The sequence below is a fragment of the Streptococcus sp. HMSC073D05 genome (assembly GCF_001812015.1).
GTDB classification, from domain to species: Bacteria; Bacillota; Bacilli; order Lactobacillales; family Streptococcaceae; genus Streptococcus; species Streptococcus parasanguinis_D.
This window is the reverse complement of sequence record NZ_KV807494.1, coordinates 21,860-63,820: the sequence shown is the minus strand read 5'-3', so window position 1 is coordinate 63,820 and position 41,961 is coordinate 21,860. Positions and strand designations below refer to the sequence as shown.

The window sequence follows — 41,961 nt, the reverse complement described above, 5'->3', positions numbered from 1 at the left end:
CTCGCGCGACAACTATATTAGTATATCATGACCTCTCCTTACTGTCAACACTTTTTTCCAAAATTTTTTATTTTTTTGAAAGTTTTTTTGAAAGAAACAAAGAAAAGCCTGTAATAAGGCTTTTCTATTAGTCTAGTTCTTTGGTAATGATAAGAAATTTTTCTTCCTTGTAGCCTCTTTTCATTAAACCTGCTTTAGCTATATCTAGAAGATCTTTTGAAAAGGATTGTATCGCTTCTTTTTCCTTTTTATTTAGAATTTTCTTTGAATATTTCTTTCTAAGTTTTCGATAGTCCTGTTCTTCATTTTTAAAGAATGAAGAATCCTCTAAATAGCTTTCTAGTTTTTCTAATTCTACAAATAAGCCCAACTCAAAGGCTATCGGGGCAAAGGTGGTTTCTAATGGTTGTGTACAAACACTTCTAAATTCCACAGTCCCACGAGCAGTTAGATCTTGAAATTGGTAACTTCGATGTTGTTTTAGATCTTCTTTTACAGGGTTAATGATTTTCTCATTTCCATCAGCCGTATAGGCTGTAATTTCTTTTTGATCTAGATAGTCCTCCACTCGAATTGGTTTAAAATAATATGATTTGCCCTCTCTAGTTGCCGTAAAAATAGCCGTTCTAGCGAGATTATTAAAAAACTCTTCTTCGCTTTGGTAGTCCTTAGGATAAATCCCTACATTTTCCTTATAATAACCATGTAAGGATTCTTCCCAGAAAATATCTCTAGCAATTTTTGTATCCCAAGCCTCTGCTGAAAATTCTGAGTTAGAAAACAAATATGCTTTTGCTGCTTCAATTTTATTAAATGCATTAATGATGCGAATATAATTATCGCGCCTTACATCCAATTGAACCTGGTTTCCGCATATAAATGCTCCGTACGAAGGATAGGAGTGTGTCTTCATCCCTGTACCATTCATTGCAAGGAAAGCCATTAACATCTTGTATCGTTCGATTTTCACTGGGCTATTATCATTTTCTTTCCACAAAGGATGGATTCCGTGCCCTTGAATTTCGTGATTATTTTCTTGTAAAATCGGTTGAATGATCTTCAAATAAGCCTCAAAACGTTTGGCTACCTCATTTATAGAACGAGCTCTCTCAAATGCAAATTCAATTGTATTGTAACTCAACTCGAATAGAATGCGATCTTTAGAAGAACAGTGAATCAATTGAATGGGATTTTGATTGTCATCTATTTTTTCAACTTCAAAATCTGATAAGTTGGCTAAGGTTCGAAAAAGATTTTTCGTCACCTCTATATTTGTTTTGTTTCCATTTGTTTCTACAATCGGAAACTCTAATTCAACTCCGACAAAGAGTTCCGAATCCTCTTTCATATTACTAAGGTACTTCTCTTTTAGTAATTTAATTGCTTGTTGTTTTGTCATTGAATCCTTTTTCTTCTATTGGAGATATGGGTTCCATTATATCATTTTTTGCTATTCTCGACTACTCATGAAAAGCAAGACAAAACGCCTGCTTACGAAATTGTTTTAAATTAAAGCAATTTCGTAAACAAGCGTCTACCATTCATTCAATATGATGAGTGTTCCCGCTGGGGAAAATCCCCAGCGGTAGACCAGAGCTAGACTAAGAATAACAGTGTATTCCATCATCATAACACTCAACAAAATTGATGATATTATACCAATTCGATGATAGCCATTGGCGCAGCATCACCACGACGTGGTTCAGTTTTAAGGATACGAGTATATCCACCATTGCGCTCAGCATAACGAGGTGCTAATTCAGAGAACAATTTTTGAAGTGCAGTTGTTTCTGAGTATTTACCTGTTTCTTCATCAAAGTTTTGTGATGCAACTTCGTTACGTACGAATGCAGCAGCTTGACGACGTGCATGCAAATCACCACGTTTACCCAAAGTAATCATTTTTTCAACTGATTTACGGATTTCTTTCGCACGTGCTTCAGTTGTTACAATTGCTTCATTGATGATAAGATCTGTAGTCAAATCGCGAAGCATCGCTTTACGTTGTGAGCTAGTGCGTCCTAGTTTACGGTAAGCCATGTATTCCTCCTCTATTTATCGTTTTTTAACCCAAGGCCTAAGTCGGCAAGTTTGATTTTAACTTCTTCAAGACTCTTACGTCCCAAGTTACGAACTTTCATCATTTCTGCTTCTGATTTTTCAGTCAAATCGTAAACAGTATTAATGCCAGCACGTTTCAAACAGTTATATGAACGAACTGAAAGATCTAATTCTTCGATCGTACGTTCTAAAATGCGATCATCAGAAGTTGTATCTACTTCCTTCATAACATCTGTTGCAATAGCAATTTCAGTTAAGTTTGTGAATAGATTTAGGTGTTCTGTCAAAATACGAGCAGACAAACCTAAGGCATCTTCTGGAATGATTGTCCCATTTGTCAAAATTTCAAGGGTTAGCTTGTCAAAGCCATCGTTGCTACCAACGCGTGCTGGTTCAACTTGGTAATTGACTTTAGTCACTGGCGTATAGATTGAATCTACAGCAAGTGTTCCCACTGGTGCATCATCTTTTTTGTTTTGATCAGCTGGAACATAGCCACGTCCACTGTTTACAGTAAGCGTTGCTTTCAAAGATGCTCCTTCTCCGATTGTAAATAGATAATGATCAGGGTTTACAATTTCGATGTCACTATCAGTAAGAATATCTCCAGCAGTTACTTCTGCAGGTCCTTCTACATCAAGTTCAATAATCTTTTCGTCTTGGACGTAAGATTTAACGGCGATTCCTTTAACGTTAAGAATAATTTGCATAACGTCTTCACGGACTCCTGGAACGGTATCAAATTCGTGGAGTACACCTTCAATGTTGATTGAAGTGACAGCTGCACCTGGAAGTGAAGCCAGAAGTACACGACGAAGTGAGTTTCCAAGTGTTGTACCATAGCCACGTTCAAGTGGTTCTACGACAAACACGCCATAATCTTTGTTTTCATCAATTTTTGTTATATTTGGTTTTTCAAACTCAATCATTTGCTATACTCCCTCTTAAACGAAAAGCTGTGTAATTGTTGATGATTATACACGGCGACGTTTTGGAGGACGAGCACCATTGTGTGGTACAGGAGTTACATCGCGGATTGCAGTTACTTCAAGACCAGCAGCAGCAAGTGCACGAATAGCAGACTCACGACCTGAACCAGGACCTTTAACAGTTACTTCAACAGATTTAAGTCCGTGTTCTTGAGCAGCTTTTGCAGCAGCTTCTGATGCCATTTGAGCAGCAAATGGTGTAGATTTACGAGAACCTTTAAATCCAAGTGCACCTGCAGATGACCAAGCGATTGCGTTACCATGCACATCAGTAATCATAACAATTGTGTTGTTAAATGTAGCGTGAATATGAGCAATACCAGATTCGATATTCTTTTTCACACGACGTTTACGTGTTGGTTTAGCCAAGATTTTTACCTCCTTATTTTATTTTATTTTTTCTTACCTGCAATCGCAACAGCTTTACCTTTACGAGTGCGAGCATTGTTTTTAGTGTTTTGTCCACGAACTGGAAGTCCACGACGGTGACGGATACCACGGTATGAACCGATTTCCATCAAGCGTTTGATGTTCAAGTTTACTTCACGACGAAGGTCACCTTCAACTTTGATTGCGTCAACTTCACGACGGATAGCATCTTCTTGATCTGGTGTAAGATCGCGAACACGAATATCTTCAGAAACGCCTGCAGCAGCAAGGATTTTCTTAGATGTTGGAAGTCCGATACCGTACACATAAGTCAATGAAATTACTACACGTTTGTCATTTGGAATGTCAACTCCAGCAATACGAGCCATGTTTTCTCCTTTCTATCTTATCCTTGACGTTGTTTGTGTTTTGGATTTGCTGGGCAAATTACCATAACACGACCATTACGACGAATTACTTTACAGTATTCGCAAATTGGTTTGACCGATGGTCTTACTTTCATTTTTATCCCTCCAAGTTTTTCGATTATTTAAAGCGGTATGTGATACGTCCACGTGTCAAATCGTACGGACTCATCTCCACTGTAACACGATCTCCCGCTAAAATACGAATATAGTTTTTACGAATTTTACCAGAAACTGTTGCTAAAATCTGATGTCCATTTTCAAGTTCAACCGTAAACATAGCATTCGGCATTGTATCGACTACTTTGCCTTCTACTTCAATCACATCGTCTTTTGCCACGCAAAAGTACCTCCATAAATTTCGATTCATTCCTCTGAGCACAGAGGTAACAATTATAAGTCAGACTAACTAATTGTAACACTAGTTGTCCAATATTGCAAGCATGAAAAACGCTTTTATTTCAAATTTGACAAGACTTTTTCAATGTCTGAAAATACATCATTGATATCTTGGTTCCCTTGGATGTCATGTACGAGTCCTTTTGAACGATAAAATTCAATGATTGGTTCACCTTGGGCAATATTAACATCCAAACGACGTTTTACTGTCTCAGGTTTATCATCTTCACGTTGGTAGTAATCTTCCTCTTTGTAATCAACTGGTGGATTGAATACTTTATGGAAAGTTTCTCCAGTTTGACGATGAATGATACGTCCGCCCAAACGCTCTAAAAGACTGTCTGGATTTACTTCGATGTTGATAACACCTTCAAGCTCAATACCAAGTTCAGCCAATGTTTTATCTAAAGCATGAGCTTGCTCAATGGTACGTGGATATCCGTCTAACAAGAAACCTGTTTCTTTAATATCATCTTGAGCAAGGCGTTCTTTTACAATTCCATTGGTTACTTCATCTGGTACCAACTCACCTTTATCAATGTATGATTTTGCAAGCACACCCATTTCAGTTTGGTTAGCCATCGCTGCGCGGAACATATCTCCAGTGGAGATATGCGCTACGTGAAACTCTTCAACGATTTTAGCTGCTTGAGTTCCTTTACCTGCTCCAGGCAACCCCATAATTAAAAGATTCATGATGAATTCTCCTTATTTTGTTTTTAAATGGAAGCAGGAGCGAATTCCTATTTCCATTTAAAAACAAAATAGAAGGCTGACAAAGTCAACCTTATTCTATTCTGTTGTTGTGTCCATAAATCCGACATACTTACGTTTTAATAAGTAGCCTTCTAATTGTTTCATTCCCTCAATACCTGTTGAAATAATGATTAACAAACTAGTTCCTCCAAGAGCAACTGCATCTGTCAAACCAAATAAATCTCGAGCTAGGATTGGAATGATGGTAATAAAGCCAAGGAATACTGATCCGACACTTGCTAAACGACGTAGCAAACGAGACATAAACTCTTCTGTCCCTTTACCAGGGCGAACGCCTGGGATATAGGCACCACTCTTTTGAAGGTTTTCTGCCGTTTTTTCAGGATTGATCTGAACAAACGTGTAGAAGAAGGTGAAGAGAATGATCAATAAGGCATACATTGCCACACCAGTTGGTGTGTTTGTAGCCAACATGGCTTGAGCTGTTTTCACCCATCCTGCATTGTAACCCATAGCGCTAATCACTTGGAAAATTGCAGCAGGTGCTGCTGTAATCGAACTAGCGAAGATGACAGGAATAACTCCTGCTGGGTTTACTTTCAAAGGTAGGTAAGAACTTGATGGAGCTCCTTGTGCAATCTTTGTATATTGGATTGGAATCTTGTATTGTGCTTGCTCCACAAAGGTTGTAAAGTAAACAATAACCAAGACAGCAAGGATTAATACCCCAACAAAAATGAGGGAATTAGTCATTTGACCAGAACGTACGTTCACAAATGCATTTTCATAGATTTCTTTAATCATCTCAGGAATTGATGACACAATTCCCGCAAAGATAATCATTGAAACACCATTTCCGTATCCTTTATCTGTGATTTGTTCTCCAAGCCAAGTCACAATCATGGAACCGGTCGTCAGAATTGCACCGATTAACAAATAGGTCTTGGTATTAGGAGTTGCAACTAATTTTGCCTGAGACAAGGTGTGGAAGGTCGCTGTAATCCCAATGGATTGAACAAAAGCTAGAACCAAAGAAATATAGCGTGTTGCTTGGTTGAGCTTTCTTCGACCAACTTCTCCTTGTTTGCCCCATTCAACAAACTTAGGTAACAGATCCATTTGCAAAAGTTGCACGACGATCGAAGCTGTGATGTATGGGCTAACCCCTAATGCGAAAACTGAGAAGTTCCTCATAGCATTCCCAGATACTAAACTGAGCATGTTCAAGAAGGACACATCTTGAAGGTTGTTCAGAATTTTCGCATTTACACCAGGTACTGTAATCGTGGTTCCAATGCGGAAAACAAGAATGATGAAGATCGTAAACAAAATCTTCGACCGAACTTGTTTTACCTTAAATGCATCTTTTAATAATTTAAAAAACATAGGTCACCTCACTTAGATGACTTCAACTGAACCACCTTTAGCAGTGATAGCTTCTTCAGCTGATTTAGAGAATTTAGCTGCTTTAACAGTCAACTTCTTAGTCAATTCTCCGTTACCAAGAATTTTGATACCTGATTTTTCAGCTTTTACAATTCCTGATTCTACAAGTACTACTGGAGTTACTTCAGCACCATCTTCAAAGGCGTTCAATTGATCAAGGTTCACAATAGCATATTCTTTAGCGTTGATGTTTGTAAATCCACGTTTTGGAAGACGACGGAACAATGGAGTTTGTCCACCTTCAAAACCAAGACGTACACCGCCACCGCTACGAGCTTTTTGACCTTTTTGACCACGGCCAGAAGTTTTACCATTACCAGATGAAGTACCACGACCAACACGGTTGCGGACTTTACGTGAACCTGTAGCAGGTTGTAATTCATGAAGTTTCATTATTTATTTTCTCCTCTTTTGTAAATTGCTAACGCATGTAATCAGGAAAAGGTGTCCTAACTACAAACTCGCCTATACTTATATTTAGTTTTAGGGGATGAGAATCTCTCATACCCCTGAAAACTTTGTTTCTATTTTAAATAGATTATTTTACTTCTTCAACTGTTACCAAGTGAGATACAGCAGTGATCATACCACGTACTGCTGGGTTATCTTCTTTAATAACAGAGCTGTTCAATTTGCCAAGTCCAAGTGCTACAACAGTTTTACGTTGTGACGGGATGCGTCCGATTGGAGACTTAGTCAAAGTAATTTTAATTTGAGCCATTTGAATCTCCTTTCTTAAGCCAAGTCAGAAACTGAAATACCACGAAGGGCAGCAACTTCATCAGCGCGTTTCAATTGTGCCAAACCGTTAACAGTTGCACGAACGATGTTGATTGGAGTGTTTGATCCAAGTGATTTAGATGTAACATCTGCAATACCTGCCAATTCGACAACGGCACGAACTGCTCCACCTGCAGCAACCCCAGCCCCTTCGATAGCTGGTTTCAACAATACACGAGCTCCACCAAATACTGATGTTACTTCGTGTGGAATTGTTGTTCCAACCATAGGAACTTCGATCAAGTTTTTCTTAGCATCTTCAACAGCCTTACGGATTGCTTCTGGAACTTCTTGAGCTTTACCAGTACCAAATCCAACACGGCCATTACGGTCACCAACAACTACAAGAGCTGCAAAACGAAGACGACGTCCACCTTTAACAACTTTTGTTACACGGTTGATGGCAACTACGCGTTCTTCAAGTTCAACTGCATTATCTTTAAATGCCATTTTCTAGTGTCCTCCTATTAGAATTTCAATCCGTTTTCACGAGCTGCATCAGCCAAAGCTTTAACACGTCCGTGATATAGATATCCACCGCGGTCGAACACCACTTCAGAAATACCTTTAGCAACTGCACGTTCAGCAACAAGTTTGCCGACAACAACGGCTTGTTCAGTTTTAGTTCCTTTTGAAACTTCTTTGTCAAGAGTTGAAGCGCTTGCGAGCGTTACACCCGCTACGTCATCAATTACTTGAGCGTAGATGCCTGTATTAGAACGGAATACGTTCAAACGTGGGCGATCAGCAGTTCCAGAGAGTTTTCCGCGAACGCGACGGTGGCGTTTTTGACGGATTTTGTTTTTATCTGGTTTCGAAATCACAATTTTCACCTCTTAATTTTAAAATCATGTGCTAAGCACTGAGTTGGTAAGATGAAGTTTGGTTGAAAAACAACCAAACTACATTATTTACCTGTTTTACCTTCTTTGCGGCGAACGTATTCACCAACATAACGGATCCCTTTACCTTTGTATGGTTCAGGTGAACGAAGGCTACGTACATAAGCAGCTGTTTGACCAACTACTTCTTTTGAAATTCCGCTAACAACGATTGTTGTTGGGTTTGGAAGTTCAAAAGTAATTCCTTCTGGAGCTTCAACTTCGTCTGGGTGTGATTTACCAACAGCCAAAACAAGTTTTGATCCTTGAAGTTGTGCACGGTATCCAACCCCGCGCATTTCAAGTTCTTTCTTGAATCCTTCTGATACACCAGTAACCATGTTGTTCAAAAGGGCACGAGTTGTTCCGTGGATTGTTTTCATTTCTTTTGAATCGTTTGGACGGTGAAGTGTTACTTCAGTACCTTCCACACGGATTTCAATATCTTTTGAGAACGTACGAGTAAGTTCTCCTTTAGGTCCTTTTACAGTTACAACGTTGTCATTGTTAGTGAGTTCAACACCAGCAGGCAACACGATAACTTTATTACCAATACGTGACATGTTTTTTATTCTCCTGTTAAATTGTCAGGCCTTTACGGGCCAGTTTTCACGGGGTTTAAATCTTTTTGATTTAAAAGTTAATGTTTAGGTCTCAATTTCTAAGTGAATCGAGGCATTGTCTCGCAGACATAACTTTAGGTTAGGCAAGAGACAATAACGAAGAGTCACAACGAAATTGGGAGCTAAATATTACCAAACGTAAGCGATAACTTCTCCACCAACGTTCTTTTGGCGTGCTTCTTTATCAGTAAGCAAACCTTCAGAAGTTGAAAGGATAGCAATTCCAAGTCCGTTAAGAACTTTTGGAAGATCTTCACGTTTTTTGTAAACACGCAAACCTGGTTTAGATACACGTTTCAAGTTTGTGATAACTTTTTCACCGTTTTGTCCGTATTTCAAGAATACACGGATGATGCCTTGTTTGTCATCTTCGATGAATTCAACGTTTTTTACAAAACCTTCGCGTTTAAGGATTTCAGCAATCCCTTTTTTGATGTTTGATGCAGGTACTTCAAGTACTTCGTGTTTTGCTTGGTTAGCGTTACGAATACGTGTAAGGAAGTCTGCGATTGGGTCAGTCATAACCATTATAATTTCTCCTCTTACTAGTAGTTTGCAAGTTGCACTTGCTAGTTAATGATTGAGCTAGGCTCAGAAAGTTTTGATACATTCAAACAAGATAATCTCATTTGAACACGAGCTACAACCTGGGCAAAAAAGATAGATTTGTCTTGGAGCATCGCTCCTGCACCAAATCTCCTATTTTTGCTGGGGTTGTTACGCTCTTTGTATCATAGAATTACCAAGATGCTTTTGTGACACCTGGGATTTGACCTTTGTATGCCAATTCACGGAAGCAAACACGGCAAAGTTTAAACTTGCGGTAAACTGAGTGTGGACGTCCACAACGTTCACAGCGAGTGTATGCTTGAGTAGAGAACTTCGCTGGGCGTTTGTTCTTAGCAATCATAGATTTTTTAGCCATTAGTTTTACCTCCTATATTATTTTGCAAACGGCATTCCGAGGCCAGTAAGCAATGCACGTGATTCTTCGTCTGTGTTCGCTGTAGTTACGATTACGATATCCAAACCACGAGTTTTATCAACATCATCAAAGTTGATTTCTGGGAAGATCAATTGTTCTTTCACACCAAGTGTGTAGTTTCCGCGTCCATCAAATGATTTAGTTGGAACACCATGGAAGTCACGTACACGTGGAAGTGAAACTGTTACCAATTTATCCAAGAATTCGTACATACGTTCACCACGAAGGGTAACTTTTGCACCGATCGCAACACCTTCACGAAGACGGAAGCCGGCGATTGATTTTTTAGCCTTAGTGATCAATGGTTTTTGACCTGAGATCAAAGCAAGCTCTTCAGCAGCTTTTTCAAGGTTTTTAGCATTTGATACTGCATCACCAACACCCATGTTCAAAACGATTTTATCAACTTTTGGCACAGCCATAACTGATGAATAGTTGAACTGTTCAGTCAATGATGGTACTACTTCATTAAGGTATTTTTCTTTTAAACGATTAGCCATTATACTTCTCCTTTCCTTCGTGATTAGTCAAGCACTTCGCCTGATTTTTTGTTGTAGCGAACTTTTTTGCCGTCTACAAATTTGTAGCCAACACGTCCAGCAACACCGTTTTTGTCCAAAACTTGAACGTTAGAAGCATGGATTGGAGCTTCTTTTTCAACGATCGCACCTTGAGGGTTTTCGTTATTTGGACGTTGGTGTTTCTTGATGATGTTTACACCTTCTACAACAACTTTATTTACTTTTGGAAGAGCAGTAAGAACAACAGCTTCTACGCCTTTGTCTTTACCAGCGATAACGCGAACTTTGTCGCCTTTTTTTACAAACATTTTATTCTCCTTTTATTCTTACGCCCGATGGGCACCCTGGCTAAGCCAGGGGACTGTGTTTGTTTTTTTATTGATTAAAGTACTTCTGGAGCAAGTGACACGATCTTCATGAAACCACCGTCACGCAATTCACGTGCAACTGGGCCAAAGATACGAGTTCCGCGAGGAGTTTTGTCGTCACGGATGATTACTGCTGCATTTTCGTCGAATTTGATGTATGAACCATCTTTACGACGAGCACCTGATTTAGTACGAACGATAACAGCTTTTACAACGTCACCTTTCTTAACCGCACCACCAGGAGTAGCTTGTTTTACTGATGCAACGATTACATCACCGATGCTCGCGAATTTACGTTTTGAACCACCAAGAACTTTGATTGTCAAGATTTCGCGTGCGCCACTGTTATCAGCGACTTTCAAACGAGTTTCTGTTTGAATCATTTACGTTTTCTCCTTTCAGGTATGATTAGATGATGACCGCTTCTTCAACGACTTCTACAAGACGGAAGCGTTTTGTAGCTGAAAGCGGACGAGTTTCCATGATACGAACGATATCGCCTTCTTTAGCAACATTGTTTTCATCATGAGCTTTGTATTTTTTAGAATAGTTGATACGTTTACCATAGACTGGGTGGTTACGTTTAGTTTCAACTACAACTGTGATTGTTTTGTCCATTTTGTCAGACACAACGCGTCCAACAAGAACTTTACGATTATTGCGTTCCATTGAAATTCTCCTTCCCTAGTCTATTATTTAGCTTCTGATTGAACAGTTTTGATACGAGCGATTTGTTTTTTCACTTCTTTCAAACGTCCAGTTTGTTCCAATTGACCAGCAGCCGCTTGGAAACGAAGTTCAAACAATTCTTTCTTCAATTCATTTTCACGCTTCGCGAGTTCTTCTTGAGAAAGACCACGAAGTTCTTTAACAAATTCTTTTACTTCTGTAAGTTTCATGACCTCTCCTTATTCTGCTTCACGTTTCACAAATTTAGTTTTAACTGGCAATTTGTGGCTAGCAAGACGAAGCGCTTCGCGTGCGATCTCTTCAGATACACCAGCAATTTCGAACATCACTTTACCACGTTTAACTGGTGCTACCCAACCTTCAGGAGCCCCTTTACCAGATCCCATACGTACCCCGATAGCTTTAGCGGTGTATGATTTGTGTGGGAAAATCTTAATCCAAACTTTACCACCACGTTTCATGTAACGAGTCATGGCGATACGAGCAGCTTCGATTTGACGGTTTGTGATCCAGTGGCTAGTTGTAGCTTGAAGACCGTATTCACCGAATGCTACTTCTTTTCCACCTTTTGCTTCACCGCGCATTTTACCACGGAATTCGCGACGGTGTTTTACACGTTTAGGTACTAACATTGGTTATTTACCTCCTTTAGCGTCTTTACGAGCTGGAAGAACTTCACCACGGTAGATCCATACTTTAACACCAAGTTTACCGTAAGTAGTGTCTGCTTCTTCCCAAGCGTAATCGATATCAGCGCGAAGTGTGTGAAGTGGAACAGTTCCTTCAGAGTATCCTTCTGCACGGGCGATATCTGCACCGTTCAAACGACCTGATACTTGAGTTTTGATTCCTTTAGCTCCAGCACGCATAGCACGTTGGATCGCTTGTTTTTGTGCACGACGGAAAGCAACACGTTGTTCCAATTGACGAGCAATTCCTTCACCAACAAGGTGAGCATCCAAGTCAGGACGTTTGATCTCAATGATGTTGATGTGTACTTGTTTACCAGTCAATTTGTTAAGAGCTGCACGAAGTGCATCAACGTTTGCTCCACCTTTACCGATAACCATACCTGGTTTAGCAGTGTGAAGTGAAACGTTAACTTTGTTTACTGCGCGTTCGATTTCAATAGTTGAAACGGCTGCGTCAGCCAATTCTTTTTGAATGAATTTACGGATTGCAAGATCTTCATGAAGGTAATCCGCGTATTCTTTTTCAGCATACCATTTGGCATCCCAATCACGGATGATACCAACACGCATACCAATTGGATGTACTTTTTGACCCACGAGTTTACCTCCTTATTTTTCTGCAACAGCTACTGTGATGTGAGCTGTACGTTTGTTGATTGGTGAAGCTGAACCTTTCGCACGTGGACGGAAACGTTTCATAGTTGGTCCTTCGTTTGCGAATGCTTCAGATACTACCAAGTTAGCTTTTTCCAAACCAAAGTTGTTTTCAGCGTTTGCTACTGCTGAGTTCAACACTTTAAGGATGATCCCTGCAGCTTTGTTTGGTGTGAATGTCAAAATAGCGATGGCATCGGCTACGCTTTTACCACGGATGTTGTCAAGAACAAGACGTGATTTACGAGGTGAAACACGCACTGTACGAGCCATTGCTTTAGCTGAAGTAATTTCTGCCATTTATGTTCTCCTTATTTTCTACGTGTCTTCTTGTCGTCTGCCGCGTGACCTTTGTAAGTACGAGTTGGTGCAAATTCACCAAGCTTGTGACCTACCATGTCTTCTTGGATGTAGACAGGTACATGTTTACGTCCATCATAAACTGCGATAGTGTATCCGATGAAACTTGGGAAGATCGTTGAACGACGTGACCAAGTTTTAATTACTTTTTTCTTTTCGTCGTTTGCTTGAGCTTCAACTTTTTTCATCAAATGCTCATCGACGAAAGGTCCTTTTTTAAGACTACGTCCCATTTTGTAATTTTCTCCTTTAAAATTTAGTACCACAGCGGCTTGCGCTGCTAAGCAGCGCTACCGAGCTGGCGGAAAGTGTAAGCTAGTTGCTTATGATTATTTTTGGTTGCGACGACGAACGATAAGTTTGTCAGATTTCGCTTTCTTGTTACGAGTTTTAAGACCAAGTGCAGGTTTACCCCAAGGAGTAGATGGCGCTTTACGTCCAACTGGTGCTTTACCTTCACCACCACCGTGTGGGTGATCATTCGGGTTCATTACAGAACCACGAACTGTAGGGCGAACACCTTTCCAGCGGTTACGTCCCGCTTTACCAAGGTTAACAAGTCCATGTTGTTCGTTTCCGACAACACCAACTGTAGCACGGCAAGTTCCAAGAATCATACGAACTTCGCCTGATTGAAGACGAACAAGTACATATTTACCTTCAGAACCCAATACTTGAGCAGAAGCTCCAGCAGCACGTACCAATTCTCCACCTTTACCAGGTTTCAATTCGATGTTGTGGATCAAAGTACCAACTGGGATGTTAGCAAGTGGAAGAGCGTTTCCGACTTTGATATCCGCTTCTGGTCCTGATACGATGCGTTGACCTACTTCAAGACCTTTAGGGGCGATGATGTAAGCTTTCACACCGTCAGTGTAGTGTACAAGCGCGATGTTAGCTGAGCGGTTTGGATCGTATTCGATCGTTTTAACGACTGCTTCAACTCCATCTTTGTTACGTTTGAAATCGATCAAACGGTAATGACGTTTGTGTCCACCACCTTGGTGACGAACAGTAATACGACCGTTGTTGTTACGACCTGCTTTGTTTTTAAGAGAAACAAGCAAAGTTTTCTCAGGTGTGTTTGTTGTGATTTCAGCGAAATCCAAAGAAGTCATATTACGGCGACCGTTTGTTGTTGGTTTATAAACACGAATTCCCACGATATTTCCTCCTTAGATTATTCAGCTTCAGTAGCAAACAACTCGATTGCTTTAGAATCAGCTGCAAGCGTGATGATAGCTTTTTTAGTTTTTGAAGTAAAACCAGTGTAACGTCCAACGCGTTTTGCTTTAGGTTTTACGTTTACAGTGTTCACATTCGCAACTTTTACACCTTCAAACGCTGCTTCAACAGCTTGTTTGATCAAAAGTTTGTGAGCGCGAGTGTCAACTTCGAATACATATTTGCCTGCTTCAAGTTGAGCCATTGACTTTTCAGTGATAACAGGTTTTTTGATAACATCATACAAATTCATTATGCAAGAACCTCCTCGATTTTAGAGATAGCTGCTTGAGTAACAAGAAGTTTGTCACTATTTGCGATGTCAAGAACACTTGCAGTTGTAGCAGTCGCAACTTTCACGTTTGGAAGGTTACGAGCTGAAAGAGCTGCGAATTCATTTCCTTCTTCAAGAATAACAAGGACTTTAGAATCGATGCTCAAAGCTGCAAGAACTTTTGCAAATTCAGCAGTTTTTGGAGCTGTAAATTCAAGAGAATCAACGGCTACAAATTTGTTTTCAGCAACTTTTTCTGAGTAAACAGATTTAAGTGCAAGGCGACGAACTTTTTGAGGAAGTTTGTACGCATAGCTACGTGGAGTTGGTCCGAAGACAATTCCACCACCACGCCATTGTGGAGAGCGGATAGAACCTTGACGCGCACGTCCAGTTCCTTTTTGACGCCATGGTTTGCGTCCGCCACCTGAAACGGCTGAACGGTTTTTAACTGCGTGAGTTCCTTGACGAAGGCTAGCACGTTGGCTGATGATCACATCAAATACAACTGCTTGGTTTGGTTCGATACCAAAGATCGCATCGTTAAGAACAACTTCGCCCGCTTGTTTACCAGTTTGGTCGAATAATGTTACATTTGCCATTTTGACTGTATTCCCCTTTCCTTATTATTTACCAGCTTTAACTGCTGACTTGATAGTGATAAGAGATTTCTTAGCACCTGGTACGTTACCTTTGATAAGGATAACGTTCTTTTCTGGAACAACTTGTACAACTTCAAGGTTTTGAATCGTTACACGATCGCCACCCATGCGTCCTGCAAGGTTTTTACCTTTGAATACGCGGTTAGGTGCAACAGGTCCCATAGAACCTGGACGACGGTGGTAACGAGAACCGTGAGCCATAGGTCCACGTGATTGTCCGTGGCGTTTGATAACACCTTGGAAACCTTTACCTTTAGAAGTACCAGTTACATCAACAATGTCTCCAGCTTCGAAAGTGTCAACTGTGATTTCAGCACCAACTTCCAAGCCTTCAACGTTTTTGAATTCACGAATGAAGCGCTTAGGAGCCGTGTTAGCTTTTGCTACATGTCCTTTAGCAGGTTTGTTGCTCAATACTTCGCGTTTGTCATCGAAACCAACTTGGATAGCGTTGTAACCATCTGTTTCAACAGTTTTAACTTGAAGAACAACGTTTGGAGTTGCTTCGATAACTGTTACAGGGATCAATTCGCCAGCTTCAGTGAAGATTTGAGTCATTCCCACTTTTTTCCCTAAGATTCCTTTTGTCATGAGAAAATAGTTCCTTTTCTATAGTTTTTTATTCAAAAAGTTTTTAACGAGCGTTTTTTATGCTCTGGATCAAGCTTTAGATTAAAGTTTGATTTCTACGTTTACACCACTTGGAAGATCCAATTTCATCAAAGCGTCAACTGTTTTTTGAGTTGGGTTGATGATGTCGATCAAACGTTTGTGTGTACGCATTTCGAATTGTTCGCGAGAATCTTTGTATTTGTGAGTCGCACGAATGATTGTGTAGAGGCTACGCTCAGTTGGAAGTGGGATTGGACCCGCAACTTGTGCACCTGTACGAGTAGCTGATTCTACGATTTTTGCAGCCGCCGTGTCGAGTGTACGGTGTTCGTACGCTTTCAAACGGATGCGGATTTTTTTGTTTGCCATCTTTTTCTCCTTTTCGTCTATTTAAGATAATAGGCTAGCTCCACAAGAAAACCGACGCGCGTTGCGTGGCAATGCAACCGAGCGTGTCGCAACCTCTTGCATCAAAGCTAATAGCTGTTTTTCACAGCACCATAGTAGTTTAACACAAACAAAGGCCCAATGCAAGGGATTTGAGAAGATTTTTTCCGTTTTTTTAATGAAAGTGTTTTCGAAAGAAAAAGCGTGCTAAAAAAGTTGCTATTATATAGGAAAAAGGGAGCGAGACAGAACAAATTTATATCCAATTTGTTCGTCGTCTCGCCCCCGCACAGTTGATTAGGTTATCTTTGGAGCTTAACAAGCGAACAAAGATACCAATCAACCACTGCGTCTAGCAGTTATTCCTATTATTCTCAGAGGGCTGTAGTCTTTTTTCTTCCTATTTATCTATTTCTAGAAATTCCGTCCTGACTTGTTATAGCCATATTTTTCGACGAAATGCTCGCGGAATTCCAAGAGATTGTCATCCATGATGGCTTGACGAACCTGCTTCATAAGGTTGATCAAGAAATAGAGGTTATGGTAGCTGGTCAAGCGAATACCGAAGGTCTCATCTGCCTTGAGGAGGTGGCGAAGATAAGCTCGTGTGTAGTTCTTACAAGTGTAGCAATCACATTCAGGATCCAGCGGTGTAAAATCTTCTGCAAATTGCGCATTTTTCACCACCAGACGTCCTTGACTGGTCATGCAGGTACCGTTTCGAGCAATCCTCGTCGGCAAGACACAGTCAAACATATCCACTCCACGAATAACCCCATCGATCAGACTGTCTGGAGCTCCTACTCCCATAAGATAACGCGGCTTGTTCTCTGGTAAGAGCGGAGTTGTGAAATCAAGTACTGCATTCATCTCTTCATGGCTTTCCCCAACAGCTAAGCCACCGATAGAATAACCTGGAAAGTCCATGCCGACCAAATCTTGAGCAGACTGACGGCGTAAGTCTTCAAATCCAGCCCCTTGGACAATCCCGAAAAGACCTTGATCATGAGGGCGACGGTGAGCTTTTAGACCACGTTCTGCCCAACGACTGGTCCGTTCGATTGATTTTTTCACATAATCATAGGGCTGATAGAACTGAGGGCATTCATCAAAGGACATCATGATGTCGCTTCCTAGATTGTTTTGGATGGAGATGGCCTTTTCTGGAGAGAGGAACATCTTCGAGCCGTTGAGGTGATTTTTAAAAGTTACCCCTTCTTCGGTGATATTGCGGGTATCCGCTAGTGAATAGACCTGGAAGCCTCCACTATCTGTCAAAATTGGCTGGTCCCAGTTCATGAACTGGTGCAGTCCTCCTGCTTTTGCGACCAAGTCGTCCCCCGGACGAAGCCAGAGATGGTAGGTGTTGGCCAAAATAATTCCGGAGCCCATTTCCTTGAGTTCTTCTGGCGATTGGGTCTTAACGGTTGCCTGAGTCCCTACAGGCATAAACATTGGGGTTGGGAAGGTCCCGTGAGGGGTGATAATTTCTCCCAGACGAGCTCCTGTATGCTTTTCTTTTTTGATTAATCGATATTGAATCGGTGAATCTGTCATGGTTACCTCCGTACTGGGAAAAACAGTCCCAGCCTTCTTATTCCTGTCACAGTTTTCCTGTGAGCACCTGTACGATTGTACCAAATTTTACCAGCTCTGTCACGGACTTATGTTATAATAAAAAGTACTACTATGAAGAGAGTGTCATCTATGAACCTTAAACTGATTCGCCTCCGGGCACGCACCATGCAAGTCCAGCAACCGGGCTTAGCTATCCTTTTTGCTCTTCCGGTCCTGTTGACCATTCTTGCTAACTTTCTCTTAAGCGGGCAAGATCTGATCGATCTACTACCGGATATGACCTTGCAGCAAGCAAGTGTTTACATGATCCAGCGGCAGCTCTTTCCTTCTGTTGTCTCCTTTGTCATCTCCATTTTAGTGGTCGGTGCAACTTTTAGCTATTTAGATACGATCAATCCCAAAATCGAACACCGAACACGCGTTTTAGATATCTTTAAACAAGATCGCTTTACCTCTGTATTTGCCACCTTGATCTTAAAGCAAGCCCTTCTCTTTTTATGGGGACTCATCCTCTATGTAGGGAGCCTCATCAGCACCTACGCTAGCATTCGATTTTTGGCGATCTACGACAAGGTAAGCAACCCTAGTACTTTGAGTGCTTCCAGTCCTGAATTCCAATCTCTCATGCAACAAATGCCTCTGATGACGGCCGGTGTCGTACTGGGTCTACTCGGCCTCCTCTTTTACCTGCCGCAATACTACAGTCTCAGCTTGGTCGAATTGATCCTCTATGAGCAATTACGAGACGGCGACTACAAGGGAGCCTTTGGAGTGCTTCGCCAAAGTCGTGAAACCATGAAAGGATTCCGCAGCAATCGCTTGGTGCTCGATCTAACCTTGATTGGTTGGTACTTCTTGAATTACTTCACGCGCGATGTCATCGGCTTTTATACCATGCCATACTTTATCAACTGCCAAATTGCATTTTACGATCAAATCAAGCAGATTAAACAAGGGCCGCGCCATTTTGCAGGCCATCCAAGCCATGAAGCTAAATAAGAGTAAGAAGAAAACCCCAGTTTCCTGCTGGGGTTTTCTTCTATCGTTCTACTGTTAATTTTTTGTCCTTTATAAACCGTATAGGGAGTCCCCGAGGATCAGTCGGGTGTGTTCCCGTTTGATACAGCGGTTCATGACAATATCTTCTCGACCTGCTCCTCGAAGGATTTCTTCTGCTTCTTGATTTTCCAGCTCCAATTGTGCCCAGAAAATTTTCGCATCCGTCTCAATAAAATCACGTGCCACATCTGGTAAAAACTCACTGCGACGGTATACATCGACGATATCTACTGGGAAAGGAATCTCCTGCAAGCTAGCATACACCGTTTCTCCAAGGATTTGCCCTCCAGCTGCGCGGGGGTTGACAGGAATAATCCGATAGCCCCGCTCTTGCATCTCCTTGCTGACACGATGACTGGTTGTGTCTTCACGATCAGATAATCCAACTACAGCGATGATCTTGCTCGTTTCTAGGTAATGTTTGATAATGCCATCACTAGGATTGCGAAATGAATAAGCCATAAGAATCTCCTTTTGTATGCGTTTCCTTTCTTTAAATAGTATAACAATACGGAAGGCATTGCAAGTGTTTGTCATTAAAAGCGGTAGGAAACTGAAAAGTCTCCTACCGCTTTCTGTTTTGAACAAACTCAATTTTATTTGGCTTCATACCATGTCTTGCCTTCGTTTTCATCGGCTTCCAGTGGTACTGCAAGTTCGATAGCGGATTCCATGGTCTCTTTGACGAGTTCTTTGATCGCTGCCAGTTCATCACTTGGCACTTGCAGAACGATTTCATCGTGCACTTGAAGAAGCATCTTGGTCTTGTATGCTCCTCTTTCTAGCGCTTGGTCCAAGTGGATCATGGCAATTTTCAAGATGTCTGCTGCAGATCCTTGGATGGGTGAGTTGATAGCTGTCCGCTCCGCAAAGCCTCGAACATTGAAGTTGCGAGAATTGATATCTGGAATCTCCCGACGACGCTTGAAGAGAGTCTCCACATAGCCTTTATCACGCGCTTCCCGTACCACTCTCTCCATATAGTCCTTGATGCCAGGGTAGCGTTCGAAGTAGGTCTCAATATAAGCCTTGGCTTCTTTTCGACTGATCCCTAGGTTGTTAGACAGTCCAAAGTCGGAAATTCCATAAACCACACCGAAGTTTACTGCTTTTGCATTGCGACGGTCGTTCGGCGTCACATCTTCAGGTTTTGCAATATTGAAAACTCGCATAGCAGTCGATGTATGGATATCTGCCCCATGCTGAAAGGCGTCAATCAAATGCTCATCTCCCGAAATATGGGCCAAGACGCGCAGTTCGATTTGTGAATAGTCCGAACTCAACAAGACACTATTTTCCTCTTCTGGGACAAAGGCTTTACGAATAAGACGACCTTGCTCCAAACGGACAGGAATGTTTTGCAGGTTGGGATCCACGCTGGACAAGCGGCCTGTCTGCGTCAAATCCTGTACATAGCGGGTATGGATCTTCCCATCTTCCAAAATCCAGTCTTGAAGACCAATAACATAGGTCGACTGAATCTTGGCAATTTGGCGGTATTCAAGAATCTTAGACACAATCGGTGCAATTGGAGCCAGGCGTTCCAAGACATCAACGGCTGTTGAATAGCCGGTTTTGGTCTTCTTGGTATATTCAAGAGGGAGTTCCAATTTTTCAAAGAGGATGACCCCCAATTGTTTTGGAGAATTTATGTTAAATTCCTCTCCAGCAAGCTCGTAGATTTCTTGAGTCAAGCGCTCCAAGACCACTTCGTTTTCCACCTGCATATCTTCTAGGGTCTGGCGCTCTACCTTGATCCCCGCGATTTCCATCTTGGCCAAAACAGCTGCTAGTGGTTGCTCCATATCATAGAGCAAATCTAGTTGGTCATGGGCTTGCAACTGCTCCATCATGGGCTCTTCGGTATCCAGTAGAACAGCGACTTTCCGTGCCAAATGCTCTAATAGGACCGTCTTTTCTGGGATAGCTTTTTTGGCTCCCTTGCCATAAACGACTTCGTCCAGCGGCAGCGCAATCTGACTATAGAGACTCGCAATGGTTGAAATCTCATTGTCCTCTACGGTCGACAAGAGATACTTGGCCAATCGACTGTCAAACGCGGGATTTTGAAGGGTAATGCCCAAGTGGCTGAGCAAGACCTTGGCCCGTTTGAAGTCATAGATCTTGAGCGGCGTTTTTTCGAGAAATTCTTTGAAAATCGGTGTTTGTAAAAGATCAGTATCTGTACTCGCGTAGAGTTGACCTTTGGTCCCCCATGCGAAACCAATAATGGGTTCCGTATGGTAATTGTCCCCAAAAATCTCAAAATGGAAGAAACTATCTTCCGTGAGCATATCTGAAGTGACTTGCTCGACTTCTGTATAGTCAATGGCTACAGGAGCTGCTTCTTCTCCACTGAGATCCAAGGCCTGACGGAGTTGCTTGAAGCCCATCTCCTCATAAAACTTGGCTAGATTTTCTAGATGAGGGCCCGAATAAGTGATATCGTCCAGCCCAATTTCAATAGGCGCATTGGTATCGATGGTTGCGAGAGTCTTAGACAGATAGGCCTGCTCCTTGTCGTTGATGAGGTTTTCCTTCATCTTAGAAGCCTTCATCTCGTCGATATGCTTGTAAATACCATCGAGAGACCCGTATTCTAGGAGTAGTTTGATCCCGGTCTTTTCTCCGATCTTAGTCACACCTGGAATATTATCTGACTTATCTCCCATCAAGGCCTTGAGGTCGATAAATTGCTCGGGTGTCAGTCCCATTTTTTCTTTCAGATAGGCTGGAGTGAATTCTTCAAACTCCGCCACCCCTTTTTTGGAGATTTCAACCACCGTATTGTCATCCGTCAGCTGGATCAAATCCTTGTCCCCAGAGACAATGGTCACATCAAATGGCACCGAGCTAGTTTCTGCCATCTTATCTAGCGTTCCAATAATATCATCCGCTTCATACTGGGCCAGCTCATAATGGCGGATTCCCAAATGATCCAGTTGCTCACGAATGAAAGGAAACTGCTCGCGGAACTCATCTGGTGTTTTTGCACGGCCCCCTTTGTAGTCGGCATACATCTCCGTCCGAAAAGTCGTCTTTCCTGCATCAAAAGCAACGAGGACATGGGTTGGTTGGATTCGCTCCAATAGATGGCTCAACATGAGATTAAAGCCATAGACCGCATTGGTATGCAGACCATTGGCATTTTTGAAGCGATCAATTTGATTATAAAGTGCGAAAAAGGCACGAAAAGCGACGGAAGACCCGTCGATGAGTAACAATTTATTCTTTTTTTCCATAGGCCTATTATACCACGAATCACAAGGTCTCTGGTACATAAAAACTCTACCCTTTCGGGTAGAGCCTTCTTTAGAAGTTTTTTATGAAAAATGAAAAGAAGTGTTTATTCGCCGTAACAAGACCCTTGTTGTGGCAATTTCTTAAAGCATTTTGGATAATTGACTGAGATTTTCATTTTCTGTACCTCATTTCTTATTGGATGAGTACAGTATACAAGAGAAACCTAAACCATTCCTTATAGAAAGCTTCAAGAAAACTAAAAACGGAGACGCAAAACACGCGGTTGTTTTTGGCTACAAGCTGGTAATTGAAGGTGGAGCCCTTGGTCATCTTGACTCCAAGAAAGGAGCTGGCTTTCTCCAAGGAGCTCTACCTGCCGAATACGCGCATGAAGGATTCTCGGTTGCTTGAGATCATAGGCGAGAGACGGCAAGGTCAGCTCTTCTATCCGTCCACTTGGTTCCAGCTGGATAGCATAAAGCAGGCCTTCACGCGTAGTATAGCGGAAATCTTGGTTGGTATAGAGTGGCGCTTTCCCATCTGAGAAGGAACCTTCCTGGGCCTCGGTCGGTCCTTCCGATGACACCCGCCACGGCCGACTCTGATAAATGGCTTCTCCATTTACCGCCAGCCACTCCCCGATCTCTGTGAGGATGTCTTGGTCTTGCTCAGGGATCGTGCCATCTGCCTTGGGTCCAATATTGAGCAGAAGATTGCCATTTTTGGCCACAACATCAACTAAATTTTGTAGCAATTCTTTACTGGTCTTGTAGGCTAGATCCTGGGTATAACACCAAGAATTACGAGCGATCGCGGTATCCATTTGCCACGGAAAGGCTTGCGTCTCTCCGTACCCTCCCCGCTCCATCTCGACGATTCCTGAACCGAAAGGGAGGGCATCCTGTTTGTAACAAACAGCCACCGTTCGATCCTCTTGTGCTGCTAGATTGTAATAATAAGCCAAAAAGCGCATCAAGTAGGGACGGAAACTCTCATGCTGGATCCACCAGTCAAAATAAAGGAGCTCTGGCTGGTAGTCCCGCACCAGTTCACAGGTTCGCAACAGCCAATCTTCCAAGAATTCTTTACTTGGATAAGGCTTGGAAGTCAGATCAAAATGATCCTTGGGCTCTGGCTCGGCTGGCCAATAAAGGCTGTCTCTTGGGACTTCTTGCGGAATGTCACTAGTGAATTCCTTGCCATGTGAAAAGAAAAACTGGTGTTCTGCCCGGTGAGAGGACGTACAGAAGTGCAGGCCACGTTTTTCTGCTTCCTCCCTCAGCTCTCCTAAGACATCTCGTCTCGGCCCCATTTCTAAGCTATTATAAGGCGAGAGAGTAGAGGCATACATCTGAAAACCATCGTGGTGCTCCGCAACTGGAAAAAGATACTGGGCTCCCGCTTTTTGAAAGAGATCTAGCCAAGATGCCGGATCAAAGCGATCGGCTGTAAATAGAGGAATGAGATCCTTGTAGCCAAAGCTAGCCTGGTCTCCAAAATGCGCTCGATGATAGTCATAGCAAGGATTCCCTTGGATATACATATTTCGCGAATACCATTCCGAACCGAAAGCAGGTACACTATAGACGCCCCAGTGGATAAATATTCCAAATTTGGCATCCCAATACCAATCTGGACAGACTTGATGGCTAAGAGAGGCCCAGGTTGGTTCAAAAGGACCTAACTGGATGACTTGATCAATCTCTTCAAGGCTTATCATTCTCTTCTCCTCTTTTCTTGTTACTATCTCTATTGTAACGAGAAACCCTCGTTTGTAAAGACAAACGAGGGGAATGTTTAAAATAGTAGACAAAGAGCTTTATCTAGGAGAATCAAGCTGATGATGAATGGAATGAACCTTCTAGCCCTTCACTGCTTGAGAAATAAAACAAGCGATAGCGTCTGTCTCTCCTTGGTGGAGAGCCTTAACGATTTTGGACCCCACAATAACCCCATCTGAGACTTTGTTGAAACGGTGAACATCCTCCATGCTGGAAACTCCAAAACCTGTTAAAACAGGAATGGACGCTATTTCGTGTAATTGGGCCAAGTGGTGGTCCAAATCGTCTCGATAGCTACCAGCTTTCCCCGTCACCCCATTGACAGCAACGGCATAGATAAATCCTTCTGCATCTTGGATCAATTTCTTCTGGCGCTCGATTCCTGTGGTTAAGCTCACTAGCGGCACCAAAGCGATGTCTTTATCCACTAAGAGAGGCTCTACCAGATCCGCATGCTCATGAGGAAGATCCGGAATAATTACCCCCTTGACCGCTGTTCCTTCTACATCTCTAAAAAAGTTTTCGAGCCCATATTGGAACAAGGGATTGAAATAGGTCATGATGACCAAAGGAACACTTGTCTCTAAGTGCTGGATCGTTTGCACCAGACCCTCTGTCGTCGTCCCATGGGCTAAACTTCGTAGTCCCGCCTCTTCAATCACAGGACCATCTGCCACCGGATCCGAAAAAGGAATCCCAACCTCAATAGCTGAGACACCAAGCTCCTCCAAAAATTGGATGGTTTCCTGCAAACCTTCCAAGCCTTTTTCATGATTTCCTGCCATGATATAAGGAACAAAGATCCCTTGCTGCTGGTCTTTCAGCTTTTGTAAATGCTCTGTTAAGGTCTTTCCCATCTTACTCTCCTCTCTCTTGTTCTAGGCGGTCTTTGACTTGTACCACATCTTTGTCCCCACGTCCTGATAAGCAAACGATCATAGATTTTTCAGGCCCCATTTCCTTGGCCAACTTCACCGCATAGGCGATAGCATGGCTCGATTCCAGAGCTGGAATGATTCCTTCTACTTTCGAAAGCAATTGAAAGGCTTCTAGGGCTTCTTGGTCTGTCACAGGCACATAGGTTGCCCGCTTGATTTCATGGAAATAAGAATGCTCTGGCCCAATCCCAGGGTAATCGAGACCTGCCGAAATCGAGAAGGCTTCTAAAATCTGTCCATGGGCATCCTGTAACACATCCATCAATGCGCCGTGAAGGACTCCGGGACGCCCCTTGGTCAAGGTTGCTGCATGCTGGTCTGTATCTACCCCAAGGCCAGCAGCTTCCGCCCCATACATGGCAACAGATGTATCCTCAACAAAAGGATAAAAGAGCCCAATAGCGTTCGATCCGCCTCCTACACAGGCTAGGACGGCATCTGGCAACGCACCATCATTTTGCTCTGCAAATTGGCGTTTGGCTTCTCGGCCAATGACACTTTGAAAATCACGGACAATTTCTGGGAATGGGTGAGGTCCTAGAGCAGAACCCATGATATAGTGGGTATCCTCCACATTTGCTACCCAGGCTCTAAGGGCAGCATTGACCGCATCCTTGAGAACCCGTGACCCATCTGTTACTGATTGAACCTTGGCGCCCAACAACTCCATCCGAAAGACATTGAGGGCTTGGCGTTTGACATCTTCTTCCCCCATGTAGATGGTGCATTCCATACCAAATAAAGCAGCAGCCGTTGCCGTTGCAACACCGTGCTGACCAGCTCCTGTTTCTGCGATGATCTTCTTTTTGCCCATCCGGTGTGCCAATAAAACTTGTCCTAGGGCATTATTAATTTTATGAGCCCCTGTGTGGTTGAGGTCTTCTCTTTTAAGAAAAATCTTGGCTCCACCGACATACTTGGTAAGATTTTTAGCGTAATAGAGCGGTGTTTCCCGACCGACATATTGTTTCAGAAGCTGATCCAATTCTGCTTGAAAAGAAGGATCTGTTTGACTTTCTCTGTAGGCTTCTTCTAATTCTAAAACTGCTGTCATCAAGGTTTCAGGGACAAATCGTCCCCCGAACCGCCCGTAAAATCCGTTTTGATCTGGTTGTTTATATGCCATGCTTGACCCTTTCTATAAATCGTTTTATCTTTTCTTGATCTTTTATTCCATTTGTCTCGACCCCACTGGATACATCCACCGCATAAGGATGAAAGAAGCGAATGGCATCTGCTACATTGTCTTCCGTCAAGCCTCCTGCAATAAAGAAGGGCTTTGTAAAGTTTTGACTTTCGAGCTTTTGCCAGTTAAAAGTCTCTCCACTTCCTGCTACAGGAGCATCAAAGAGCAGATAATCGGCACTGGTCTCAGGAAGAGCTGCATCTTTTCCCACTTGAACAGCGCGAATCGTTTGTTGGGGAAGCTCTTGCAAGATATTATCATCTATCGGTCCATGCACTTGTATCAGGTCCAAGCCCACAACCTGGCAAGCTTGCTCCACTTCTTCTCTTTGTGGTGATACAAAAACACCGACTTTTTGAACCCCCTTTGGAATGCCTGTAGCCAACTGCCGGGCTTGCTCCAGCGTGACTTGCCGTTTGCTTGGTGCAAAAACAAAACCAATGTAGTCCGCACCGGCTTCAACAGCTGTCTGGACGGCTTCTGGATTGGACAATCCGCAAATTTTAACCTTTGTCAATCTGCAACTCCTTTACTTTTTCAGCCACATTGTCTGACTTCATGAGGGCTGTCCCAACGAGAATGCCATTAAAATAAGGAGCCAGCATGCGCGCGTCTGCTGCTGTGAAAATAGCAGACTCCGAGATGTAAACCGGTTCTTGTTCAAAGCTTGTCGCCAATTCAAGGCTAGTATGGAGGTCTGTCTCAAAGGTCACCAAGTTGCGATTATTGACCCCGATGATCTGAGCCCCAATCCGGTGAGCGACCTCTAGTTCTGTCAGATTATGGGTCTCCACCAAGATCTCCAGGCCAAGATGGGTCGCAAAATCGAAGAGTTCTTTCAGACGAGCCTCTGATAAGGCTGCAACTATCAACAAGATCACGGTCGCCCCTGCGTTTCGCGCCCGAATTATTTGCTTTTCATCCACAATGAAATCTTTGTTAAGGGTGGGGATACGCACCTGACTAGATATTTCCCGGAGATACTCGATACTGCCCTTGAAAAACACTTCATCGGTCAAGACAGAAATCATCACGGCCCCATTTTCTTCGTAAGTCTTAGCCTGCGCGACGATATCCACATCGACATGAATATCTCCCAGACTCGGGCTAGCCTTTTTCACTTCCGCAATGACCTGAAGCTTTTCTGGATGACTCTTTAGGTAATCATACAGGCGGTAGGTCTCGCGCAAAGGTTGGAGTTCCTCTTCTTTCATCGCAGCCACTTCACGCGCCTTTTCCTTTAGAATCTTTGGCAAGAATTCTTGACTCATTTTTGATACTCCTGTAATAATCTCAATTTCTCAAGGGCAGCCCCACTAGCAATCACTTCACGTGCCAAGGCAATCCCCTCCTTGATAGAATCTACCTTGCCGTTAGCATAAAAACCAAGGCCAGCATTCAAGACAGTCACCTCTAAGAAGGGACTCGCTTCATTCTTCAAGACACTGAGCAATATTTCCGCATTGCGTTTGGCGTCTCCACCTCGCACTTGATCAATTTCAATGCGCTCCATTCCTATATCTTCTGGTTGAAAACTGGATAAGGTAACCTGTCCATCTTCCAGAATAGCGAGCTGGGTTTCTCCATCAAGGCCTGCCTCGTCTAAACCTTGTGGACCACTCACCACCACTGCACGTTTCCGACCCAAATTCTTTAGAATCTCCGCCGTACTTTCCAGCATATCTGGACGACTGGTTCCCAATAGCTGGCTTTCTAGAGGAATCGGATTGATAAGAGGACCAGTTAAGTTCATCACTGTCGGCACTCCTAGTGCCAAGCGAGCGGGCATAATATAGCGCATGCCAGGATGCAGGTTTTTAGCAAATAGAAAGACAATTCCCGCCTTCTCAAACACTCGTCCCAAGTCTTCTGGACCCAAATCAAGGTTAATCCCTAGAGCTTCTAGCACATCCGCAGAACCGGATTTAGAAGAGATTGAACGATTTCCGTGTTTTGCCATCTTGATGCCACCACCAGCAAGGACGAAGGCAGCTGTTGTTGAAATATTGAAACTATACGAACGATCGCCCCCAGTTCCACAATTGTCCATTGCTCCTTGAACTTCTGTAGGAATAGCGACTGCATAGGCCTGCATCACTTTTGCAATAGCCGTCCGCTCTTCAACCGTTTCTCCCTTCATTTTGAGACCTAGAAGAAGGGCCGTCACCTGCGCTTCTGAAGCACGACCAGCAACGACTTCCTCCATGGCAGCTTCTAACTCTGCACTGGTTAGATCCATTCCTTCCGCTACTTTTGCAAGCACTTGTTTCATCTTCCGCTCCTTGACTAGTTTGACAAAATTTTCGATGGTCTTGAGCCCATCTGGCGTCCCGATACTTTCTGGATGGTATTGAAAACCATAAATTGGTAAGCTACGGTGTTGAATTCCCATAATCGCTTGATCATCCGTCGTCCGAGAGGTAATGACAAAATCCTCTGGCATGTCTTCAATCGTCAGCGAATGGTAGCGCATGACTGGAACTTCTTTTGCGACACCCGCGTATAGAGGAGAGGGAGCTTCTAGCTGGATCTGGCTTTGCTTGCCATGCATGACCTGTGGCGCCAATCCCAAGCGCCCTCCAAAAACTTCCGCAATCGCTTGATGCCCCAAGCAAATCCCCAAGATTGGTTTGACCCCTGCAAAATCTCGGATCATCTCCTCCATCTTGCCCGCATCCTTTGGCCAACCTGGACCTGGAGAAAAGACCAAGGCATCTGCTTCTTGGGCAACTTGGTACAAATCCGGATCATCATTTCGAAGCACCTGGACCTCATCAAATTTTCCGATATACTGTGCTAAATTGTAGGTAAATGAATCGTAATTATCGACTAATAAAATCATCCTTCTTCTCCAATCTTTGTCATTGATTTTGCCTTATTGACGGTTTCTTGGTATTCATTTTCAGCGATCGAATCATAAACGATTCCTGCTCCAGCCTGCACATAAGCCTTCTTATTTTTGAGGATCATGGTTCGAATCGCAATAGCAAAATCGAGATCCCCCGTCACAGAGAGATAGCCAATAGCCCCCGCATAGACGCCTCGTTTTTCTTTTTCTGCTTCATAGATTCGCTTCATGGCTCGAATCTTGGGAGCACCCGAAACGGTCCCAGCTGGAAGAGTCGCCTTCAGAGCCTCAATGGAGGCTAGTCCAGGAAGTAATTGCCCCTTGACCACACTCGTCAGGTGCATGACATAACGGAAAAATTCCACTTCCATATATTTGGTCACTTCAACCGACCCATTTTGAGCGATACGTCCAATATCGTTTCGCCCTAGATCCACCAACATCCGGTGTTCTGCGACTTCTTTTGGATCCCCTGCCAAATCAGCTGCCAATTGCCGATCAGACTCCTCATCGATCCCTCTTGGTCGCGTGCCAGCAATGGGATTGGTTGTCACCACTCGATCCTTGACCGACACCAGACTTTCTGGACTGGCCCCGATAATTTGATACTCCCCAAAATCATAAAAGTAGAGATAATTCGAAGGATTGGTCACGCGCAAATTGCGGTAATAATCTAGTGGTTTGCCTGAAAAATCAGCTGAAAAACGTTGACTGAGCACGCATTGGAACATATCTCCTTTTCGAATATAGTCCTGCGCTAGGGCCACCATTTCCTCAAACTCTTTTTGCTCCAAATGATTGTGGAAATGAAGCGCATGCAGGTCCTTGTCCTGAAACTCTTCTTTTGCAGGTCTTGCCAACTGTGCTAATACTTGCTCCAAGCTCGACGCTTGCTCTGCTTCACTCCGTCCACTATAGAGGTTCTCTTCCACCACATAGACCTTTTCCTTTTTGTGATCAAAAATCACATAGCTCTCATATAAGAAAAAGTGAAGATCTGGTGTGCCGATCGTATCTTCAGGAATGAAACCAATGTTCTCATAGAGGCCAATCAAGTCATAGCCGACAAATCCAATCGCACCACCGTTAAAGGGAAGCTCTTCAGAAGTTTTCGTTTTGACCGTGATGCGATTCAAAAAGTCCAAAGGATCCTCTTCGACAATCTGATCATTGTAATAGAGGATGCCATGTTCAAACTTGACTTCACTGACTGGCCGATAGGCTACAATTGAAAAACGCGCATTCTCTTTTTCGCGAGGGATCGACTCCAAGATCATTTTATGGGGCGCATCCAAACGCATATAAGCCAAAATTGGACTCAACACATCAGCAGATAAAACTTTTTTCATATCAGAAACCTCTCTTCTAGAACTCTTTTATTCTAAGGAATTCAGCCGCACCCTACTTCGCTTGCTAAGGCTATTAAGGTTATCCCATCGCTCTATTCTCGCTTTGGGATCAATGTGCCTAAGCTCGCTTCGCTTGCTAAGGCACATAGAAAAGCCCTCACACAAAAAATGTGTGAGGGCGTAGTGTCCGCGGTGCCACCTCTTTTATAGGGAAAAATAGCTGGTCTTTCCCTACATCTCTATCTCCTCTATCAAGGAGTTGCACGGTAAGGGGTGCCAACCGAATTCACATGGGTTAGAATTCATTAATCATAACAGTCCAATTTTCATCAGTCGCTATTGCTTGTTCACAATTCCCACAAGCTCCCTGGAAATAGCTGACTCATTACTTTTCTGTTGCTACCATTATAACCCTTTTTATTAGAAAGTCAATAAAATTTTTAGTCTTTTTTTATACTTTTTTCTACACTTATTTAATAAAATCAGCTCAAAGAGCCCTAGCGGCCCGTCCTTTTTATCCCAACAATAGGATACTCAATAAAGCTAAAATTGCAGGAGCACCTTGGGTCAAGATAATCTTTTTATTGGCTGTCATCGCACCGTAGGCCGCAGCTCCAATAATAAAAAGCACAAAAATCGTAACAACTTCACTATTTTTAGAGACAAACAATCCATACAAGAGGAACACACCAATCAAGGCATTGTATATCCCTTGATTCTTAAATAAAGAGGTCACAGATGGGCGAGCGAGTTCTTCTTTATCCATGTTGAAAACCCGACTTGTGGTATCAGATGTGGTTCTGATGCTCTCCAAATAAAAAATATATAAATGCTCCAGTGCAGCAAGACTTGCTAAAATAATCGTCAGTAATGACATCGTAGATTCTCCTTTTTATTCAACTGTTATTTGTTCAATGCCAGATACTAATTTGTCCAGCAGGTAAGAAAATTGCTCTTGTTCTTGAGCAGTTAAAATCCGACTCATCTGTTCTTTCACCGCCACATGATGGCGAGGGGGATGTTTGACCAAACGATTATAGGCCGTATCCGTCAAATGAATTAAGATTTCCCGCTGATTCTTTGGATTTCGACTCCGATGGACAAATCCTTCCTTTTCCAATATTTTGAAATGCCGGGTTAAAGCCGCTGGATCAATCTGCAAGCGCTCCTGAACCGCGATCTGATTGCAAGGTGCTTGTTCTAATAAATCCTGCAAAATTTGATAACGTGTTAAGCTAATCCCTAGGCGCTTTTCAAAGAGTTGCGTAGTTGTTTGATCTGCCAAGCGTAGTTGGTAGAGCAAATCATTTATTTCTGCCATATTCCTTCTCCAATTTCTTTTTGATAAATCAATAATTGACTTGTCAATTATAAACCATTTCTCATCTCCTGGCAAGAAAAAGAGCTTACACTATTCTTGCGCACAAAAAAAGCCGCCTGATTGGGCGACTCTTAGGGAGATTATTATGAAAAAGAAAAGTTTTAGGATTTTTCTAAACAAAGTTAGGAGGTCTTTGTTTATGCTTCTATTATAGCGGACATTTCTTAAAGAAAGCTTACGACTTTATTTCAAAATGAAAACAAATTCTTTACAGATTCTTTTCAGCGTTTAAAATAGCTGGAATATCTAATAAACTTTCCATCTGATGATTGCCTTGATAGTCAGACGTCAAGAAATTGATACTCTGAATCTGGCTATTTCTTGCAAAGTCAATATCCAGACTCCGATCCCCAATATAGTAGGTATTTTCTGGCTCCAAGCCGTACTTCTCCATCAGATACATGGCAGCTTCTGGGTCAGGCTTGCGGGCAAAACCACTTTGACTGGTCAAAATCTCTGTAAAAAAAGATTCCAAACCCAAATCCCGTAGGATGACAAAGGCATTCTCTCCCTTATGGGTATAGACAAACTGCTCAATTCCAGCTTCTTGTCCCCAGGATAGGACATCACGCGCCCCATCCATCAGAAGGACCTGGGCATTTTTCTCCGCTAGACTTTCTGCTCGGCGATGATTCAAGTCGGTCACATCCAGATGATACTCCTCCGCCACGGCTACTAAAAGATCTTGAACCGAATGCTTCAAGATGTAGTCTTTAATGCTGGCTCGGTCAAACGGAAGCTGATAAGTTGCATAGGTCTCCTCAAGACCTGCTAAAATAGCATCATAGGAATCCAGCAAGGTCCCATCCAAATCCCAAATAAAAGCTCGTTTTGTCATGTTCTCTCTCCTACTTTTCGTCTATAAAGTTGACTCAAAAACAGCCAACGGAAACCATTGTCCAGCAGCGTCCCCGTCCAGACCCCTGGAAGGCCAAAGCCAAGGGTTACTCCAAGCAGATAACCGGCTCCAATTCGAATGACCCACATGCCAATGGTCGTTGCATAAAATGGAAGTTTCCCATTTCCCAAGCCTTGCCAAACAGCAGTATAGATGACTGTTCCTGCTGTAAAGGGTGTTCCTAACAAAGAAAAGAGGACAACCGAAAGGCTAGCTTCTACCGCTTTCGCATCTTGTGTGTAGAGATGGGTCAGAAGGGTGCCCCCGAAAAAGATACCCAGAGCAATGGGCAACATCAATACAAAGGACAGCCAGTAAGACTGCTTTCGAAGGCGGTCAATCTGCTCAAAATCCCCTTCACCGAGGCTTCGTGCCACTAACATGACTGTCGCTGTGGCCACTCCAAACACCGGCATGTAGTTAAACTGGGTCAAGGTTTCTCCGATGGCATTTCCGGCGACTGCCTCAGTCCCAAAAGCAACCACGATCGCAATGATCACCACATCTCCAGCTCGCATCATCAGCCGCTCTCCAGCAGCTGGAAGCGCTAAATTCAAGAGCTTACGATCCAATCCCCAACGTAGGGGGGCAAAGGGCAACTGGACCTTTTGCCACAAGAGGATAACGCCAACCAGACGGGCTAGCACAGTCCCCAAAGCTGCTCCGACAATGCCCCAACCAAAAAGGAAAATAGCCACAGAGGAGAATAGAGCATTTAAAACATTGGTCAACAAGCTGACATACATGGGAATACGTGGATTGTTGGCTACCCGAACCAGCGAGCCCAGGGTCGTCATCAAGCCTAAGAGAACAATGGTCCCGCCGACCAAGGAAAGGTAAATCCCCCCACTTTCGGCGACTGCAGCTTCCGTTCCCAACAGCGAAATCATCTGGCGTCCAAATATCAGCGAAGCCCCTCCTAAGAGAGCACTCAACAACAAGGTCACCTTTAGGGACTCTGTCGCATGGTAGGCAATGTTGTCTTGATTTTTTTCACCCAAACTTTTGGACATGACACTGGCAACTGCCGCACCCAGTGCCAAAAAGATGGCCTGATAGATGGTGATGATGTTTCCTGCGACAGAAACACCTGAAATGGCAACCAAGCCCAGGTGAGCCACTAAATAAGAGTCCACCATGCCCATCAGCATTTGTAAGAAATTTTCACCCATGGCAGGAAGGGCAATGTTTAAGATTTTTTTGTATGAATTCATGAGTATATAAAAGAGCCAAACGGCTCTTTTGATCTTTCTAATAGGGAGAATTACAGTCCCAAGTAGTCTTCTACGGCTGCTTGCATGTCTTTAGCAGCTACGCTTGTACGATGGCGAACCGGCGCAGTTTCAAGACCGTCTACAGCCGGTGGCACAGGAACACCTGAGAGGGTGTGCAATCTGGCCAAGGCTTCGAAATCGCCTAGACCTGTCTCGCCCGTCACCGCTTCTACTGCCACAACTGGGAATTTATAAGGACTGGCTGTAGAGGCAATGACTGTTTTAGCAGCATCCCCTGTTTGGCTAAGGTATTTTTGATAAACGGCTGATGCTACAGCTGTATGAGGGTCTTCGATGTAATCAGACGCTTCATAGACCCGCTTGATCTCTGCAGCAGTTTCTGCTTCATCTGCGTATGCAGCCGCAAACAAATCTAAGATGTCTTCATCAAAGTTGGACAATTGGTATTGACCTGTTGCAACGAGGCTTTCCATCAACTCTTTGGTCTTTGTAGCATCATTGCCTACCAAGTGGAAGATCAAGCGTTCCAAGTTTGAAGAGACCAAGATATCCATCGATGGACTGGTGGTCACCTTGAACTCACGTTTCTTATCATAGACATGTGTTTTGAAGAAGTCTGTCAAGACATTGTTTTCATTTGACGCACAGATCAATTTTCCAACTGGAAGACCGATTTGTTTGGCATAGAAAGCTGCCAAGATATTTCCAAAGTTCCCTGTTGGAACAGTGAAGTTGACTTTTTCTCCAGCTGTGATTTGACCTGTCTTCACCAATTGCGCGTAGGCATATACGTAATAAACAATTTGAGGTACCAAACGGCCGATATTCATAGAGTTAGCTGATGAAAATTGTAACTTGTTGGCTGCCAATTTTTCACGTAGTTCAACATCGTTGAACATATGTTTGACATTCGTTTGGGCATCGTCAAAGTTTCCATCGATAGCGATCACATGAGTATTGTCCCCAGTCTGAGTGGTCATTTGCAACTCTTGTACCTTGCTGACACCGTCTTTTGGATAAAAGACGATAATTTCAGTACCTGGAACATCCGCAAATCCTGCCATGGCAGCTTTCCCAGTATCTCCAGAAGTCGCCGTCAAGATGACAATTTTATTTTCCAAACCGTGCTTTTTAGCTGCTGTCGTCATAAAGTAAGGCAAGATCGACAAAGCCATATCTTTAAAGGCTATGGTTGAACCGTGGAAAAGTTCCACGTTGTATTGACCATCAAGTTTGACAAGCGGAGCAATGGCTGGAGTATCAAACTTGCTGTCATAGGCATGAGAAATACAGTAGTCCAACTCTTCTGCTGTGAAGTCATCCAAGAAGGCTGACAAGACAAGCTTGGCCACTTCTTGGTAAGAAGCGTCTTTGAGGGTGTTAAAATCTAGCTCCACTTGAGGATAAGAGACCGGAGTAAACAAGCCGCCATCTGTTGCCAAACCTTGAAGGATGGCTTGACTAGCTGTTACAGTATTTTTTTCGTCTCGTGTTGATTGGTAAACTAATGTCATGACTGTTTCATTCCTTTACTAGTAGTCTTCTCATTATATCATAAATGTCAGAAAATTTAACGGCTTTTCGCCAAATCTTGGCAAAGGTCGGCAAACAGAATCAAGATAAAAGAGAGCAGGAGCAACCATTTTGCCCCTACTCCCAGATAAATCTTGTTTACCCTTGTCTTTCCCGTTCGATCAAGCCAATCCCAACTCTGCTAAAACAGATGGGAAGTCTTTCTTCAAGCTTTCAAGAGCTACCGTTACTTCTTGACGAGTTTGGTTGTTTTTCACAGTGACTTGACCGCTTTCAACCTCACTGCTTCCTAAGGTAATCAAGGTTTTGGCCGCAAAGACATCTGCTGACTTAAATTGTGCCTTGAGCTTACGTCCAAGATAGTCACGTTCTGCCTTGAAACCTTGGATTCGAAGGGCTTGAACCAAGCTAAGCGCTGCTTCATTGGCCTCATCTCCTAGAACGGCAATATAAGCATCTAATCCTGTTTCGATCGGTAATGCAATGCCTTTCTTTTCAAGAACGAGAAGAATCCGTTCCAGACCAATCCCAAATCCAAAACCAGCTGTCGCAGGGCCACCGAAGTATTCCACCAAACCATCATAGCGACCACCTGCACAGACTGTCAATTCATTGCCTTCAATTTCTGTAATGAACTCAAAAATCGTGTGGTTGTAGTAATCCAAGCCACGCACCATATTGGTATCGATGACATAGGCTACCCCCAAGTCTTCTAACATCCGACGAACCGCATCAAAATGCGCTTGGCTTTCTTCATCAAGATAGTCTAGGATGGAAGGAGCCTGTTCAACCGCCGCCTTGTCTTCTTTTTCTTTTGAATCCAAGACACGAAGCGGATTTTCTTCTAAGCGACGTTGGCTGTCCTTAGACAATTGATCCTTCATTGGCAAGAGGTAATCAATCAAGGCTTGACGATAAGCCTGACGACTAGCAGGGCTTCCCAAGGTGTTCAAGTGCAAGGTTACATTGTCAATTCCTAGTTCTTTCAGGAATTGCGCTGCCATGGCAATGGTTTCGACATCCGTTGCAGGATTGCTCGATCCAAAGCATTCTACCCCAATTTGGTGGAATTGACGCAAACGACCTGCTTGAGGACGTTCATAGCGGAACATTGGGCCTATGTAATAGAACTTACTTGGTTTTTGTACCTCAGGCGCAAAGAGTTTATTTTCTACATACGAGCGGACAACAGGAGCTGTTCCTTCTGGACGAAGCGTGATATGACGGTCTCCCTTGTCATAGAAGTCATACATTTCTTTGGTAACGATATCCGTCGTATCCCCTACTGAACGGCTGATGACTTCATAATGTTCGAAGATCGGTGTGCGGATTTCATCATAATTGTATCGCGCAAAGACCTTGCGTGCAAAGCCTTCTACATATTGCCATTTCGCTGAATCCCCAGGAAGGATATCCTGGGTCCCTTTTGGTTTTTGTAATTTCATAGCCTTCATCCTTTGTCTTACTTTTGCCTCTATTTTACCATAAATTCGAAGAGAAATGGAAGCTGGACCGAATTTCCTTCGTTCGACACGTTCAAAACCTCTTTCTCTTCTTGCCTTATCAGCCGAATTATGAGAAAATGGAAGCCATACTACACTGAAAGGATCTTGCGATGAGAGAGGATATCAAAATCAATGACCGCGCCCTGGCACTAGAGAAGCCGTTAATCGAAAAATTGGAGCTTGTATTTGATACCGATGTTGAGTTAGATGTCTATAACCTAGGACTGATCTACGAGATCCATCTAGATGAAGCCGGCACTTGCAAGGTGGTTATGACCTTTACCGATACGGCTTGTAGCTGTGCTGAGAGCCTTCCGATCGAAATCGTCGCTCGCCTAAAAGAAATCGAGGGGATCGAAGATGTCAAGGTTGAAGTAACTTGGTCACCCGCTTGGAAAATTACACGAATCAGCCGATACGGGCGCATCGCCCTTGGTCTTCCACCACGATAATAAGCATTACCTTTTAAAAAATGCATTCAACTAACGAAGGAAGGCCTCTTTGGAAATCCGATCCACAATAAAAACGAGGAACACCAGCTCTGACATCAGAGTCTGTTCCTCGTTTTTTATAATGTTTAAATCCATTCAAACTTTTTCATTACCAGAATGGACTAAGCCTCATCAGCTTTTGGTTCTGGAAGGATTTGATACAACACAATCCCAAGAATGGTTGACGTTGCGACACCAGTGATTTGAAGACCACCAAGGTCAATCATCAAACCGCCGATCCCTGATACCAAGATCACACTTGCAATCAAGAGATTCTTTTTATTATCAAAATCAATCTTATGTTCAACTAAAATTTTCAAACCACTAGCAGCGATAACCCCAAAGAGGGCAATAGACAAACCTCCCAATACAGGAGTTGGAATAGAGTGCAAGAGTGCTGATAGCTTCCCAATAAAGCTCATGACAACCGCAATCACTGCCGCGCCTGAAATAACGTAAACTGAGTAGACCTTACTAAGGGCCATCACCCCAATGTTTTCCCCATAAGAAGTTACTGGAGGAGCTCCAAAGAATCCAGCAATAATCTGTGCCAAGCCATCACCAGTAAGCGTATGATCAAGCCCTGGATCCTTGAAGTAATCACGCTCAGTCAAACTGTTTAAAACCATGAGGTGGCCAAAATGTTCCGTCATGGTCACAAAGGCAATCGGAGCCATGGTCAAAATCGCACTTGGATAGAGCTTAAAGCTATAATCCACAAATGGAATGTCAAAGTTTGGGACTTGAATCCAATGCGCCGCACTTACCTCTGAGAAATTGACAAAACTATGTCCTGTCAGCAAACCAAGAGCCAATGAGAAAATATAGCCCACAATTAATCCAAGTAAAATTGGGACGACACCGACAATCTTCTTGCCATACATGTTAAAGAGGATAACCGCAAAGAGGGTCACCATCGAAATCAATAGAGCATAGCCGCTGTAGCTATTATTTAAGGTTGTCGCATCAGTGACGGCATTCTTCGCAAGACTCAAACCAATTACCATGATAATGGGACCAACCACGATTGGTGGAAGGACCTTATTAATCCAATCTTTACCCGCATGCTTAACAATCAGAGCTACAAACAAGTAGACCAAACCGCCCGCCATGGCACCTTGGGCAACTGCTGCGATTCCATCAGTCTTCATCAACATCTGCATAGCAGCAATATAAGCAAAACTAGACCCCATGTAAGCAGGAATCTTATACTTGGTCACTGTCAAGTGAGCCAAGGTCCCCAAACCAGATGAGAACAAAGCAATGGCAGGATCAATCCCAACCAAAATCGGCACCAGCACTGTCGCCCCAAACATGGCAAACAAATGCTGGAAAGATAAACCAACCAGCAAGCCTGGTTTTGGCATATCATTCACATCATATTTAACGTCATTCACGATCGTAAAAACCTCCTAAAATTAAGATGCGACAAGCTATGGCTAAACAAAAACGTCTACCTTCGATGACCAAATCGTAAGGGAGTACTTCATGCTCCATCATCGACGATTTCTTTTTTATCAAACCACTTTTCAATATACAAAAAAATCCCCCACAACAAGGAGATACACAAAATATAGGCTGGTCTTCCCAGGCCTTTCATTTCCATAGCTCCTTGCCTGCCTCTCTGGACAGTATTAAAGGATTGATTCGATTAGTCACAATTATAGCAAATTATAGACGGATTTACAAGAAAAATGACAGATGATACACTCAAATCCCCAAAAAAGTAATATTCATACGATTCAGCGACAGGGTTGAAAATAGCTACTTTGAGCCAAAAAAGAGGCTGGACAAAAGTCCTGGCCTCTCAATTGTTTTTGGACTGTCGAGCAAGACGCAGTGGTTGAGTGGGCTCTACTACGCTGATTTCATCAGCTTTTACAGCCTTACTCAACTGTGCGGAGGTGGGACGACGAAATCGAATTCTAACGAATTGCCGATTTCTGTCCCACTCTCTCTTTGGACAAAGTCGTCCTTGCAATTACTGTTTACCAGACTGTTCCATATTCCAGAAGTCGGTTACAGCACCACGTGATGCTGAAGAAACGATATGAGCGTATTTACCCAAAACCCCACGGCTATACAGTGGTGGCAAGGTTGTTTCAGCCTTGCGTTTCGCTAACTCTTTGTCTGAAACGTGCATGGTGATTTCTTTGGTATCTTGATCAACTGTTACCATGTCCCCTGTGTGGAGGTAGGCGATTGGGCCACCAACCTGAGCTTCAGGCGCGATGTGTCCAACAACGAGACCATAAGTACCACCAGAGAATCGTCCATCTGTCAAGAGGGCCACCTTGTCTCCTTGGCCTTTCCCAACGATCATAGATGACAAGGACAGCATTTCCGGCATACCAGGACCACCCTTAGGACCAACGAAACGGACAACAACAACATCGCCATCCACAATTTCATCTGAAAGAACGGCTTCAATGGCAGCTTCTTCAGAGTCAAAGACCTTAGCAGGACCCGTGATGTTACGGACCTTCACCCCTGATACTTTGGCAACTGCTCCTTCTGGAGCCAAGTTCCCTTTCAAGATGATCAATGGACCATCCGCACGTTTTGGATTTTCAAGCGGCATGATGACTTTTTGACCTGGTGTCAAATCAGCAAAGGCTTCCAAGTTCTCAGCTACTGTCTTACCAGTACATGTGATGCGATCCCCGTGAAGGAAACCATTCTTAAGAAGATATTTCATGACGGCAGGCACACCACCGACATTGTAAAGGTCTTGGAAGACATATTTCCCTGAAGGTTTCAAGTCCGCCAAATGAGGCACGCGCTCTTGGAAATCGTTGAAGTCTTCCAGCGTCAAGTCCACGTTAGCTGCATGAGCGATCGCAAGCAAATGAAGAGTGGCATTGGTGGAACCACCAAGCGCCATGGTCACTGTAATCGCATCTTCAAAGGCTTCACGAGTCAAGATATCAGACGGCTTCAGTCCCATTTCCAGCATCTTGACAACCGCACGACCCGCTTCTTCGATATCGGCCTTCTTATCCGCTGATTCAGCAGGGTGAGAAGATGAACCTGGTAAGCTCATCCCAAGGACCTCGATCGCTGTCGCCATGGTATTGGCCGTATACATACCCCCACAGCCACCAGGGCCAGGGCAGGCGTTACATTCCAATTGCTTCACTTCTTCAGCAGTCATATCTCCGTGGTTCCATTTTCCGATCCCTTCGAAAACAGAAACCAAGTCAATATCTTTCCCATCGAGATTCCCTGGAGCAATAGTCCCACCATAAGCAAAGATCGCAGGGATATCCATATTGGCAATGGCGATCATAGAACCAGGCATGTTCTTATCACAGCCACCGATGGCTACAAAGGCATCCACATTGTGACCGCCCATAGCAGCTTCGATAGAGTCTGCAATGATATCACGAGACGTCAAGGAGAAGCGCATCCCTGGTGTCCCCATAGCGATCCCGTCCGCAACCGTAATGGTGCCAAATTGGACCGGCCAAGCACCTGCATCTTTCACACCTTCTTTGGCCAATTTTCCAAAATCATGCAGGTGGATGTTACAAGGGGTATTTTCCGCCCATGTCGAAATCACTCCGACAATTGGCTTTTCAAAACTTTCATCGGTCATTCCCGTCGCGCGAAGCATGGCACGGTTGGGAGATTTTACCATGCTATCATAGACACTACTACGATGGCGTTTGTCTAATTCTGTCATGTCATTCCTCTCGTTCCATTTTTTACCATTATAGCATAAAAGAGGCCACAAAGATAGGCATGGACTTTGGAGAAACAGACAACAGAAAAGTTTCTTTCAAAAATTTCAATTTTTTTGTCAAGTAACTTTACTTTACAAAAAAGTTTTGTTATACTGTTACAGTTGATGAAAATCAAACCTAATCGAATTTATATCTTAAAAGGAGAAAAACGAAATGGCAGTACCTGCACGTCGCACATCAAAAGCGAAGAAAAACAAACGTCGTACGCACTACAAAGTAACAGCTCCATCTGTAAACTTTGACGAAGCAACTGGAGATTACTCACGTTCACACCGTGTATCACTTAAAGGATACTACAAAGGACGTAAGATCGCTAAAGCTGCATCAGCTGAATAATAGAAGGGAGATACCATGCGCGTAAATATTACACTTGAACACAAAGAATCTGGTGAACGCTTGTACCTTACTTCTAAAAACAAACGTAACACTCCAGACCGTCTTCAATTGAAGAAGTACTCACCAAAACTTCGCAAACACGTTGTGTTTACAGAGGTGAAATAGGGGTTCACTACACGTCAATAGATGTTAGAAACCTTGATTTTAAGCGATTCTTGAAATTCTAAATTTCACTACATTGCAATATAAATCAACCGAATCACTACCTTTTTCACTACCTTTTTTGAAATAAGAATAATGATTCGGATATATAAAAGAAGAGGAACTTTATTGTGAAGCTCCTCTTTTTGTTATGTGTTCTTTTTCTCACAGATCGTATGACCTGGTTTGGAAAGTATGAATTTCAGTTGGACTAAAAACAGCGTAATATCAAGACTTTTCTCCGCTTTTATAAAAGCTTTTTTCCAATCAAATTCAACTAATTTTATCCGAATGGTGTGGATTTTACCCCCAAAATTACAGAGAATGGAGCTGATAAACACTAAACGTTCACACCATTAGTTAAATGATTTTTTGTTCATCATTTTTCTTAGATGATAGAACTTCTAATTTATTTCTTATTCAAGCAAAAACAACCTGCTATAAGTAAGAAAGAGGAAGATACAAGAAAAACACGGCGTAAAAACCGATTCAGTTCATTGTCCTCAATCCTTGTCTGCTTCATTTTCTTTTACG

The 41,961-nt window shown here is 43.1% G+C and carries 52 protein-coding genes and 1 pseudogene; 4 read left to right on the top strand and 49 right to left on the bottom strand.

Features of this window, described 5'->3' with window-relative positions; genetic code table 11:
* Positions 1-127: 127 nt before the first annotated feature.
* From HMPREF2832_RS06900 to tgt, 31 genes are all read right to left on the bottom strand, one after another.
* Entirely contained in the window at positions 128-1,399 is a 1,272-nt protein-coding gene (locus HMPREF2832_RS06900; protein ID WP_070506131.1) for a glutamate-cysteine ligase family protein, read from the bottom strand.
* Between the two features lie 254 nt (positions 1,400-1,653).
* A complete protein-coding gene (gene rplQ, locus HMPREF2832_RS06895) occupies positions 1,654-2,040 on the bottom strand; it encodes a 50S ribosomal protein L17 (RefSeq protein WP_003002399.1) in 387 nt (128 codons plus the stop codon).
* Positions 2,041-2,051: 11 nt separating this feature from the next.
* Positions 2,052-2,990: a DNA-directed RNA polymerase subunit alpha gene (locus HMPREF2832_RS06890; protein WP_003009635.1), complete on the bottom strand. Its 939-nt coding sequence runs from the start codon at positions 2,988-2,990 to the stop codon at positions 2,052-2,054.
* 45 nt (positions 2,991-3,035) lie between these two features.
* Positions 3,036-3,419 (bottom strand): 30S ribosomal protein S11, encoded by a 384-nt coding sequence (gene rpsK, locus HMPREF2832_RS06885; RefSeq protein WP_003002390.1) that lies wholly within the window; start codon positions 3,417-3,419, stop codon positions 3,036-3,038.
* A gap of 23 nt (positions 3,420-3,442) precedes the next feature.
* The gene (gene rpsM / locus HMPREF2832_RS06880) at positions 3,443-3,808 is read right to left on the bottom strand and encodes a 30S ribosomal protein S13 (protein WP_003009631.1); all 366 of its coding nucleotides are present in this window, start codon (positions 3,806-3,808) and stop codon (positions 3,443-3,445) included.
* Positions 3,809-3,825: 17 nt separating this feature from the next.
* Complete coding sequence (rpmJ, locus tag HMPREF2832_RS09915; protein WP_001808836.1) at positions 3,826-3,942, bottom strand: 50S ribosomal protein L36; 117 nt, start codon at positions 3,940-3,942, stop codon at positions 3,826-3,828.
* 23 nt (positions 3,943-3,965) lie between these two features.
* Entirely contained in the window at positions 3,966-4,184 is a 219-nt protein-coding gene (infA, locus tag HMPREF2832_RS06875) for a translation initiation factor IF-1 (protein WP_001029883.1), read from the bottom strand.
* A 116-nt stretch (positions 4,185-4,300) separates the two neighbouring features.
* Positions 4,301-4,939, bottom strand: coding sequence for an adenylate kinase (locus tag HMPREF2832_RS06870; protein WP_070506129.1), 639 nt, complete (start codon positions 4,937-4,939; stop codon positions 4,301-4,303).
* Positions 4,940-5,035: 96 nt separating this feature from the next.
* Positions 5,036-6,346, bottom strand: coding sequence for a preprotein translocase subunit SecY (gene secY, locus HMPREF2832_RS06865; protein WP_023920186.1), 1,311 nt, complete (start codon positions 6,344-6,346; stop codon positions 5,036-5,038).
* A 12-nt stretch (positions 6,347-6,358) separates the two neighbouring features.
* Positions 6,359-6,799: a 50S ribosomal protein L15 gene (rplO, locus tag HMPREF2832_RS06860; RefSeq protein WP_003002405.1), complete on the bottom strand. Its 441-nt coding sequence runs from the start codon at positions 6,797-6,799 to the stop codon at positions 6,359-6,361.
* Between the two features lie 145 nt (positions 6,800-6,944).
* On the bottom strand, positions 6,945-7,127 hold the full coding sequence (gene rpmD / locus HMPREF2832_RS06855) for a 50S ribosomal protein L30 (RefSeq protein WP_002894509.1): 183 nt from the start codon (positions 7,125-7,127) through the stop codon (positions 6,945-6,947).
* Positions 7,128-7,141: 14 nt separating this feature from the next.
* Entirely contained in the window at positions 7,142-7,636 is a 495-nt protein-coding gene (rpsE, locus tag HMPREF2832_RS06850; RefSeq protein ID WP_003009617.1) for a 30S ribosomal protein S5, read from the bottom strand.
* A 17-nt stretch (positions 7,637-7,653) separates the two neighbouring features.
* Positions 7,654-8,010 (bottom strand): 50S ribosomal protein L18, encoded by a 357-nt coding sequence (rplR, locus tag HMPREF2832_RS06845; RefSeq protein WP_003010871.1) that lies wholly within the window; start codon positions 8,008-8,010, stop codon positions 7,654-7,656.
* A gap of 83 nt (positions 8,011-8,093) precedes the next feature.
* A complete protein-coding gene (rplF, locus tag HMPREF2832_RS06840) occupies positions 8,094-8,630 on the bottom strand; it encodes a 50S ribosomal protein L6 (protein ID WP_049492183.1) in 537 nt (178 codons plus the stop codon).
* A 189-nt stretch (positions 8,631-8,819) separates the two neighbouring features.
* Positions 8,820-9,218 (bottom strand): 30S ribosomal protein S8, encoded by a 399-nt coding sequence (gene rpsH, locus HMPREF2832_RS06835; protein WP_003010897.1) that lies wholly within the window; start codon positions 9,216-9,218, stop codon positions 8,820-8,822.
* 211 nt (positions 9,219-9,429) lie between these two features.
* Complete coding sequence (locus HMPREF2832_RS06830) at positions 9,430-9,615, bottom strand: type Z 30S ribosomal protein S14 (RefSeq protein ID WP_001085699.1); 186 nt, start codon at positions 9,613-9,615, stop codon at positions 9,430-9,432.
* Positions 9,616-9,632: 17 nt separating this feature from the next.
* The gene (gene rplE, locus HMPREF2832_RS06825; protein WP_003009606.1) at positions 9,633-10,175 is read right to left on the bottom strand and encodes a 50S ribosomal protein L5; all 543 of its coding nucleotides are present in this window, start codon (positions 10,173-10,175) and stop codon (positions 9,633-9,635) included.
* Positions 10,176-10,198: 23 nt separating this feature from the next.
* Positions 10,199-10,504, bottom strand: a complete 306-nt coding sequence (gene rplX / locus HMPREF2832_RS06820) for a 50S ribosomal protein L24 (RefSeq protein WP_003002315.1) — start codon at positions 10,502-10,504, stop codon at positions 10,199-10,201.
* A 74-nt stretch (positions 10,505-10,578) separates the two neighbouring features.
* Positions 10,579-10,947: a 50S ribosomal protein L14 gene (gene rplN, locus HMPREF2832_RS06815; RefSeq protein WP_003002384.1), complete on the bottom strand. Its 369-nt coding sequence runs from the start codon at positions 10,945-10,947 to the stop codon at positions 10,579-10,581.
* A gap of 25 nt (positions 10,948-10,972) precedes the next feature.
* Complete coding sequence (rpsQ, locus tag HMPREF2832_RS06810; RefSeq protein WP_000440801.1) at positions 10,973-11,233, bottom strand: 30S ribosomal protein S17; 261 nt, start codon at positions 11,231-11,233, stop codon at positions 10,973-10,975.
* A gap of 23 nt (positions 11,234-11,256) precedes the next feature.
* Positions 11,257-11,463: a 50S ribosomal protein L29 gene (gene rpmC / locus HMPREF2832_RS06805; RefSeq protein WP_003002350.1), complete on the bottom strand. Its 207-nt coding sequence runs from the start codon at positions 11,461-11,463 to the stop codon at positions 11,257-11,259.
* Between the two features lie 9 nt (positions 11,464-11,472).
* On the bottom strand, positions 11,473-11,886 hold the full coding sequence (rplP, locus tag HMPREF2832_RS06800) for a 50S ribosomal protein L16 (protein WP_000960947.1): 414 nt from the start codon (positions 11,884-11,886) through the stop codon (positions 11,473-11,475).
* A gap of 3 nt (positions 11,887-11,889) precedes the next feature.
* Positions 11,890-12,543, bottom strand: coding sequence for a 30S ribosomal protein S3 (gene rpsC, locus HMPREF2832_RS06795; protein WP_003002336.1), 654 nt, complete (start codon positions 12,541-12,543; stop codon positions 11,890-11,892).
* A 12-nt stretch (positions 12,544-12,555) separates the two neighbouring features.
* Entirely contained in the window at positions 12,556-12,900 is a 345-nt protein-coding gene (gene rplV, locus HMPREF2832_RS06790) for a 50S ribosomal protein L22 (protein WP_000818139.1), read from the bottom strand.
* An 11-nt stretch (positions 12,901-12,911) separates the two neighbouring features.
* A complete protein-coding gene (gene rpsS / locus HMPREF2832_RS06785) occupies positions 12,912-13,193 on the bottom strand; it encodes a 30S ribosomal protein S19 (protein ID WP_000533766.1) in 282 nt (93 codons plus the stop codon).
* A gap of 96 nt (positions 13,194-13,289) precedes the next feature.
* Positions 13,290-14,123: a 50S ribosomal protein L2 gene (gene rplB / locus HMPREF2832_RS06780; RefSeq protein WP_000512900.1), complete on the bottom strand. Its 834-nt coding sequence runs from the start codon at positions 14,121-14,123 to the stop codon at positions 13,290-13,292.
* A 17-nt stretch (positions 14,124-14,140) separates the two neighbouring features.
* On the bottom strand, positions 14,141-14,437 hold the full coding sequence (locus tag HMPREF2832_RS06775) for a 50S ribosomal protein L23 (RefSeq protein WP_003009593.1): 297 nt from the start codon (positions 14,435-14,437) through the stop codon (positions 14,141-14,143).
* Positions 14,437-15,060 (bottom strand): 50S ribosomal protein L4, encoded by a 624-nt coding sequence (gene rplD, locus HMPREF2832_RS06770; protein WP_003009591.1) that lies wholly within the window; start codon positions 15,058-15,060, stop codon positions 14,437-14,439. The genes HMPREF2832_RS06775 and rplD overlap by 1 nt, the downstream gene beginning before the upstream one ends.
* A 24-nt stretch (positions 15,061-15,084) precedes the next feature.
* A complete protein-coding gene (gene rplC / locus HMPREF2832_RS06765) occupies positions 15,085-15,711 on the bottom strand; it encodes a 50S ribosomal protein L3 (protein ID WP_003010846.1) in 627 nt (208 codons plus the stop codon).
* Between the two features lie 81 nt (positions 15,712-15,792).
* Entirely contained in the window at positions 15,793-16,101 is a 309-nt protein-coding gene (rpsJ, locus tag HMPREF2832_RS06760) for a 30S ribosomal protein S10 (RefSeq protein WP_003009585.1), read from the bottom strand.
* A 432-nt stretch (positions 16,102-16,533) separates the two neighbouring features.
* Positions 16,534-17,676, bottom strand: a complete 1,143-nt coding sequence (tgt, locus tag HMPREF2832_RS06755) for a tRNA guanosine(34) transglycosylase Tgt (protein ID WP_021154249.1) — start codon at positions 17,674-17,676, stop codon at positions 16,534-16,536.
* A gap of 150 nt (positions 17,677-17,826) precedes the next feature.
* Here tgt and HMPREF2832_RS06750 point away from each other — a divergent pair, with 150 nt between their 5' ends.
* Positions 17,827-18,696, top strand: coding sequence for a DUF975 family protein (locus HMPREF2832_RS06750; RefSeq protein WP_070506127.1), 870 nt, complete (start codon positions 17,827-17,829; stop codon positions 18,694-18,696).
* Positions 18,697-18,765: 69 nt separating this feature from the next.
* Here HMPREF2832_RS06750 and HMPREF2832_RS06745 read toward each other — a convergent pair whose 3' ends face one another.
* The 16 genes and pseudogenes from HMPREF2832_RS06745 to hisS form a co-directional block, all read right to left on the bottom strand.
* Positions 18,766-19,218: a CoA-binding protein gene (locus tag HMPREF2832_RS06745; RefSeq protein WP_021154247.1), complete on the bottom strand. Its 453-nt coding sequence runs from the start codon at positions 19,216-19,218 to the stop codon at positions 18,766-18,768.
* Between the two features lie 134 nt (positions 19,219-19,352).
* Positions 19,353-21,998: a DNA polymerase I gene (gene polA, locus HMPREF2832_RS06740; RefSeq protein WP_070506125.1), complete on the bottom strand. Its 2,646-nt coding sequence runs from the start codon at positions 21,996-21,998 to the stop codon at positions 19,353-19,355.
* 257 nt (positions 21,999-22,255) lie between these two features.
* Entirely contained in the window at positions 22,256-23,719 is a 1,464-nt protein-coding gene (locus HMPREF2832_RS06735; RefSeq protein WP_031576677.1) for an alpha-L-fucosidase, read from the bottom strand.
* Positions 23,720-23,860: 141 nt separating this feature from the next.
* A complete protein-coding gene (gene trpA / locus HMPREF2832_RS06730; RefSeq protein ID WP_031576680.1) occupies positions 23,861-24,637 on the bottom strand; it encodes a tryptophan synthase subunit alpha in 777 nt (258 codons plus the stop codon).
* A gap of 1 nt (position 24,638) precedes the next feature.
* On the bottom strand, positions 24,639-25,844 hold the full coding sequence (gene trpB / locus HMPREF2832_RS06725; RefSeq protein WP_070506123.1) for a tryptophan synthase subunit beta: 1,206 nt from the start codon (positions 25,842-25,844) through the stop codon (positions 24,639-24,641).
* Entirely contained in the window at positions 25,834-26,421 is a 588-nt protein-coding gene (locus HMPREF2832_RS06720) for a phosphoribosylanthranilate isomerase (RefSeq protein WP_070506122.1), read from the bottom strand. Before HMPREF2832_RS06720 ends, trpB begins: the two co-directional genes overlap by 11 nt.
* Positions 26,408-27,175, bottom strand: coding sequence for an indole-3-glycerol phosphate synthase TrpC (trpC, locus tag HMPREF2832_RS06715; RefSeq protein ID WP_070506120.1), 768 nt, complete (start codon positions 27,173-27,175; stop codon positions 26,408-26,410). The genes HMPREF2832_RS06720 and trpC overlap by 14 nt, the downstream gene beginning before the upstream one ends.
* Entirely contained in the window at positions 27,172-28,176 is a 1,005-nt protein-coding gene (gene trpD / locus HMPREF2832_RS10535) for an anthranilate phosphoribosyltransferase (RefSeq protein WP_070506133.1), read from the bottom strand. The genes trpC and trpD overlap by 4 nt, the downstream gene beginning before the upstream one ends.
* A gap of 9 nt (positions 28,177-28,185) precedes the next feature.
* Positions 28,186-28,746 (bottom strand): annotated as a pseudogene (locus tag HMPREF2832_RS10530) (aminodeoxychorismate/anthranilate synthase component II); the annotation flags it as partial.
* Positions 28,743-30,101 (bottom strand): anthranilate synthase component I, encoded by a 1,359-nt coding sequence (gene trpE / locus HMPREF2832_RS06705; protein WP_070506118.1) that lies wholly within the window; start codon positions 30,099-30,101, stop codon positions 28,743-28,745. The pseudogene HMPREF2832_RS10530 and the gene trpE, both read right to left, overlap by 4 nt.
* Positions 30,102-30,615: 514 nt before the next feature.
* Positions 30,616-30,978, bottom strand: coding sequence for a DUF1304 domain-containing protein (locus HMPREF2832_RS06700; protein ID WP_070506116.1), 363 nt, complete (start codon positions 30,976-30,978; stop codon positions 30,616-30,618).
* A gap of 15 nt (positions 30,979-30,993) precedes the next feature.
* Positions 30,994-31,422: a MarR family winged helix-turn-helix transcriptional regulator gene (locus HMPREF2832_RS06695; protein ID WP_049506831.1), complete on the bottom strand. Its 429-nt coding sequence runs from the start codon at positions 31,420-31,422 to the stop codon at positions 30,994-30,996.
* 268 nt (positions 31,423-31,690) lie between these two features.
* Positions 31,691-32,320: an HAD-IA family hydrolase gene (locus HMPREF2832_RS06690; RefSeq protein ID WP_070506114.1), complete on the bottom strand. Its 630-nt coding sequence runs from the start codon at positions 32,318-32,320 to the stop codon at positions 31,691-31,693.
* On the bottom strand, positions 32,317-33,594 hold the full coding sequence (locus HMPREF2832_RS06685) for an MATE family efflux transporter (RefSeq protein ID WP_045760149.1): 1,278 nt from the start codon (positions 33,592-33,594) through the stop codon (positions 32,317-32,319). The genes HMPREF2832_RS06690 and HMPREF2832_RS06685 overlap by 4 nt, the downstream gene beginning before the upstream one ends.
* A gap of 50 nt (positions 33,595-33,644) precedes the next feature.
* On the bottom strand, positions 33,645-35,129 hold the full coding sequence (gene thrC, locus HMPREF2832_RS06680; protein ID WP_070506112.1) for a threonine synthase: 1,485 nt from the start codon (positions 35,127-35,129) through the stop codon (positions 33,645-33,647).
* A gap of 180 nt (positions 35,130-35,309) precedes the next feature.
* A complete protein-coding gene (gene hisS, locus HMPREF2832_RS06675; protein WP_070506109.1) occupies positions 35,310-36,593 on the bottom strand; it encodes a histidine--tRNA ligase in 1,284 nt (427 codons plus the stop codon).
* A gap of 170 nt (positions 36,594-36,763) precedes the next feature.
* Here hisS and HMPREF2832_RS06670 point away from each other — a divergent pair, with 170 nt between their 5' ends.
* Complete coding sequence (locus tag HMPREF2832_RS06670; RefSeq protein WP_003010891.1) at positions 36,764-37,105, top strand: metal-sulfur cluster assembly factor; 342 nt, start codon at positions 36,764-36,766, stop codon at positions 37,103-37,105.
* Positions 37,106-37,266: 161 nt separating this feature from the next.
* Here the strand turns inward: HMPREF2832_RS06670 and HMPREF2832_RS06665 are convergent, their stop codons facing one another.
* Both HMPREF2832_RS06665 and ilvD read right to left on the bottom strand, forming a co-directional pair.
* Positions 37,267-38,541, bottom strand: coding sequence for a uracil-xanthine permease family protein (locus HMPREF2832_RS06665; protein WP_049475257.1), 1,275 nt, complete (start codon positions 38,539-38,541; stop codon positions 37,267-37,269).
* Between the two features lie 584 nt (positions 38,542-39,125).
* Positions 39,126-40,829 (bottom strand): dihydroxy-acid dehydratase, encoded by a 1,704-nt coding sequence (ilvD, locus tag HMPREF2832_RS06660; RefSeq protein WP_070506106.1) that lies wholly within the window; start codon positions 40,827-40,829, stop codon positions 39,126-39,128.
* Positions 40,830-41,043: 214 nt separating this feature from the next.
* Here ilvD and rpmF point away from each other — a divergent pair, with 214 nt between their 5' ends.
* Positions 41,044-41,226, top strand: coding sequence for a 50S ribosomal protein L32 (rpmF, locus tag HMPREF2832_RS06655; RefSeq protein WP_003009516.1), 183 nt, complete (start codon positions 41,044-41,046; stop codon positions 41,224-41,226).
* Positions 41,227-41,241: 15 nt separating this feature from the next.
* Entirely contained in the window at positions 41,242-41,391 is a 150-nt protein-coding gene (gene rpmG / locus HMPREF2832_RS06650; protein WP_001265622.1) for a 50S ribosomal protein L33, read from the top strand.
* Positions 41,392-41,961: the final 570 nt, after the last annotated feature.

Bases quoted from the DNA above. Each gene is read 5' to 3' on its own strand.
- rplO (WP_003002405.1), bottom strand. From the start codon at position 6,799: ATGAAACTTCATGAATTACAACCTGCTACAGGTTCACGTAAAGTCCGC.
- HMPREF2832_RS06890 (WP_003009635.1), bottom strand. From the start codon at position 2,990: ATGATTGAGTTTGAAAAACCAAATATAACAAAAATTGATGAAAACAAA.
- rpsQ (WP_000440801.1), bottom strand. From the start codon at position 11,233: ATGGAACGCAATAATCGTAAAGTTCTTGTTGGACGCGTTGTGTCTGAC.
- rpmG (WP_001265622.1), top strand. From the start codon at position 41,242: ATGCGCGTAAATATTACACTTGAACACAAAGAATCTGGTGAACGCTTG.
- rplF (WP_049492183.1), bottom strand. From the start codon at position 8,630: ATGTCACGTATTGGTAATAAAGTTATCGTGTTGCCTGCTGGTGTTGAA.
- rplV (WP_000818139.1), bottom strand. From the start codon at position 12,900: ATGGCAGAAATTACTTCAGCTAAAGCAATGGCTCGTACAGTGCGTGTT.
- rplP (WP_000960947.1), bottom strand. From the start codon at position 11,886: ATGTTAGTACCTAAACGTGTAAAACACCGTCGCGAATTCCGTGGTAAA.
- rplX (WP_003002315.1), bottom strand. From the start codon at position 10,504: ATGTTTGTAAAAAAAGGCGACAAAGTTCGCGTTATCGCTGGTAAAGAC.
- hisS (WP_070506109.1), bottom strand. From the start codon at position 36,593: ATGAAATTACAAAAACCAAAAGGGACCCAGGATATCCTTCCTGGGGAT.
- HMPREF2832_RS06750 (WP_070506127.1), top strand. From the start codon at position 17,827: ATGAACCTTAAACTGATTCGCCTCCGGGCACGCACCATGCAAGTCCAG.
- HMPREF2832_RS06695 (WP_049506831.1), bottom strand. From the start codon at position 31,422: ATGGCAGAAATAAATGATTTGCTCTACCAACTACGCTTGGCAGATCAA.
- HMPREF2832_RS06870 (WP_070506129.1), bottom strand. From the start codon at position 4,939: ATGAATCTTTTAATTATGGGGTTGCCTGGAGCAGGTAAAGGAACTCAA.
- rpmD (WP_002894509.1), bottom strand. From the start codon at position 7,127: ATGGCTCAAATTAAAATTACTTTGACTAAGTCTCCAATCGGACGCATC.
- HMPREF2832_RS06700 (WP_070506116.1), bottom strand. From the start codon at position 30,978: ATGTCATTACTGACGATTATTTTAGCAAGTCTTGCTGCACTGGAGCAT.
- trpA (WP_031576680.1), bottom strand. From the start codon at position 24,637: ATGGGAAAGACCTTAACAGAGCATTTACAAAAGCTGAAAGACCAGCAG.
- HMPREF2832_RS06745 (WP_021154247.1), bottom strand. From the start codon at position 19,218: ATGGCTTATTCATTTCGCAATCCTAGTGATGGCATTATCAAACATTAC.
- rplD (WP_003009591.1), bottom strand. From the start codon at position 15,060: ATGGCAAATGTAACATTATTCGACCAAACTGGTAAACAAGCGGGCGAA.
- rpsM (WP_003009631.1), bottom strand. From the start codon at position 3,808: ATGGCTCGTATTGCTGGAGTTGACATTCCAAATGACAAACGTGTAGTA.
- HMPREF2832_RS06775 (WP_003009593.1), bottom strand. From the start codon at position 14,437: ATGAATTTGTATGATGTTATCAAAAAACCTGTTATCACTGAAAAGTCA.
- trpC (WP_070506120.1), bottom strand. From the start codon at position 27,175: ATGAGTCAAGAATTCTTGCCAAAGATTCTAAAGGAAAAGGCGCGTGAA.
- rpmJ (WP_001808836.1), bottom strand. From the start codon at position 3,942: ATGAAAGTAAGACCATCGGTCAAACCAATTTGCGAATACTGTAAAGTA.
- HMPREF2832_RS06900 (WP_070506131.1), bottom strand. From the start codon at position 1,399: ATGACAAAACAACAAGCAATTAAATTACTAAAAGAGAAGTACCTTAGT.
- rpsH (WP_003010897.1), bottom strand. From the start codon at position 9,218: ATGGTTATGACTGACCCAATCGCAGACTTCCTTACACGTATTCGTAAC.
- thrC (WP_070506112.1), bottom strand. From the start codon at position 35,129: ATGACATTAGTTTACCAATCAACACGAGACGAAAAAAATACTGTAACA.
- HMPREF2832_RS06735 (WP_031576677.1), bottom strand. From the start codon at position 23,719: ATGATAAGCCTTGAAGAGATTGATCAAGTCATCCAGTTAGGTCCTTTT.
- rpsJ (WP_003009585.1), bottom strand. From the start codon at position 16,101: ATGGCAAACAAAAAAATCCGCATCCGTTTGAAAGCGTACGAACACCGT.
- trpE (WP_070506118.1), bottom strand. From the start codon at position 30,101: ATGAAAAAAGTTTTATCTGCTGATGTGTTGAGTCCAATTTTGGCTTAT.
- rpsE (WP_003009617.1), bottom strand. From the start codon at position 7,636: ATGGCATTTAAAGATAATGCAGTTGAACTTGAAGAACGCGTAGTTGCC.
- ilvD (WP_070506106.1), bottom strand. From the start codon at position 40,829: ATGACAGAATTAGACAAACGCCATCGTAGTAGTGTCTATGATAGCATG.
- HMPREF2832_RS06670 (WP_003010891.1), top strand. From the start codon at position 36,764: ATGAGAGAGGATATCAAAATCAATGACCGCGCCCTGGCACTAGAGAAG.
- rplE (WP_003009606.1), bottom strand. From the start codon at position 10,175: ATGGCTAATCGTTTAAAAGAAAAATACCTTAATGAAGTAGTACCATCA.
- rpmF (WP_003009516.1), top strand. From the start codon at position 41,044: ATGGCAGTACCTGCACGTCGCACATCAAAAGCGAAGAAAAACAAACGT.
- trpB (WP_070506123.1), bottom strand. From the start codon at position 25,844: ATGGCATATAAACAACCAGATCAAAACGGATTTTACGGGCGGTTCGGG.
- rplQ (WP_003002399.1), bottom strand. From the start codon at position 2,040: ATGGCTTACCGTAAACTAGGACGCACTAGCTCACAACGTAAAGCGATG.
- HMPREF2832_RS06690 (WP_070506114.1), bottom strand. From the start codon at position 32,320: ATGACAAAACGAGCTTTTATTTGGGATTTGGATGGGACCTTGCTGGAT.
- tgt (WP_021154249.1), bottom strand. From the start codon at position 17,676: ATGACAGATTCACCGATTCAATATCGATTAATCAAAAAAGAAAAGCAT.
- HMPREF2832_RS06685 (WP_045760149.1), bottom strand. From the start codon at position 33,594: ATGAATTCATACAAAAAAATCTTAAACATTGCCCTTCCTGCCATGGGT.
- secY (WP_023920186.1), bottom strand. From the start codon at position 6,346: ATGTTTTTTAAATTATTAAAAGATGCATTTAAGGTAAAACAAGTTCGG.
- rpmC (WP_003002350.1), bottom strand. From the start codon at position 11,463: ATGAAACTTACAGAAGTAAAAGAATTTGTTAAAGAACTTCGTGGTCTT.
- rplN (WP_003002384.1), bottom strand. From the start codon at position 10,947: ATGATTCAAACAGAAACTCGTTTGAAAGTCGCTGATAACAGTGGCGCA.
- rpsS (WP_000533766.1), bottom strand. From the start codon at position 13,193: ATGGGACGTAGTCTTAAAAAAGGACCTTTCGTCGATGAGCATTTGATG.
- rplC (WP_003010846.1), bottom strand. From the start codon at position 15,711: ATGACAAAAGGAATCTTAGGGAAAAAAGTGGGAATGACTCAAATCTTC.
- HMPREF2832_RS06830 (WP_001085699.1), bottom strand. From the start codon at position 9,615: ATGGCTAAAAAATCTATGATTGCTAAGAACAAACGCCCAGCGAAGTTC.
- trpD (WP_070506133.1), bottom strand. From the start codon at position 28,176: ATGAAACAAGTGCTTGCAAAAGTAGCGGAAGGAATGGATCTAACCAGT.
- polA (WP_070506125.1), bottom strand. From the start codon at position 21,998: ATGGAAAAAAAGAATAAATTGTTACTCATCGACGGGTCTTCCGTCGCT.